Genomic DNA, 55,449 nt, shown 5'->3' with positions numbered 1-55,449 from the left:
GCCCCCGACCGCCGCCGCCGCCGAGGCCGACGCCCTGCTCCACCGCCTCACCGCCACCTGGCCCCACCCCCTGGCCTGGCCCGCCCTCGCCGAGGCGGCGGGCGCCGACGTCGCCCACCACGAGGACATCGTGGAACGCTACGGCCTCTGAGCCGGCCTCCCGGCCCTCGGACCGGGGGAACCGTCTGCGCCCGCACCCCCTGCCCGCACTCCCTGCCCGCCCCCGGGAGCCCCCGCAGGAGCCCCGCACCCCCGGGGAACCTTCTCCGTCCGGATCGAGTCTTGGTAATTGCTTTACCCTTTCATTGCCAAGACTCGATCCCCAGGAGAGCCCTGTGACCACCCTCGCCCTCGGCCCGTCCTGGCTCGATCCGACCCATCTGATCTCCGCCTTCGGCCTGCTCGGCATCCTCGCCATCGTCTTCGCCGAGTCCGGGCTGCTGATCGGCTTCTTCCTCCCGGGCGACTCCCTCCTGTTCACCACCGGCCTGCTGGTGGCCGGCGGCACCTACCTGCACCAGCCGCTCTGGCTGGTCTGCGCCCTGATCGTGGCCGCCGCCGTCGCGGGGGACCAGGCCGGCTACCTGTTCGGCCGCAAGGTGGGGCCGGGCCTGTTCCGCCGCCCCGACTCCCGGTTGTTCAAGCAGGAGAACGTCGAGAAGGCCGCCGCCTTCTTCGACCGGCACGGCCCCAAGGCGATCGTGCTGGCCCGCTTCGTGCCGATCGTCCGCACGTTCACCCCGATCGTGGCCGGGGTGAGCAGGATGAACTACCGCACGTTCGTCGTCTTCAACGTGATCGGTGGCGTGCTCTGGGGCGCCGGCGTCACCGTCCTCGGGTACTTCCTCGGCCGGATCCCCTTCGTCCGGGACAACATCGAGGCGATCCTGGTCGGGATCGTGCTGGTCTCGGTGATCCCGGTGGCCGTCGAACTGCTCCGGGCCCGCCGTTCCGGCGCGTCGGCCGGTTCCCGCCACCGCGCCGAGTAGGCGCCTGCCGCGCAGGTCACCCGACGCGGCGTACATGTGCGTCCGGCTGTTCGATCAGGCAAGGTGTAACCGGAGATCGATCGGTGGCCCGGTGCCACCAGGGGTGGCGAGGAGCGGAAGTGCCTAAGCGGGGCCGACCGGGCGCAGGCAAGCGGTCGAGGGGAGGTCGGGCGGCCCGCCAGGCGCGGCACACGCCCCCGGTCCAGCCGGTCCACCCCTCCGAGGCGCCGCCCACCGAGGGTCTGCTCGGCCACCCGGCCCCGGTCGTCGAGCCGACCACCGTCGTGCCGCTCGCCCCGCCCGTCCCCGAGACCAGGGGCCTGCTGACCCCGGAGCCGGTGACTCCGCAGCCGCAGCTCTCGCCGTCGCTGGCCCTGCCCTCGCGGTCGTCCGCCGCCCGGCAGGAGGACGCCGCCCCGGACGCCCCCGAGCCCGCGTCGACCGCCCCGGCCGACGCCCGCCCGCGCCGCCGCTCGGTCGCCGAGGACACCCTCACGCCCGAGGAGTGGCGAGCCGCCGGCTACACCCCGCCCACGGGCATCCCCGTTCCGGAGCTGACCCCGGGCGCGCCCGGCGAGGGGCCGTGGCCGGACCGGATGCGCACGCTCCTGCGCACCCCGATGTCCGAGCGCCCCGCCTTCGAGCGGACGCCCCGCGAGCTGCACCCCTCGGCGGCCCGGAACGTCCCCCGCATCCTCGACCTGACGCTGCGCATCGGCGAGTTGCTGCTGGCGAGCGGCGAGGCGGCCGAGGACGTCGAGGCGGCGATGCTCGGCATCGCGCACGCCTACCGGCTGGACCACTGCGAGCCGCAGGTGACCTTCACCCTGATCGGCATCTCGCACCAGCCCTCGCTGGTCGAGCCGCCGATCACCGCGGACCGCGTGGTGCGCCGCCGCACCTCCGACTACACCCGGTTGAACGCGGTGTACGAGCTGGTCGCGGACATCACGGCGGAGCAGGTCACGGTCAACGACGCCTACCGCCGGCTCGCCGGGATCCGGCGCAACCGGCACCCGTACCCGGTCTGGCTGCTCGCCCTGACCACCGGTCTGCTGGCCGGCGCGGCGACGTTCCTGGTCGGCGGGCGGATGGACGACAAGGGCTGGCTGGTCTTCGCGAGCGCCTTCATCGCCGCCGTGCTCGGCGACCGGCTGGCCTCCGCACTGGCCCGGCGCCGGCTGCCGGAGTTCTACCAGTTCGTGGCCGCGGCGATGCCGGCCGCCGCCTCCGGGATCATCCTGTCCTTCAACGACTGGGGCCTGCGCGGCTCGGTCGTGATCACCGGTGGCCTGTTCGCGCTGCTGCCCGGACGGGCGCTGGTCGCCGCGGTCCAGGACGGGCTGACCGGTTTCTACATCACCGCCGCCGCCCGCCTCCTCGAGGTGATCTACCTGGTCGCGGGCATCGTGATCGGCGTGATGCTGATCCTCTACCTGGGCGTCGGCTTCGAGGCGAGGCTGCGGCCGGACGAGAGCCTGGCGGGCGTCAGCTACCCGCCGGTCCAGATGGTGGCGGCGATGCTCCTGACGCTCGCGTTCGCCACGCTGCTGCAGACCGACCGCCGGACCCTGCCCCTGGTCACCCTGAACAGCGGCATCGGCTGGGCGAGCTACGGCGTGCTGGTCTACAACGGGGGAGTCTCCCCGATCGTGGCGACCGGCGTCGCGGCCGGCCTGGTGGGCCTCTTCGGCCAGCTGATGGCGCGTTACCGCAGCGGCTCCGCGCTGCCGTACGTGACGGCGGCGATCGGTCCGCTGATGCCGGGTTCGGCGCTCTACCTCGGGATGCTGGCCTTCGCCCAGGGGCACTCCAGCGCCGGGCTGGTGTCGATCACCCGGGCCGCCGCGATCGCGATGGCGCTGGCCATCGGGGTCAACCTCGGTGGCGAGATCGCCCGGTTGTTCATGAAGCTGCCGGTCGGCGCCGAGCGTCCTTCGCTGTACCCGGTCGTGCCCCGCCGGGCCGCCAAGCGCACCCGCGGCTTCTGACCGGCCGTTGGACGGGTGTCGGACGGGGTGTTCGACCGGTGTCGGGCTCCGGGCCACGTCACCGCAGGCAGGACGCAGGACCAGGAACGAAGGTAAGACCCATGACGACACTGCTGGACAGCTACCGCGAGCACATCGTCGCCGCGCACAAGCAACCGCTGTTCCTGCTGCTGGTCGGGTTCATCACCTCCTTCGTGTTCATCCGGTTCAGCGTGCGGATGATCCGCGCCCAGGTCAGGTGGTGGCCGGGCAACGTCACGCCCGGCGGCCTGCACATCCACCACATGGTCTTCGGCCTGGGCTTCCTGCTGGTCGGGGGGATCGGGGTGTTCGCCACCTACGGCGGCCACCCGTGGATCGACGTGTTCGGGCTGCTCTTCGGCATCGGCTGCGGCCTGGTGCTGGACGAGTTCGCGCTGATCCTGCACCTGGACGACGTGTACTGGGGCGAGCAGGGCCGCAAGTCGGTGGACGCGGTGATCTTCGGGATCCTGTTCACCGCCCTGCTGCTGGTCGGGTACGTGCCGCTCGGCGTGGTGCCCGGCCAGGAGACCAGGTGGGGACTGATCGCGGTGATCTCGGTCAACGCCCTGGCCTCGGTGATCACGCTGATCAAGGGCAAGCTGTGGACCGGCCTGCTCGGCATCATGGTCCCCGGCCTCTCCTGGATCGGCGCGATCCGGCTGGCCCGGCCGAGCAGCCCGTGGGCCCGCTGGCGGTACGCCACACGCCCCCGCCGCCGGGCGCGCGCTCTCCGGCGCGAGCGCCTCCTCCACCGGCGCGCGGACCGGGCCCGCACCTGGCTCTTCGACCTGATCGCCGGTGCGCCGGACAAGGTCCCCGCCAACCACCCCGCCGCCCACCGGGTGGCCGAACGGATGGCCGCCCGGGCCACCGCCCACCTGGACGCCCACGCCGCCCGGGCACTGGCCCGGCGCTCGGCGCGACTCGCCGACCGCCGCTCGGCCGCCGCCCACGCCGGGGGCCCCGGCGCCGCCGGGACCGCCGCGCACGAGGGGCAGCAGTACGGCGCGTCCGGCGGAGGGGAGGGGCGGGGCCGCCGCGCGAAGCAGCGCCGCCGGACGGTCCGGGCGGGGCGCAGCCGGACGTACGCGGTGCGGCCGACCGGACTGGAGCCCCGGCCCGAGCGTCACTCCTACCTGCTCACGCGGACCCGCCGGATCCACCGGTAGTTCGTCCACCCCTTCCTTTTGGCTGGAGCTGGCGTCGATCGGATCATCCGATGCTCACCCGGCCGGCGGTGCGTATTCCGTGCGTGAACGACGACGGACTTGAGAACATGAGCGGTGAGTGACCGCTTCGTCACGCACTGGACGCATCGCCGGGCCGTCTGCCCGGTCGCCCCCCGCCCCTGCGCCGCCCGCCCGCCCCTCCGCGGCGCGCCCGGCGGGCGGCCCGTCCGGCCGCGTGACCCGTTCGACCGCGACGCGTCCGATCCGCGCGTCCGGTCCGTGCCGAAGGGACATCCCGTGGTGCGCAGGCTCCTGCCGACCCTCCTGCTCTCCCTCACCGCCGTGCTCGGGCTGCTGCCGGCCGCGCACGCCGTCCCGGCCGACCCGGAGCCGTACCCCTCCGCCGAGGACGTCGACCGGGCCAGGGCCGAGGCCGAGCGCAGAGCCGCCTCGGTCGGAGCCATCGAGGCCGGGCTGGCCACCGCCAGGGTCGAGCTCGACCGGGCCGGCCGCGGCGCCGAGCAGGCCGTGGAGGCCTACAACGGGGCCCAGCTCGCGCTCACCCGGGCCCGCGCCGAGGAGACCGCCGCCGCGCAGCGGGCGGCCGCGGCCGAGGCGGAGCGGGCCGCCGCCGTCGAGGACGCCGCCCGGCTCGCCGCCGAAACGTACCGGCAGGGCGCCGGCGCCGAACTGGCCGCGCTCAACGCCCTGCTGGGCGCGCGCGGGCCCCGCGAGCTCGGCGACCGCGCCACCGCGATCGGCGTCGCCAGCGGACGCACCCGGCAGATCCTCGACGCGGCCAGCGCCACGGCCGCCGCCGCGAGCCGCGCCTCCGACGCCGCCCGGGCGGCCACCGAGGCCGCCGGGCGGGCCGCCGCCGAGGTCGGCGCCGCCCGGGGCCGGGCGCAGGAGCGGCTGGCGGCGCAGCAGGGCGAGGTCCTCGCCGTCGGGCGCCGCCGCGAGCAGTTTCTCGCGGACCTGGCCGCCGCCCGGCACACCACCGTCGAGCTGGAGCGGCAGCGGCACGAGGTCCTGGAGGCGATCGCCGCCCGCGAGGCCGAGGCCGCCGCCCGGGCCGCCGCCGAGAAGGCGGCGGCCGAACAGGCGGCTGCGGAGGCGGCCGCCGCTGCCGCGGCCCAGGTCACCCCGGCGGCACCGCCCGCCCGTCCGTGGTCCGCCGAGGGCGCGGCGGCCGCGGTCGCCTTCGCCCGCTCGAAGATCGGTCTGCCGTACATCTGGGGCGGCGAGGGCCCGGCCGGCTACGACTGCTCGGGGCTGACGATGATGGCCTGGCGCGAGGGTGGCCGGCAGCTCAACCACTTCGCCGCCGACCAGTACGCGCAGAGCACCCCCGTCGGCTACCGCGACCTGCGGCCCGGCGACCTCGTCTTCTGGACCGACACCGGCCGTGCCGCCGACATCCACCACGTCGGCCTCTACATCGGCGACGACCAGATGATCGAGGCCCCGCGCGTCGGCATGCCGGTCAAGCAGGCGAGCCTCTGGATCATGGGCACCCCGGACTTCTACGCCCGCCCGTAGGGGGCGCCGGGGACCATTGGCCGATCCACTCGGGGACGGCACCGCGTTCCGTTGGACGCGCGCCGGCACGCTGTTCCGGATTCACCGGTTCCGGAGATCTTGTCGGTGGCCGCCGCTAGCGTGGGGAGTTCCGATCGTCGGAGAGGAGGCGTTGGTGCGGCTGCGGGATGTCGAGGAGGGCGACGCCGGGACGTACGTGCGGATGCGGTGCGACCCCGTGATGATGGCCGAGCTCGGCGGGCCGCTGCCCGAGGACAAGGTGGTCGAGCGGCTGCGCAAGGACGTGCGGGAGGTGGCGGAGGACCGCTCGTGGATCAAGGCGATCGTCGTGCCGGACGGCGCCGGGGAGGTCATGGCCGGCGGGATCGCGCTGTGGTCGCACGAGGAGGACGGTGTCCCCCTCTCCGAGGTCGGCTGGGCGGTGCTGCCCGACTTCCAGGGCCGCGGGCTCGCCAAGGCGGCCGTCCGGGAGCTGCTGGACGCGGCCGCGCGGGACGGCCGCTGGGGCGAGGTGCACGCGTTCCCGGCCGTGACCAACGGGCCGTCCAACGGCATCTGCCGGGCGCTCGGGTTCCGGCTCCTCGGCGAGCGCGACGTCGACTTCGCGGATCGCGTGCTGCACTGCCACCACTGGGTGGTGCTGCCGGGGGAGCACACCGGCTGAACGAGCCGGGGGAGCGCGCCCCGTCCGGCCCGTCGAATCGCGCAAGGATCGTGCACGGCTCGGGCACGAATAAATGAGATGCCGTCATCCGGGCCCGGTCGTACCGTGGCCGCATGGGCAACACGACCGACGAAGCGGCCGTCGAGACGGTCGACGGGATCGAGATCCGCGCGGTTTCCGAGGACGAGGTCGCCGCGTGGGACCGCGCCCTCGCCCTCGGCTTCCTGCGCCCGCACTTCGAGAGCGCCGCGGACTTCCGCCGCCGGCAGTGGCAGCCGGGGCGGGTGCTCGGCGGCTTCGACGAGGGCCGCTGCGTCGCCACCTTCCGCAGCTTCGACGTCGAGTTGACGGTGCCCGGCGGCGCGACCGTCCCGGCCGACGCCGTCACCGCCGTCACGGTCAGTGCGACCCACCGCCGGCGCGGCCTGCTCAGCGCCATGATGCGGCGGGACCTGGCCGCCGCGCGCGGGCGCGGTTCTGCCGTCGCCGTGCTGATCGCCGCCGAGTACAACATCTACGGCCGCTACGGCTTCGGTCCGGCCACCCGGGGCCACGGCTGGAACGTCGACCTCAACCGCACCCGCGGCCTGCGCGAGGGCCTGCCCACCGTGCCGGGCGGCCGGATCGACTTCGTCACCATGGCCGAGCTCCGCAAGACCGGCGCCGAACTGCACGACCGCTGGCGGCTCACCCAGCCCGGCGCGCTCGCCCGCGACGAGTTGTGGTGGAAGCGCACCACCGGCGAGATCACGGTGCCGGGCTTCGACTTCAAGGAGCCGTTCGCGGCCGTCCACCGGGCGCCCGACGGCACCGCCACCGGCCTGGTCGTCTACCGGGTCGAAGACACCTGGGACGGCAGCTACCCCGACTGCACGCTCACCGTGGTCGACTTCCTCGCCCTCGACCGGGCGACGGCCGCCGAGCTGTGGCGGTTCGTGTTCTCCGTCGACTGGGTGCGCAAGGTCGTCATCGAGAACCTCGGCCCGGACGATCCGCTGCCGCTGCTCCTCCAGGACCCGCGCGCCGCCACCCCGTACGTGGACAACGCCGACTTCACCTGGCTGCGCGTCCTCGACGTCGAGGCGGCCTTCAACGCCCGTACGTACGGCGCGCCCGGGCGCGTGGTCCTGGAGGTCGAGGACCGGCTCGGATTCGCGGCCGGCCGGTGGGCGGTCGAGGTCGCCGCCGACGGCACCGGCCGCTGCACGCCGACCGACGAAGCGGCCGATCTCGCCCTCGGCGCCTCCGAGTTGGGCGCGCTCTACCTGGGAGGCGAGACGCTGCCGCGGCTGGCCGCGGCCGGTCTGGTCACCGAGTCGCACCCGGGCGCGGCCGCCGCGGCCGACCTGCTGCTGCGCACCCCGCTGCTGGCCTGGAACCCGGACTCCTTCTGAGCCCGCGATCCGGGCCCCGGCCCACCGTCGAGTGGGCCGAGGGCCCGGCATCCCCAAGCGCCTTGTGCGGAGCCCTACTTGACGGCGCTCTTCCCGATGGTGGGCAGGATGAAGTCCTGGATGAGGCCCTTGGCGTCGCGAACGATCGGCCGGAACACCCGATAACGGGAGAGGTTGATCACCCGGGCGGCCATGGGGGTGGAACGGCGGACGAACTCCCGGGTCCGCTCGGTGTCCCCGGTCCGGTCGAAGACCCAGTAGAGGACCACGACCATGAGGTGCAGCCAGAGCACGTCGGGCAGCAGCTCGACCAGTTCGGAGTCGAGCTTCGGTGCCAGGTCCGAGCCCTGCAGGACCTCGCGGAACAGCTCCACGGCGGTCGCCCGCGCCGGGTGCGACTCGTTGGAGAACGGGCTCAGCGAGCTGGTCGGGTCGGCGGCCGTCCGGAAGAACTGCGCGGCGAACTCGTGGTACGGCGCGGCGGTGTCGAGCCAGGACTCCAGCGCGAACTGCAGCCGCTCCGCGAAGTCCCGGGTGTGGGCCATGCGGTTCCTGGCGTCCGCCGCGTGGTCGTGGGTCATCCGGTCGTAGAACCCCTGGATCAGGAATTCCTTCGCCGAAAAGTAGTAATACGCGTTTCCGACCGAAACGCCGGCCTCGGTGGCGATGGCGCGCATGGTGGTCTTCTCGTAGCCCCGTTCCTGGAACAGCCGCATCGCGGTCTCCAGGATCAGCGCCCGAGTCGCCTCGCTCTTGTCCGTCTTCGGCTGGGCCCTTCCGCCGGGAAGCTCCGCCGGGGCGGGGGGTGCGGCCACCGTCGTGTCCTCCGTGCCGCCGGGGCCGCCTGATCCGGTCCCGCCCGGTCCGCCCGCTCCGGTCGTCCCGTCCGTTCCGTTGCTCGATTCCACGTCTGCCACGCCACGAGCCTAGCCGGAGACCAGGCTCCACCCGGTGTCGGTGCACGCGGCACCGGATGCCCCCTCCGCATCCGGTGCCGCCGCCTCGCCCCCGCTCATTTCGAACGCGTTCAAAAGCATGTCCGAACTGTAGCGGGCTCGATTGAACATGTTCAACTCCGGAGGTGTGGGAGGCTCGTCCCATGATCGGTGCCGAACAGACCACCATCCGGCGCGGCGGCGCGGACGATGCCGGAGTCGTCGCGGACCTCCACGCGCTCAGCTGGCGCACGGCGTACCGGGGGATCGTCCCCGCCGAGGCGCTCGGGGATGGGCTGGCCGCCCAGCGCCGCGAGCTGTGGGAGCTGCGGCTGACCGTCGACTACGGCGGCCCGGACAACACGCCCGAGCTGCTGATCGCCGAACGGGCCGGTGAGGTCCTCGGGTTCGCCTACCTCGTGCCGCAGCCGGACGGCCGGGTGCTGCTCGACAACCTGCACGTCCGGCCCGGCAGCACCGGCGGCGGCATCGGCCGCGCGCTGCTCGCCGAGGCGCGCGCCCACGTCGCCGCGCGGCACCCCGGGGCCGCGCTGTACCTGGAGGTGCTGCGGGACAACACCCGCGCGGTCGCGTTCTACGAGCGCGAGGGCGGCCGACGGACCGCCGAGCAGGAGGGCGTGTTCCCGGGCGGCCACGCGCTGCCCGAGTACGAGTACACCTGGCCGGTGGAAGGCGACCCGGTGGAGGACGGCCCCGTGGCCGCTCAGTAGTCGTACACCGTCACCGGCACCCCCCGCTCCACGAGCCGCGCCCGGACCAGGGGTTCGACCCGCTCCCAGCGCCCGCCGGCGAGCCCGCAGCCGATCCTCGGCATGTGGACGGACGCTCCCAGCTCGGCGGCCCGCCCGCCCAGGGCGGACAGCGCGGTGTCGATGGCCTCGTACCGCACCGGCGCGCCCGTGGAGCGCCCGGTCCGGATGCCGCGCTGGCCGACCATGTTGGCCACCCAGACGTACGGCTCGACCTGCACCAGTTGGAGCGCGCCCAGCCCGAAGTCGTTCTTCGCGCGCTCCCGGTGCCAGCGGCGGAACTCCGCCTCCGGCTCGCGCCAGCGCTTCGACAGGGCGAGGACGAAGCCCCTGCCCCAGCCGCCGAGGTCGTTGCAGACGTGCGCGATCACCTTGACGCCCTTGGCCTGGGGCGCGGTGGCGTCGCCGCGGACGTACGTGATGGTCGACATGTCCGAACGCTAGCGCGCGGTACTGACAGTCCGTTCGGAATTCTCCGCAGCCCTGGGCCCGGCCCCGGACCCGGCCGCCACCGCGGACCCCGCCCCCGGTCGCCCGCCGGGTGCCAGGTGGCGTCGTCCGGCGAGGGCGATCAGCAGGGCGAGCCCGGCCGCCCCGGCGGGCAGCGCGTAGCCGGTGCCGGGCGGGGCGTGCTCGGCGACCGTCCCGGCGATCGCCGCGCCCGCCGAGATGCCGATCACGATGCCGGACACCGCCACCGCCATGCCCTCGTTCAACTGCCGCTGCGGGAGCAGCTCCTGAACGAGAGTCATGCCCGTCACCATGGTCGGTGCGGTGCCGGTGCCGGCCGCGAACAGCGCGAGCCCGAGCAGGCCGAACCCGGCCCCGCCCAGCCCGGCCGCGAGCGGCAGGAGCAGCAGCGCCGCCATCGTGGCGATCCCGCGCAGGAAGCGGACGCCCGGAGCGGAGCGCGGCGCCAGCAGGCCGAAGAGCAGTCCGGCCACGCAGGACCCGGCCGCCACGAGGGCCAGCAGTCCGCCCGCGACCGGCTTGTGGCCGAGCGCGTCGGCGTACGCGACCGTGGTGATCTCCGTCGAGCCGAACACCGCGCCGGTGGCGAGGAAGGTCAGCACGAGGACGCGCAGTCCGGGCGTGCGCAGCGGGGAGCCGTGGCGGAGCACGGCCGGGTCGGCGCCGCCGCGCCGCGCCGTCGGGTGTCCGGCCAGGGGCGGTTCGGTGCGCTTCTGGGCGGCGAACAGCAGGGTGCCGGTGGTGCCGAGCGTGCCGGCCGTGAGCAGGCCCGCCTCGGGCGCGACGGTCGTGCAGAGCAGCATGCCGAGGACCGGTCCGGCCATGAAGCAGAGCTCGTCCAGCGCCTGTTCGAGGGAGTTGGCCACGTGCCGGGCGGCGGGGTCGTCGTGGTGGAGGTGCGCCCAGCGGGCGCGGGCCATGCCGCCGAGGTTCGGTGCCGCGGCGCAGGCCGCCCAGCAGGCGTAGAGGGTCCAGTCGGGCGCGCCGAGGCGGACGCAGAGCACCAGGCCGAACAGCGGAACGGCGTTGTACAGCGCCGCCGGGACGGCCACCCGGGCCTGCCCGTGGCGGTCGACCAGCCGGCCGATCAGCGGCATCCCGATCGCGCCGGTGGCGAGTCCGGCCGCGGCGACGGTGCCGGCGAGCCCGTAGGAGCCGCGCCGCTCGGCGATCAGCACGACGAGCGAGACGCCGGTCATCGAGAGCGCGAGCCGGCCGAGCAGTCCGGCCAGGGTGAACGCGGCGGCGCCGGGGGCGGCGAACAGGCGCCGGTACGAAACGAGGAGGGACGGGCCGGGGGTGGACGCGAAGAGGGCGCGCGGGGCCATGGGGCTCCTGGGGAGTCGTGGGGGATTGCCCTCAGCCTCGCCCGGCGTCCCGTCCGCGGTCCAACACCTGTTCCGTCGCACTCACAACACGGTGTTGTTAATCTGCCGCCATGCCCGTCGACCTGCACCCCCGTCTGCTGCGAGGCTTCGTCGCGACCGCCGAGACGCTCCACTTCGGCCGGGCCGCCGGTCTGCTGCACGTGGCGCAGCAGGCGCTCAGCAGGGACGTCCGCGCCCTGGAGCGGCTGCTCGGCGACGCGCTGTTCACCCGCACCACCCGAAGCGTCGAACTCACCCCGGCGGGGCGGCGGTTGCTGCCGCAGGCCCGCCAGCTCCTCGCCCTGCACGACGAGATCGTCGCGGGCGCGGCAGAACGGCCGCTCCTGCTCGACCTCAACAGCGATGTCACCGGCCCGGACCTGACCGCCAACCGGGTGCTGGCCCGGGCCCGTGCCGCCCGTCCGGAGGGCGAGCTGCTGGCCCGCTTCCACGGCGGCCTGGCGGCGGCGGCCGGCGAACTGCTCGCCCACCGCCTGGACGTGTCCTTCGGTCGCTTCGCCGGCCTCCCCGGTGCGTTGCGCGGTCAACTCGCGCAGATACCGGTCCGTTTGGAGCACGTGTCGGTGATGATGGCGGACACCCATCCGCTGGCCGGCCGCCCGGTGCTGCGCCTCGCCGACCTGGCCGGGCACCCCGTGGACATCTGTGCCGGCAACCCGGCCACCACGGAGTGGGCCGACCTCGGCGCGCGCCTGCTGCGCGAGCACGGCCTGACGGCCGCGGCCCCGTACGTGCCGCCGGTCGGCGTGGACGAGACCGCCCGCTACCTGGCGCGGCACGGTGACGCGATGCTGACCACGGTCGGCGGCCCGCGCATCCCGGGCGCGGTGAACGTGCCGCTGGTCGAGCCGGTGCCGCTCTGCCTGGTCAGCCTGGTGCACCGGCCGGGCCTGCGGCACGCGGGGCTGACCGCGCTGGCCGGAGCGGCGTCCGCGCTGGGTGCGGACGAGGGCTGGCTGCGCCGCCCGCCGGGCAGCTGGCTGCCGTCGCCGGACGCGGCGCTGCTCCCCGGCTGAGGGGCCGGCGCGGCCATGCGCCCCGAGCCCGTCGTGCGCCGGAACGACGCACCGCCCCTGCCGTTCGGGGGTCGGCAGGGGCGGTGCGGTCCCGGCGGTGCGGCCGCGGCCGCACGCGATGTCCGGCTCAGGCGGCCTTCACGGCGGAGATGTCGAAGCTGAGCTTGACCTTCTCGCCGATCAGCACGCCGCCGGTCTCCAGCGCCGCGTTGTAGGTCAGGCCGAACTCGGTGCGGTCGACGACGGCGGTGCCCTCGAAGCCGACCCGCTCGGCGCCGTAGGCGTCGGTGGCGCTGCCGGTGTAGTCGAGGTCGAGGACGATCGGGCGGGTGGTGCCCTTGATCGTGAGGTCGCCGGTCATCCGGTAGGAGTCGCCGCGCAGCCGCTCGGCGGAGGTGCTGCGGAAGCGGATCTCCGGGTGGGCGTCGACGGCGAAGAAGTCGCCGGTGCGCAGGTGCTCGTCGCGCTGGGCCTGGTTGGTGTCGATGCTGGCGACGTTGATCACCAGTTCGGCGCTGGAGTTGCCGGGCGCGGCGCCGTCGAGGTGCAGCTTGCCTTCGTAGTCGGTGAAGCGGCCCTTGACGTTGGTCACCATCGCGTGGCGCACCGAGAAGCCGACCTCGCTGTGGGTGGTGTCGATCGCCCAGTCGCCGGTCAGGTGGGCGAGGTCCGGCCCGGCCGGGGTCTCGGCGACGGCGGTCGTGGCGGCGGTCTTGGTGCGGTTGAACAGGCCCATGGCTCCTCCTCGGGTTCGAAGCCATTTTGTTTAGGCTTCAACTTCTTCCTGGAGCCACCATAACCCCGTCTAGTTCAAAGTTCAACCACTTCGCCGTGTCGGTGGTCGCGATTACGCTTCCAGGGCGACCCTGGTCGATCCACGAGCAGCTCCGCCACCCCGAGAGGCCCGCCCATGTACGTCCTGCACGCGCTCTGGCGCGCGGACGGCACGCTGGCGCTCTGGGCCGAGGACGCCCGCCGCCACCCCGGGGCGACGGCCGTGCAGGCGCCCGCGCGGCCGGCCCCGCGCGCCCACCCCTACGCCGGCCCGGCCGCCGAGGTGGCCGCCGTGCTCGGCGGGATCGGCCCCGGCCTCGGCTGGCTCGCCGGCCAGGCGCCCGAGCGCTGGGCCACCCTGCTCCTGCCGACCGCCGGCTCCCTGCCCGTGCCGTCCCCCGACCTGCCCGCCACCCCCGTGCGCGGCGCGGCGGTGCTCGCGCCGTGGCGGGTGCCCGCGTTGCTGTTCGACGCGGGGGCGGCGGCCCAGCTGCTGGGCGAGGTCTTCGACCCGCACTGGGCGGTGACCGGCACCGAGCTGCCCGGCACCGGGCGCGTCGACGTCGTCTACGGACCGTCGCTGCGCTGGCTCACCGCGGTGCACGACCTCGCCTGGCGGGCGGTCGGCGGCGGCCGGGTGCTGCCGCGGCTCCTGGCGGACGGCGCCCCGCGGGCCCGCTGGCGCCCGGACCTCACCCCCGGCGGCCGCCGCGAGGCCGCCGCCCTCGCCGCCGGCTGCCCACCGGTGCTCCTGGGGGAGTGGCCGCCCGCCGGCGTCACCGGCGAAGCGCTGGTCGACGCGGCGCTGAGCGCCCTCGTGGACGCCGAGGCGAGGTCCGCCCTCGCCACCGCGCCTCCGCTCCTGCGCGGCGGCGACGCCCCGACGAGCGCCGCCGAGCGGTGGCTGACGGCCCTCGCCGCGCCGGACGCCGCCCTCGCCGCGGACCAGGGCGCCCTGGCGGACCTCCATCGCCGTCTCGCCGCCTGGTACGCCGCCGCCGAGCCCACCGACCCCGCCCTGCGGCTCTGCTTCCGCCTGCTGGAGCCGCTGGGGCCGGACGAGGGCGACCCCGAGGGCCGCCCGTCCGACGACGCCTGGCAGGTGGAGTTCCTGCTCCAGGCCGTCGACGAGCCGTCCCTGCTGGTCCGCGCCGCCGACCTGCACGAGGGCGGCGCCGCCCTCGCCGCGCTCGCCCGCAAGGCCGACGACCCGGCCGACGTCCTGGCCGCCGAACTCGCCCGTGCCGGCCACCGCTGGCCCGAGCTGGACGGCCTGCGTCACCGCTCCCGCCCCTCCGCCCTCCCGCTGGACCGCGCCGGGGCCCTGGACTTCCTGCGCACGGCGGCGCCCGCCCTGGCCGAGAGCGGGTTCGGTGTGCTGCTCCCGGCCTGGTGGCGCCGCAAGCCCCGGCGCGGCCTCGCCCTGCGCGTCTCGACCCCGCCCGCCCCCGGCTCGCTCGCCGTCACCGGCCAGGTCGACCGGGACGCCGTCGTCGCGTTCCGCTGGCAGGCGGCGCTCGGCCCGGACGGCGATCCGCTCAGCGAGCAGGAGCTCGCCGAACTGGCCGCCGCCAAACAGGGGTTGGTCCGGGTGCGGGGCACCTGGCTGGAGGCCGACCCGGCCCAGATCGCGGCCGCGCTCGCGTTCCTCGACCACCGGAGGGACACCGCCGTCGCCACGGCACAGGTGCTGCGGATGGCGCTCGACCCCGAGGCCGCGGTCGCCGGCCTGCCGGTCACCGCCGTCCGGGCCGACGGACCCCTGGGCGACCTGCTCGCCGGGCGCACCCCCACGGCCCCGGCACCCACGCTCCCGCCGGACTTCCGTGCGACCCTCCGCCCCTACCAGGAGCGGGGGTTGGCCTGGCTGCGGACGATGGCCGGGCTCGGCCTGGGCGCCGTCCTGGCCGACGACATGGGCCTCGGCAAGACCGTGCAGACCCTCGCCCTGCTGGCCGCCGAACAGGCGGACGGCGCGACGGCCCCCACGTTGCTCGTCTGTCCGATGTCCCTCGTCGGGAACTGGCAGCGCGAGACCGAGCGCTTCGCCCCCGGCCTGCGCATCCACGTCCACCACGGCTCCGGCCGCCTCGGCGCGGACGAACTCGCGGCCGCCGTCGGCGAAGTGGACCTCGTCATCACCACCTACGGGCTGGTCCAGCGCGACCTCGCCGCCCTGCGGAAGGTCCGCTGGCGCCGGGTCGTGGCCGACGAGGCGCAGCACGTCAAGAACGCCGGCACCGCCCAGGCCCGCGCGATCCGCGCGCTGCCCGTCGCCGTGCACCGGATCGCCCTGACCGGCACCCCGGTGGAGAACCGGCTGTCCGAGCTGCACGCCGTCCTGGACTTCGCCAACCCCGGGCTGCTCGGCCCGGCCGAGCGCTTCAAGGAGCGCTACGCGATCCCCGTCGAACTGCACCGCAGCCCCGACCGCACGGCCGAACTCCGGCGCCGCACCGGCCCGTTCGTCCTGCGCCGCCTCAAGACCGACCCGGCGGTGGCGGCCGACCTGCCCGCCAAGCAGGAGATGACCGTCTGGTGCAACCTCACCGCCGAGCAGGCCGGCCTGTACCAGGCGGTGGTGGCCGACCTGCTGCGCCGGGTCGAGGGCATCCGGGGCGTGGAGCGGCGCGGCACGGTGCTCGCAGCGATCGGCAAACTCAAGCAGGTGTGCAACCACCCCGCCCAACTGCTGCACGACGGTTCGGCGTTGGGCGAGCGCTCGGGCAAGGTCGCCCGGCTGGCCGAACTCCTCGAAGAGGCCCTCGCCGAGGGCGACCGCACCCTGGTCTTCACCCAGTACGCCGAGTTCGGCGCGATGCTCCGCCCCTACCTGGCGCGGCGGCTCGACGAGGAGGTGCTCTACCTGCACGGCGGACTCTCCCGGCCCCGCCGCGAGGAACTCGTCGAACGCTTCCAAGCCCCGGACGGGCCGCGCGTGTTCATCCTCTCGCTGCGCGCCGGCGGCACCGGGCTCAACCTGACCGCCGCCAACCAGGTGATCCACCTCGACCGCTGGTGGAACCCGGCGGTCGAGCAGCAGGCCACCGACCGCGCGTTCCGGATCGGCCAGCGTCGGGACGTCCAGGTGCGCCGGCTCGTGTGCGTCGGTACGGTCGAGGAGCGGATCGACGAACTGCTCACCGCCAAACGCACGTTGGCCGACACCGTGGTGGGGGAGGGCGAGCAGTGGCTCACCGACCTGCCCGCCGACGCGCTGCGCGAACTGGTCGAGCTCACCCGCGACGACGCGGTGGCCGAGGAGGAAGCATGACCGAACCCGACCCCGTCGTGAACGTCGCGGCCTACTGGCGCGGCGACTTCACCCTGCGCGCGGAGGAACAGCCGGAGGAGGCCGAACCGTCCCTGCGCCGCCTCGGCCCGTCCGGCATCACCGTGCGCGGACGCGACCTCGCCGCCGTGCTCGCCCCGGCCTACGACGCGTTCCGCGCCTGACCGGCGGCTACCCTGCGAAGGTGACCGAAACCCTCGAACACCCCGGCCTCGCCGACTTCGAAGCCCACCGGCGGATGATCTTCGGCATCGCGTACCGGATGCTCGGCAGCGTCGCCGACGCCGAGGACCTGGTCCAGGACACCTGGCTGCGCTGGAGTCAGGTCACCGACCCGGTCGCCAACCCGGGCGGCTACCTCGCCCGGACGGTCACCAACCTCGCCCTCAACCGGCTCGACTCGGCCGCCGTCCGGCGCGAAACCTACGTCGGCCCCTGGCTGCCCGAACCGCTCGTCGGCGAGCCGGACGCGACCGAGGGCGTCGAACGCGCCGAGACCGTCTCGCTCGCCATGATGGTGCTGCTGGAGAGCCTCTCCCCGCTGGAGCGGGCCGTCTTCGTGCTCAAGGAGGTCTTCGGCTTCTCCTACAAGGAGATCGGCGAGGCCCTCGACCGCAGCGAGACGGCCTGCCGCCAGGTCGGCAGCCGGGCCAAGGCGCACGTCCAGGCCGGCCGGCCCCGCTACGACGCCCCGGCGGACCTGCGCCGCCGGGCCACCGACGAGTTCCTCGCCGCCTGCGTCGGCGGCGACCTCAACCGGATGCTGGAGCTGCTCGCCCCCGACGTCACCTCGTGGACGGACGGCGGCGGCGTCGTGCGCGCCGCGCTGCGCCCCGTCACCGGTGCGGGGAACGTGGCCCGCTTCGTCCTCGGCGTGCTCGAGCAACTCGGCGGGGCCGGCGCCCGCCCGGCCCTCGTCAACGGCCAGCCCGGCCTGCTGCTCACGGTGGGCGACCGGGTCGACTCCGTCACGGTCCTCGATTTCGTCGAGGGCCCCGACGGCACGCCCCTGATCGCCGCCCTGCGGACCGTCCGCAACCCCCACAAGCTCACCCGCCTCAATCCTTGACCCTCCACCTGGTCGAGGAACCACAGTGACCGGCATGGAGAGCGACCTGCGCAGCATCGGCGAACTGGCCCGCGCCACCGGCCTGGGCGTCGGCACCCTGCGCTACTACGACGGCGCCGACGTGCTCGCCCCCGCCCACGTCGACCCGCAGACCGGCTACCGCTGGTACGGGCCCCGGCAACTCGCCGACGCCCGCCTGCTCGCCCGGCTGCGCCGCGTCGGCCTGCCGCTGACGGGGATCCGCGCCGTGCTCGGCGCGGCCCCCGGTACCGGCGAGGCCCACCGCGTCGTCGACGCGCACCTGCGCCGCCTGGAGGACGGCCTCGCCGACGCCCGCCGCGAACTCTCCCTGATCCGCACGCTGATCGACCAGAGGGAGAACCCGATGACCGCCGCCCCCACCCGACTCCGGTTCACCGTCCCGGCCCCCGCACTGGCCGCGGCCCTGGACGCGGTCCGCTTCGCGGTCTGCACCGACCCCGAACTCCCGGTCCTCGCCGGGGTCCTGTTCGAGGTGGACGGCGCCGCACTCCGCCTGGTCGCCACGGACCGCTACCGGATGGCCCTCGCCGAGGTGCCCCTGCCGACCACGCCCGGGCCACGGCCCGGCACGATCGTCCCGACGGCCCTGGCCGACGCCCTGCTGGCCCTGCTCCCCGGCGCGACGGAGGCTGAAATCACCCTCGGCGGCGGCTTCGTACGCGTGGAGACCGGCGCCCACCGGATCGAGGGCGCCACCCCGGACCTCGACTACCCCGACTACCGCGCACTGACCCGGCTCGACCCGCTCCACCGCGTCGACATCCCCGCCGCCGACCTGCGCGGAGCCGTCGAATCCGGCGCCGCCCACACCCTCCCCTCCGGCCCCGGCGGCGCCGACTGCACGGTCACCGTCCTCGCCATCACCCCGGACGGCCGACTCGCAGTCCCTCCGGCCGACGTCGACCCCACCCCCGGCGAACTCCGAGTGGCCGTCAACCGGGACTTCCTGCTGGAGGCCCTGGCCGCCGGCCGCCCCGAACAACTTGTCCTCGAACTCGGCGGCCCCATCGCCCCGCTGGCGATCCGAACCCCCGGCCGCGACGGCACCTTCTCCATGCTGATGCCGATCCGGCTGCCCGACCTCGTCCGATCCACCGAGTGATCAGGGCGCCCACCCCACCCACCCCTTTGGCCGCTGGCCCTGGCTCTGACCAGAGGGAACGCCTTGGAAACCGCAGATTATCGGTGTCGCGAAGGCTTGGCCGTCCCGGCCTCAGTCGACGTCCCGACGATGTACCGCGCTTCGCCGAGGCGCGCTGACCAGGAGCAGAGAGACGGAGCCGACTTCCTGGTGCTGCGCGCCGAGGCGTGACGGTTTGTCCGCTGCCCGGGGCCCGGGGGGGGGGTGAGGGAGAGGGCAGTTGCGGTCAGCCTCCGTGCGCGGTGAGTGTGTAGCCTTCGGGGCCCTCGAAGGAGAACACCGGCCCGAACGGGCTGTCCGCCATGGGGGTCAGGATCCTGACTCCGGCGGCGGTGAGCTGGTCGCGGAGCTGGTGGGCGTCCGTGGTCCGGAACCAGAGCACTACGCCCAGACCGGGCCGTGCGGTGTCGGCGAGGTCGACGCCCGGGAGGAGCTCGCGGACGGCGAACGGGGTCGGCTTGGTGTCGAACACGACCGCGTGGGGCGGCGAGACGGCGGCCCGGCGAAGGCCCAGGTGCTGTTCACAGAAGGTCGCTGCTGCTTGCACGTCGCGCACTTGCAGGGCGACGAAGTCGGGGCCCTCGATGGTGGCAGGCATGGGTACTCCTCGATCCTTGATGTCAGGACTTTGACATAGCGGAGACTAGGATCCCGGGACACCCATGTCAAAATGCTGACATGATGGAGAGCCCGTTCGCCGAGCCGCCCCACCCCGCCGAGGACGTCACCCAACACGTGGGCTACCTGCTCAAACGCGCCCAGGCCGCCCTGCGCAGCGCCATGGACAAGGGCCTGCGCGAGCACGGATTGACCGTGCCGCAGTACGCCACTCTCGAACTCCTGGCCCTGCACCCCGGCATGTCCAACGCCGACCTCGCCCGCGCGACCTTCGTCACCCGGCAGTCCGGAAACGTTGTTCTGCGGGGCCTGCAGGAAGCGGGACTGATCACCCGCCCTGCCACCGCCGACCACGGCCGAGCCCGGCCCGCCCACCTCACCGAGGAAGGCCACGCGCGCCTGTCCGCGGTCCAAGCCGCCGTCTACGCCATCGAAGAGCGCATGGTGGAGGCGATCCCGCCACAGCGCATGGCCGCGCTGCTCACCGACCTCGACCGCATCGCGGCAGCCCTGGAGAAATGACCCGGGCTCCCGATTGTTTCGGGCCGGCCGGAAGAGGTGCCTGTGGTGGCAGGGTCGGGGCCGAAGGCCGCCGGTCGCTGCTCGGCCGGAGGCCCACCCGCTTCTGGCCCGTGGTCGACCAGGTCGCTCAGGCTGGCCAACAAGCTGGGAACGATTGGTCGGCCGTCCTGCACGGTGTCCACCTGCCAGACAAAGTCACAGCGCCCACCGTTAGCTCCAGCTAGCACCCTGCTTGCATTTGCAAGCACCATGCCGCACCCTGTGGACATGGCCTCACTGAACGTCGGCTCGCTCGGCGAATACATCCGCGAGCAGCGCCGCAACGCGCAGTACTCGCTGCGCCAACTGGCGGAGGCCGCCGGCGTGTCCAACCCGTACCTCAGCCAGATCGAGCGAGGGTTGCGCAAGCCGAGCGCGGAGATCCTCCAGCAGATCGCGAAGGCCCTGCGGATCTCGGCCGAGACGCTGTACGTCCAGGCCGGGATCCTGGAGGAGCGGCGGCAGGAGGGCCTCGAGCTGAGGGCGTCGATCCTCGCGGATCCGCTGATCAACGACCAGCAGAAGCAAGCGCTGCTCGCGGTCTACGAAGCCTTCCTGAAGGAAAACGCGGCCCGCCGGACCCCGACAGCCGAGGCCGAAGCGGACACCAGCACCACCACCAGCACCACCTTCGCCACCCGAACAACGACCGACGGCCCAGCCGCCTAGAAACCCACCGGGAGGACCGGTCATGCCGATCACCGACGAGCTCAAGAAGACCCTCACCGACCCGACCCCGCTGTACGCCCTCGCCGGCGCCGGGGACCTCGCCTACGAGAAGCTGCGCGAGGTGCCGGGCAAGGTCGAGGCGCTGGCCGCCGACCGCAAGGGCACGCAGGAGATGGCCGGTGCCCGGCTGCAGGAGGCGCAGGCGAAGCTCGCCGAGGCGCAGGCCAAGGTCACCGAGACGGTCACGACGCTCCCCACGGACTTCAAGGCGCTGCAGGAGCGGGCCCAGGACTTCGCCATCCAGCAGGTCGGCCGCGCGGTCGAGCTGGCGGTCAAGGCGAAGGAGACGTACGACGAACTGGCCGAGCGCGGCAAGACCGTGGTCGAGCGCACCCGCCCGGCCACCGCCGAGCCGTCCGGGCCCGCGGTGATCGACGCCGAGGTCGTCGAAGAGGAAGAGCCCGCCACCCCGAAGAAGAGCGCCCGCGCCCGCAAGGACACCCCCGGCGGGGAGTGAAGCCCACCGAACGGGGCACATCCGCCGAGCGCGGGACGTTGACGGCTTGGCGGACGGTAGCCGTGCCAGGATGGGCGGCGGCCCGCACACCGGAGCCGAGAGACAGAGGAGACCGCCATGGGCGGAGTGGACCAGATTCTGGGCCTGGCCTATCTGAACCCGATCTGGTGGATGTCCATCGCCATCCTGGGCTTCAAGCTGTTCGCCCTGATCGACGGCGCGACCCGCCGTGAGGACGCCTACCGGGCCGCGGACAAGAAGACCAAGGGCTTCTGGCTGGCGATCCTGGGGATCGCGTTCGGCTGGGACCTGCTGTTCGGCGTGAACTTCTTCACCGGTATCGGCACGCTCGCCGGACTGGTGGCGTCGATCGTCTACATGGTGGACGTGCGTCCGGCGATCCGGGAACTGACCAACCGCGGCGGCCACGGCGGCGGCCGGAGCAACATGGGCCCGTACGGCCCCTGGTAACGCCCCTGGTAACGCAGAGCGCGCCGCCCACGCGCAACGGTGCTGCCCGGGAGAGGCTACGAATCGCCTCCCCCGGGCAGCACCGTTTCCACCGCCACCCGGGCCCCGGGACTCACCCCAAGATGAGCTGCACCGGATTCCGCTCCAGCAGCAACACCGCGACGTCGTCCGTCAGCGCGCCTCCGTTCAGCTCCTCGACCTCGGCGATCGCGCTGTCGACGAGCCGGCCGCGGGTGAGTCCGGCGGACTGGTGGTCGCCGATCAGGTCGGCGAGGCCGTCCTGGCCCAGGCGGCGGGACCCGGCCCCGACGCGGCCCTCGATGAGGCCGTCGGTGTAGAGCAACAGCCGCCAGCCGGGCCGGAGTTCGATCTGGTGTGCGGGCCAGGCGGCCTCGCCGTCGTCGCACGGCAGCAGTCCGAGCGCGGGCCCGGCGAGGTCGGAGGGCAGCGACAGCGGCTCGTGGTCGGCACCGAGCAGCAGGGGAGCCGGGTGCCCGGCGAGGTAGAGGCGGGCCCGCTCGCAGGTGCCGAGCGCGTCGAGTTCGCCGCACTCGCCGCCGGGTTCGATGACGAGCATGCAGAGCGTCGCGAAGATCTCGTCGCTGCGCCGCTCGTGTTCGAGGACGTGCTGGAGGGTGGTGAGCAGGGCCTCGCCGGTGAGGCCCGCGAAGACGAGGGTGCGCCACGCTATGCGGAGCGCCACGCCGAGCGCGGCTTCGTCCGGGCCGTGGCCGCAGACGTCGCCGATCACGACGTGGATGGTGCCGTCGTCGGTGCGGACGGCGTCGTAGAAGTCGCCGCCGAGCAGGGCGCGGCGGCGGCCGGGGCGGTAGCGGCGGGTGAACGACAACCCCGCGCCGTCGAGCAGCGGGGTGGGCAGGAGGTGGCGCTGGAGGCGGGCGTTCTCCTGGCCGCGCAGTTCGGCCTCGACCAGGCGGCGCTGGGACTCGTCGGCGCGCTTGCGTTCGACGGCGTAGCGCAGGGCGCGGGCGAGGAGGGGGCCGTCCGTCTCGTGCTTGATCAGGAAGTCCTGGGCGCCGGCGGCGACCGCGGCGGCGCCCAGTTCGGCGCCGGCCGCGTCGGTGAGCACGACGACGGCGGTGTGCGGGGCCCGGCGGAGCAGTTCGTGGAGGCCTTCCAGCCCGTCGGAGGCGTCGGAGGGGTGGGGCAGGTCGGACGGCGCGGCGAGGTCGAGCAGGACGCAGCTGAACTCGGTGCCGCGCGGGCGGCCGCGCCGGGCGCCGGTGGGCGGCGGGGCGAGCAGGCCGGTGGCCTGTTCCAGGCCGCGGGCCCAGTGCACCTCGATGGCGGTGCCGCTGTCGGCCACCGCGGCCTTGATCAGCTGGGCGTCGGACGCGTCGTCCTCGATGACCAGCAGTTTGAGCGGGGCGCCGCCGGGGGTGGTTTCGCCCTCGCCGGCCGCGGGCGGGTTTGCGGCCCGCGACCGGGGGTGAGGTATCGGGGGAGCGTCCGTGAGCGGGCCGACCGGGACGGGGTGGATGCGGGCACGGCGGGGGAGGGCGCCGTCGAGGGCGTCCGTCAGGTCCGCGGCACCTCGTGCCCGCCCGTCTCCCGTTGCGGGCATCGGTGGTTCCTCCCTTTCCCCGAGTGCGTAACGGCCGGTGTCCGTCCGCAGTGCCCGCGTGGCACCCTGCGTCGGGGAACTTCTCGCGACCATAACGTGATCTCCGGGGATTTCTCTGGCCCGCCGGGGCCGTTGTGGCTATTGCCACGCCGGCGGCGGTGTGGTGATCGGACTCGGACGACGGCTCGGACGACGGCTCGGGCCCGTACCCGGCGGGTGCCGGGGCGGGCGGACGAGGGGACACATCATGGTGACGCGTATCACCCTGGTCGAGGGTGACATCACGGAGCAGCAGGTGGACGTGGTGGTCAACGCTGCGAACTCCTCGCTGCTGGGCGGCGGCGGGGTGGACGGAGCGATCCACCGCAAGGGCGGGCCGCAGGTCCTGGAGGAGTGCCGGCGGCTGCGGGCCTCGCACTGGGGCAAGGGGCTGCCCACCGGGCGGGCGGTGGCGACGACGGCGGGCCGGCTGCCGTCGCGGTGGGTGGTGCACACCGTCGGGCCGGTGTATCGGTCGGAGGATTACGAGGAGCGGGCGGGGCTGCTGGCCTCCTGCTATCGCGAGTCGCTGCGGACGGCGGCGGAGCTGGGCGCGCGCACGGTGGCCTTTCCGGCGGTGTCGGCCGGGATCTACGGGTGGCCGCCGGCCGACGCGGCCCGGATCGCGCTCTCCACCGTCGCCGAGTCGGTGGGAGGTGGCGACGAGCGGGCCGGGGCGGGGCTGGACGAGGTGCGGTTCGTGCTGTTCGGGGCGGAGATGTACGGCGTGTTCGAACGGGCGTGGGCGGACCTGCGGCCGGACGGCGGTGTGGACGCCGCCCGGTGACCTCCATCGTGGCGTGACGGGGCGTCAACGCGCCAGAGGAATTCGATAACTCGTTCGAGTGAAACCCTCGTTGCCCCCGCCATGCCCTCCCGCTCCGCCGTTTCGCCATGCCCTCCCGCTACGCGGTCCCGCCTTGCCCTCCCGCTACGGCGCGAGCGCCGTCCAGGGCACCGTGACCTCGCCCTGCCGCCACCGCCCGCGCGCGTCCACCAGCGGCCAGTCGCCCGACATGGCGGTGCACGTGGCCACCCAGCGCTGGCGCGCCCCGAACGCCCCGTAGGGCGCCGCGGCCGCCCAGGCCCGGTCGAAGTCGGCCAGGAAGCGGTGCACCGGCCGGCCCGGCACGTTGTGGTGGATGAGCGCCTTCGGTAGCCGTTCGGCCAGGTCGGAGGGCCGCTCCAGGCCGCCCAGCCGGGCCGCGAAGGTCACCGTCCGGGGCCCCTCGGGCCCGAGCGCGACCCAGACGTGCCGCCGCCCGATCTCGTCGCAGGTGCCCTCGACGAGCAGCCCGTCCGGCGCCAGCCGCGCGCAGAGCCGCTCCCACACCGCGGCCACCGCCGACTCGTCGTACTGCCGCAGGACGTTGGCCGCGCGGATCAGCTGGGCCGGCGCGCCGCCGTCCAGCGGCACCTCGAAGCCGCCGCGCCGGAAGGTGAGCAGCGGGGGGTCGGCGTACGGCAGGGCCGCGGCGACCCGCTCCGGCTCGATCTCGATCCCGACCACCCGGACGTCCGGCCGCACCGCGCGCAGCCGTCCGGCCAGTTCGACGGCGGTCCAGGGCGCGGCGCCGTACCCGAGGTCGACCGCGACCGGCGGCCGGTCGGCGGAGCGCAGGGCGCTGCCGAGGGCGTGGGCGATCCAGCGGTCCATCCGGCGGAGCCGGTTGGTGTTGGTGGTGCCCCGGGTGACCGTCCCGACCGGCCGCCCGGTGCGTCCGCGGGCGGACGGGGGCGAGGGGTCGAAGGAGGCGGCCATGTCGAGAAGGGTACCGAGGGCCCCGGCTCGCCCCCTCCCACCTGCACCGTCGCCCGTCCCATGCCCGCCGGACGGTCGTCCATTGCCCGCAGGACGGCCATCCGGGGATCCCGGTCGGCGATCCGGGAATGCCGGGCATCATCCGAGTGGTTGGCACACTGGTGGTGATGTGTGGGCCCGGACGGGGCAGCGCACACCGGACAGCAGGCGGGCCGGATGCGGGCCGCCGGAGACGGGCCGCACATAGGAGGCTTCAGCCAGGTGATCCAGCACCCCGTCCGTTCGGTACGCCGCGCCCAGTCGGCCGCGCCCGCGCGCGGCCGCCTCCAGTCGCTGGTCACGGGCCGCCGCCGCCCGCGCCGGATAGCCATGCTCAGCGTGCACACCTCGCCGCTGCACCAGCCCGGCACCGGCGACGCGGGCGGGATGAACGTCTACATCGTGGAGCTGGCCAAGCGCCTGGCCGCGCTCGACGTCGAGGTCGAGGTGTTCACCCGGGCGACCTGCTCGGACGACGCCCCCACGGTCGAGCTGGCGCCCGGCGTCCTGGTGCGGCACGTCACCGCCGGGCCGTACGAGGGCCTGATCAAGGAGGACCTGCCGGCCCAGCTGTGCGCCTTCACCCACGGCGTGCTGCGGACGGAGGCGGGCCACCGCCCCGGCCACTACGACCTCGTGCACTCGCACTACTGGCTGTCCGGGCAGGTCGGCTGGCTGGCCGCCCAGCGCTGGGGCGTGCCGCTGGTGCACACCATGCACACCATGGCGAAGGTGAAGAACGCCGCCCTGGCCGAGGGCGACACGCCCGAGCCCGCGGCGCGGGTGATCGGCGAGACCCAGGTGGTCGAGGCCGCCGATCGGCTGATCGCGAACACCACCGAGGAGGCCGCCGAGCTGGCCCGGCACTACGCGGCGCGCCCCGATCAGCTCGCCGTCGTCCACCCCGGCGTCAACCTCGACGTCTTCCGGCCCGACGGACCGCAGGCGCGGGCCGCCGCGCGGGCCCGGCTGGGCCTGCCGCAGGACGCCGCAGTGCTGCTCTTCGCCGGCCGGATCCAGCCGCTGAAGGCGCCGGACGTGCTGCTGCGCGCCGTCGCCGAACTGGTCGGGCGCCGTCCGGCCCTGCGCGAGCGACTGGTCGTCCCGGTGGTCGGGGGGCCGTCCGGCAGCGGTCTGGCCCGGCCGGAGAGCCTGCACAAGCTCGCCGCCCAGCTGGGCATCTGCGACGTGGTCCGGTTCCACCCGCCGGTCGGCCAGGCGCAGCTCGCGGACTGGTACCGGGCGGCGACGGCCCTCGTGATGCCCTCCCACAGCGAGTCCTTCGGGCTGGTCGCGCTGGAGGCCCAGGCCTGCGGCACGCCCGTGGTGGCGGCCGCGGTCGGCGGCCTGCCGGTCGCGGTGCGCGACGGTGAGACGGGGACGCTGGTCCACGGCCACGACCCGCGGGACTGGTCGCGCGCGCTGGAGCCGTACGTCACGGATCCCGTCCTGGTCGAGCGGCGGGGCGCGGCGGCGGCCCGGCACGCGTCCGCCTTCGGGTGGGACACCGCCGCGGCGACCACCGCCGACGTGTACGCCGGCACGCTGGCCCGCCCGGCCGGCCGCCTCACCACGGCCCGCCGCCGACTGGCCTGACGCGAGCCGTCCGGGCGCGGGCCCCGCTCGCGGTGCCGCAGGACCCCCGCCTGCTGCGCACCGCCCGTACCGCCGAGTAACGTCACCCCCATGGCAACCCGCACCAAGGACGAGGCCCTGACCCTCCTGCGCACCGCCCTGGACGACGCCGGCGTGGCCTGGGAGCCGGCCGCCGCCGACCCGTACACGCTGGTGGCGACCCTCCCGGGCACCCGCAAGCTGAGCACCACCTGCGCCCTGCGGGTCGGCGACCACACGCTGTCGGTCAACGCCTTCGTGATCCGGCGCCCGGACGAGAACCACGAGGCCGTCTACCGCTGGCTGCTGGAGCGCAACACCCGGCTCTACGGCGTCGCCTACGCGATGGACGCGCTCGGCGACGTCTACCTGGCCGGCCGCCTCCCGCTGGAGTCGCTCACCCCGGACGCCGTCGACCGGCTGCTGGGGACGGTGCTGGAGAACGCCGACGAGCCGTTCAACACCCTCCTGGAGCTGGGCTTCGCCTCGGCGATCCGGCGGGAGTGGGAGTGGCGGACCAAGCGCGGGGAGTCCACCCGCAACCTGGCCGCCTTCGCCCACCTGGCCGCCCCGAAGGCCGACTGACCCGGCCCCGCGCAGCGCGCCTCAGGCGCCCGCCGGAGCCTTCGCGACCCCGGCGGGCTCGGCCGCCCCGCCCGGAACCCTCGCGCCCGGAACCTCCGCGCCCGGAACCTCCGCGGCCGCGACCTTCGTGCCCGGGACCTGCGTGACGTCCACCGGCGGCGCCGCCCGCCCGGCCATGCCGCCCGTCCGGCGCCCCAGCACCACGTATCCGAGCGCCGCGGCGCTGCCGAGGGCCGCACACATGCCCCACAGCACCGCCGGCCCGGCCCGGTCGAGCAGCACGCCGCCGGCCCCCGGGCCGAGGAACGACGCGAGCGCCCAGGAGAGCGAGTAGACGCCCTGGTAGCGGCCGCGCGCGTGGGTCGGCGCGAGCTCGGAGACGAGGCTCATCATCGTCGGCGCGTTCAGGATCTCGCCGATCGTCCAGACCGCGACGGAGCCCGCGAAGATCCAGGCGGAGGACCCGGCCAGGGCCGCGAGCCCGAAGCCCCAGCCGGTGAGCAGGCAGCTGGCGATCAGCAGGCCGGTCCGCGGGCGGCCCTCCATCCACCGGGTGAGCGGGATCTGCAGGACCACGATCAGCAGCCCGTTGAGGCCGATGACCAGCCCGTACTCGGTGGACGTGATGCCCGCGTGGCCCATGTCGACGGCCAGGGTGGTGCTGCCCTGCTGGAAGATCAGCGCGAGCACGAGGGTCAGTCCGACGGCCGACATGAACCGGCCGTCCCGGAACACCGTGCCGAGCCCGACCGCGGGCCCCCTCGCCTCGGCGGCCGTCATGGCCGGCTTGGTCTCCGGGATCCGGACGAAGATCACCACGGCGCAGACCAGCGTGCTGAACGCGTCCAGCAGGAATAGCGTGAGGTAGCCGTGGGTGGCGATCAGGCCGGCCGCGGCGGCGGAGAGGCCGAAGCCGATGTTGATCGCCCAGAAGTTCAGCGAGTAGGCCCGGACCCGGTCCTCGGCCGGGACGAGGTCGGCGATGATCGCCGAGGTGGCCGGCCTGGTGGCGTTGTTGCACAGCCCCACCAGGAAGGCCACCACCGCGATCGCCACCGGCCCGTCCGCGAAACCGAGCACGGCGGTGAACAGTGCCGTACCGAGCTGGGCGGCGACCAGCGTCGGCCGGCGCCCGATCCGGTCGGTCAGCACGCCCGCGCCGATCGCCGCGATCGCCGAGCCGAGGCCGAACAGCGAGGCCACCAGGCCCGCGTAGGAGTCCGAGTAGCCCCGCTCGGTGGTCAGGTAGAGGGCGAGGAAGGTGACGACGAAGGCGCCGAGCTTGTTGATCAGCGTCGAGGTCCAGAGCCACCAGAACTGCCGGGGCAGTCCGCCCGTCGTCTCCCGGACGACTCTCCGGATCCGGGCAGGGGCGGGCGGTGCGACGGGCATGTGGGGACTCCCGGAGGCAGGCGTCCGGCGAGCGGTACGGCAGGTCCGCTCAGCCGATAGGCGTAAGTGTCAGAAGCGCGATGCACACATTACTCATGGACAAAGGTCCCGGCCAGGGGTTTTCGGGGCTCCACTAAGCTGGGCGCCATGGCTGACACGACGTACCGACTCATCCTGCTCCGCCACGGCGAGAGCCAGTGGAACCAGAAGAACCTGTTCACCGGTTGGGTCGACGTCGACCTCAACGAGAAGGGCGAGAAGGAGGCCGCCCGCGGCGGCGAGCTCCTGGCCGCCGAGGGTCTGCTGCCCGACGTTCTGCACACCTCGCTGCTGCGCCGCGCGATCCGCACCTCGCAGATCGCCCTGGACAAGGCCGACCGTCACTGGATCCCGGTCAGCCGCAGCTGGCGCCTGAACGAGCGCCACTACGGCGCGCTCCAGGGCAAGGACAAGGCCCAGACCCTGGCCGAGTTCGGCGAGGAGCAGTTCCAGCTGTGGCGTCGTTCCTACGACACTCCGCCGCCGGTCCTGGCCGACGACGCCGAGTACTCGCAGGCCGGCGACGCCCGCTACGCGGACATCCCGAGCGAGCTGCGCCCGCGCACCGAGTGCCTCAAGGACGTCGTCGAGCGGATGCTCCCGTACTGGTACGACGCGATCGTCCCGGACCTCGCCGCCGGCAAGACCGTCCTGGTGACCGCCCACGGCAACAGCCTGCGCGCGCTGGTCAAGCACCTCGACGGCATCTCCGACAACGCCATCGCCGGCCTGAACATCCCGACCGGCATCCCGCTCGTCTACGAGCTCGACGCCGACTTCAAGCCCGTCAACCCGGGCGGCCGCTACCTCGACCCGGAGGCTGCCGCGGCCGCCATCGAGGCGGTCAAGAACCAGGGCAAGAAGTAAGCCACTGGCCGAAGCGGCCCCGTCTCCCGGTTCGCCGGGGGCGGGGCCGCTTGTTGTTCGTCGGCTGTTCAACGATCTTGGCGTGCAAGGGAGTTCACGGTCGGCGGCGAGTCGCCCGAAAGTGGTTCAGACCATTGACGGGCGCGGGCGGGCGCTCCTACCGTGTGGGCATCGGGCTGGCGCAGGCATGCCAAGGATTCCCCGGTCCGGCCGCGCACCCCCACGCGCGCGTCTGCGCTCGGCGCACTCTCCATCCACCCCCACGGAGGAGCACCATGCGCAAACGTCATCTCGTCGGGGCGGCCGTCGCCGCCCTGGCGATCCCGCTCACCCTCGCGCTCCCGGCGCAGTCGCACGGCTACATCTCGACGCCCCCCAGCCGGGCCGCGCTCTGCGGCGCGGAGGTCGTCCAGGACTGCGGCGAGATCCAGTGGGAGCCGCAGAGCGTCGAGGGGCCGAAGGGCTTCCCGTCGGAGGGGCCGGCCGACGGCACCATCTGCTCCGGCGGCAACGGGCGCTTCGCCGAACTGGACGACCCGCGCGGCGGCGCCTGGCCGACCACGCAGGTCACGGCGGGGCGGAGTCTCACCTTCACCTGGACGTTCACCGCCCGGCACGCGACCTCGGGCTTCGAGTACTACCTGACCAAGCCGGGGTACGACCCGACCCGGCCGGTCACCCGCGACGACCTGGACCTGACGCCGTTCCTCACCGTCCCGTACGACGGCTCCCAGGTGCCGCGGAGCGTCAGCCACACCGCGACCCTGCCCGCTGACCGGACCGGCCACCAGGTGATCGTCGCGGTCTGGGACATCGCCGACACCGGCAACGCCTTCTACTCCTGCACCGACGTCCGGTTCTGACGGCCGGCGGCACGCCGGAACCGGACGGCCGAGAGCGCCCGGCCGCGTCCCACGAGCGGCCGGGCGCCCCGGAGCCTCGTCAGTGGCCGCCGCAGCAGCCGCCGGACGCGCCGCCGCACTGGCAGGGCGCGCCGGACTGGCAGCCGCAGCCGCACCCGGGGCCGCATCCGCAGCCGGCCGCGAGGACGGGCAGCAGCTTCGCGGGGGTCGGTTCGACGGTGTCGTGCGCCGGCGCCGGTCGGGTCGGGTTGGCCTTCATCGTGCTGAACCCTCCTTGTGACGGGCACACTTCCGGTGCCTACGCCTTCGAGTGAAGCCGCCGTTCGGAGGGAGCGTCAACGGGCGCGCGGTGGTGGGACGCCGGGGAAACCGTGCGCCCGCACCACCCTCGCCCGAGGTTTAGTCACTCCTCGGAGTGAGCCCGGGAGCTGTGGGGGCGAGTTGCGGGAACCAGCCGCGGGGAGACCCCGCCACCCGACACCCGACACCCGCCAACCGCTCACTGCGCGGCCGAGGCCTCCGAGGACGCGACGAAGTCCGCCACGTGCTCGCCCGTCACCAGGTAGACGACGCGCTTGGCGACGGACACGGCGTGGTCCGCGAAGCGCTCGTAGTAGCGGCCGACGAGGGTGATGTCGACGGCCGTCTCGATGCCGTGGGCCCAGCGGTCGTCGATCAGGTGGGACAGGAGCTCGCGGTGCAGCGTGTCGATGGCGTCGTCGTCCTGCTCCATCTCCAGGGCCTTGTCGACGTCCTTGGTGGCGATCACCAGGCCGGCCTTGGCCACCAGGCGCTGGGCGAGCTGGCCCATCTCCAGGACGGTGGACTGCAGGTCGCCGGGCACCGCCGACTCGGGGTAGCGCATCCGTGCGACCTTGGCGACGTGCCGGGCGAGGTCGCCGCAGCGCTCCAGGTCGGAGCTCATCCGCAGCGACGTGACGACGATGCGCAGGTCGGTCGCGACCGGCTGCTGCCGGGCGAGCAGGTCGATCGCGCGGTTCTCCAGCTCGTGGTGGAGCTCGTTGACCTTCTCGTCGGCCGCGATCACGCTCTCCGCCAGTGCGAGGTCCGCGTCGAGGAGTGCGGTGGTCGCCCGGCCCAGGGCGGAGCCGACCAGCCGGGCCATCTCGACCAGGCTGTCGCCGATCGCATCGAGTTCCTCGTGGTACGCGTCGCGCATGCTCTCTCCTCAGTAGCTGTGTCGGTGGCGGTGCCGACCGGTCATCCCGTACGACCGTCGAGTCGGCGTCCGGGCGACCGCTGCTGGTGCGCGAATGGTACGCGCACCCTCGGGGCGGCGCCCCCGGTTCGGCGCGCCACCCACTCCCACACGGGCTGCACGGCCAACTGTGTGCCGTTTGGGCGACCACGCACGGCCGGTGCGGTGAATCAGCAGCCACGTGAAGGTGAATTCTCGGCAACGGCAGGTCGAGGCCTTGATCCGACCCGTGGGGAACGCCGAGGTCGTGCGCTTACGCTGGCCACATGGACGTGAACGTGGCCGCCGCCGCTGCCTGCGCCATAGCCGGGCTCGGCGTCGGCCTCACGGCCTCCATCGCCTTCCGCTGGAGCGAGCGCGAGCAGGCCAAGGGGAAGTACGGCGGCACCAGTGGCAGGAACCACGGCCGGCACCAGGCGCTGGGTGCCGCCACCCAGGAGCCCCCGCTCCCGCCGGGCGTGGACACCGTGCTGTCGGTGCTGCGCTCCTGCGCGATCGTGCTCGGCGAGGCCGACGAGGTGGTCAAGGCCAGCTCGGCGGCGTACGCCATGGGCCTGGTGCGCGGCGGCGCCGTCGCCGTCGACCCGATGCTCTCGCTCGCCCGCGCCACCCGCCGGGACGGCGAGATCCGCCAGGTCGAGCTGGAGGTGCCGCGCCCCGGCGCGGCGCGCGCCGCCGAGCCGCTCGCGGTCTCGGTCCGGGTCGCCCCGTTGGGCTCCCGGCTGGTGCTGGTGCTGGTCGAGGACCAGACCGAGCGCCGCCGGGTGGAGGCGGTCCGCCGGGACTTCGTGGCCAACGTCAGCCACGAGCTCAAGACCCCGGTCGGCGCCCTGTCCCTGCTCTCCGAGGCGGTCGCGGACGCGGCGGACGATCCGGAGGCCGTCCAGCGCTTTGCCGGCCGCATGCAGATCGAGGCGACCCGGCTGGCCAGCCTGGTCCAGGAGATCATCGATCTGTCCCGGGTCCAGGACGACCGGCTGATGGTCGACCCGGAGCCGGTCGCGGTGGACGAGCTGATCGCCGAGGCGATCGACCGCTGCCGCCAGCAGGCCGCCGCCAAGCAGATCCTGATCGCCGCCGGCGGCATCGCGGGCCTCTACCTGCACGGCAACCGCGGCCAGCTCGCCGCCGCGCTCGGCAACCTGGTCGAGAACGCGGTCAACTACAGCCCGCCCCGCACCCGGGTGGCCATCGCCACCCGCCGGATCTCCAGCGCCGCCGCGCTCGGCGAGGCGGACGGCGAGCTGATCGAGATCTCGGTCACCGACCAGGGCATCGGCATCTCCGAGAAGGACCGCGAGCGGGTCTTCGAGCGCTTCTACCGCGTCGACCCCGCCCGCTCCCGGGCCACGGGCGGAACCGGTCTCGGTCTGTCGATCGTCAAGCACGTCGCCGCCTCGCACGGCGGCACCGTCTCCGTGTGGAGCGTCGAGGGCCAGGGTTCGACCTTCACCATCCGCCTGGCCGCCGGCCAGGCGCCCACCGCCGAGGACCTGGAGGGCCCCCGGGCCGTCGAGGACGCCGACGACGCCGACGACGTCGACGACATGGACGACATGGACGCCAGGGACGACCTCGACGGGTTCGAAGACTCCGACGACCTCGAAGCCGGCGAAGACCCCGAAGACCCTGAAGACCCCCAAGACCCCGAAGGCGCCGCCGAGCACCCCGGCGACGCCGGACGCGCCGGGGGCGGTGACCCCGGCGCCCGCGCCGACGAGCCCGCCGCGGCAGCTCGAACCCTCACTCCGGACCGCGCGGCCACCACGGGCCGCCCGGACCGTTCGCTCCCCGCCGGGGAGCGGGAAGAACCCCTGTCAAAGACAACGCAGCTTGCCCCGGAGGCCTGATCGTGACCCGAGTACTGGTGGTCGAGGACGAGGAGTCGTTCAGCGACGCCCTCTCGTACATGCTCCGCAAGGAGGGCTTCGAGGTGGCCGTCGCCGCCACCGGCCCCGACGCGCTGGAGCAGTTCGAACGCAACGGCGCCGACCTCGTCCTGCTCGACCTGATGCTGCCGGGCCTGCCGGGCACCGAGGTCTGCCGCCAGCTCCGCGTGCGCTCCAACGTCCCGGTGATCATGGTGACCGCCAAGGACAGCGAGATCGACAAGGTCGTCGGTCTGGAGATAGGTGCGGACGACTACGTCACCAAGCCCTACTCCACCCGTGAGCTGGTCGCCCGCATCCGCGCGGTGCTGCGCCGCCGCGGAGAGGACGGCGGCGCCGGCGACAACGGCGGCGGCCCGGGCGCCCTGGAGGCCGGTCCGGTACGGATGGACGTCGACCGGCACGTGGTGACGGTGGACGGCGCCAAGGTCGACCTGCCGCTGAAGGAGTTCGACCTGCTGGAGATGCTGCTGCGCAACGCGGGCCGCGTGCTCACCCGCATGCAGCTGATCGACCGGGTGTGGGGCGCGGACTACGTCGGCGACACCAAGACCCTGGACGTCCACGTGAAGCGCCTGCGCGCCAAGATCGAGCCGGACCCGGGCGCGCCGCGCTACCTGGTCACGGTCCGCGGCCTGGGCTACAAGTTCGAGCCGTAAACCGGCACGGCCACGCGGAAGGCTCCCACCGGCACTCGCCGGAGGGAGCCTTCGCGTCGTTCCCGGCAGGCCCGTGCGGGCCCGCCGGGGACGGTGTGGAGCGGGTGGGGCGTCAGTGCGTGCCGGCGGCCGGCGTGGCCGCACCGGACGCCGTGGCACCGGCGGTGGGGGTGCCGGCGACCGGGACGGTCGGGGTGGCGCCCGCCGCCGGCGTGGCGGCGCCGGTGGCACCGGCGGCCGGGACCGACGCGGTGGCGCCCGGGGTGGCGCCCTTGCCCGGGACGGCGACCGGCGAGGCGGTCGGGCCGAAGCCCTTGTAGATGCCCTTGTCCGGGCTCACGCCGGCCTGGACGTCGACCTTCTGGCCGTCCTTGAACGCGAAGGTCGTCGGCACCAGGCCGCCGACCGTGACGCCCACGGAGGCGAGCTTGGCGGACGGGTTGCCGTCGCCGCCCAGCAGCACGGCGCCGCCGGCCGGGACGACGATGCTGGTCAGCGGGGCGCCCGCGGCGTCCGCGAAGGTGGCGGCACTGCTGCCGACGGTGAGCGACTGCAGCTCGACCGGAGCGGGCCCGGTGTTGCTGATGTTCACCGTCACGTTGGCGGGGCCGGTGGTGTCGCCGGAGGTGTCCGTCCCGGTGACGACGACGATGTTGTTCAACCGGACGTTCGTGCCGAGCGTCGCCGCGGCGCTGTCCGGCTTGATCTGCAGGGTGTCCGGCTTGTCGCCGGCCGCGCAGGAGGACAGCGAGGCGATGGCGAGGACGGCGAGGGCGGCGATGCTGCCGCGTCGAAGGCTGCGGCTCACGGCGGCGGCTTCTCCCTAGGTCACGTGTCGGTAGGTCAGGTCTCAGATTATCGACCTCACTTATGCGGTCCTCACGGGGTGGTCCCCGTGTCGCACTCCCGGGGGCGCCACGGGGTCCGTCCGGCCGCACCATGGCGTGCTCGCGCCACGTGTTCGCGCCACGCGACCGCGCCGTCCCGGATCCGGCCGGGATCCGCCCCGGCCCTGTCCCGGGCCGTCCGGCGGGCCGTTCGGGGTGGCGACGTGCGGACAAGCTTCGACCAAGATCGAATAACGATCCGGAAACGGCCCGATAAACGGCGAAAACTCAAGATCCAATCATGGTTTCGGGAGTGTCGCGACAGGTTTCGCCGGACGCCGGAACCGCCTCCGACCTGCGGGAAGCCGCTCTCGAACATCGGTCGCAGCACGTCATGGGGGTGCTTGTCAAGCCCCGAGACCCGCCCTGACCTGCGAAAACGCCCTTCGGGTGCGCCGAAAAGCGTGTTATTCTGGAAAGCCACGGAAGGGGTCCTGTCACATGACGTTCAAGGTTGGCGACACGGTGGTCTACCCCCATCACGGGGCCGCGCTGATCGAGGCCATCGAAATTCGCCAGATCAAAGGTGTGGACAAGACCTACCTGGTGCTCAAGGTGCAGCAGGGAGACCTGACGCTCCGCGTGCCCGCCGAGAACGCGGAGTTCGTCGGCGTGCGCGATGTGGTCGGCCAGGAAGGTCTGGACCGGGTCTTCGAGGTGCTGCGCGCACCGTACACCGAAGAGCCGACCAACTGGTCCCGTCGCTACAAGGCGAACCTCGAGAAGCTCGCCTCGGGCGATGTCATCAAGGTCGCCGAGGTCGTCCGCGACCTGTGGCGTCGCGAGCGCGAGCGCGGCCTGTCGGCCGGCGAGAAGCGCATGCTCGCCAAGGCGCGCCAGATCCTCGTCAGCGAGCTCGCGCTTGCCGAGAACACCAACGAGGACAAGGCGGAGACGCTGCTCGACGAGGTCCTCGCCTCGTAGTGCGGTCGGGCTGCCGCCCGACGCTCCGCCCGAACGCTCACAGCGCCCGGTGCCGGCGCGCCGCTCCCGGAGGGATCCGGGAAGCGGTGCAGTGGCACTTCGGGCGCTGAGGCGTGTCCGGACTACGCCTCCCGCCCGAGCCGGTCCAGGCCTGCAAGACCGTTTCTGCGGATCGTGTGGGCCGCGGACCGGGTGATTCTTCGGAAGGGGTCCGTGCGCCCGTCGTGCACGCCATGGCCATACCCACTTCGCCGAAGGAGTGAAACCTGAACGCGTCAGCAGCAGTCGCAGCAGCAGTGGTGCCCGCCGCCGGACGTGGTGAGCGGCTCGGGCCCGGCGCCCCGAAGGCCCTGCGGGAACTGGGTGGTGTGCCGCTCCTGGTGCACGCCGTCCGGGCCCTGGCCCGCAGCCGGGCGGTCGGCCTGGTCGTGGTCGCCGCGCCGGCCGACGGCGTGGCGGAGGTCGTCGCCCTGCTGGACACCCACGGGCTGGACGGCAAGGACATCCGCGTGGTGGCTGGCGGCGCGACCCGCCAGGAGTCCGTCCGGCTCGGCCTGGCCGCGATCCCCGAGGACGTCGGGATCGTCCTGGTGCACGACGCCGCCCGTCCGCTCGTCCCGGTCGAGGTGGTGGACGCGGTCGCGGCCGCCGTCCGCGCCGGGGCCGAGGCGGTGGTGCCCGCCGTGCCGCTGGCCGACACCGTGAAGCGGGTCGAGCCGAACCCAGGCGGTGTCGAGCCCGTCCTCGACACGCCCGACCGCGCCACGCTGCGCGCCGTGCAGACCCCGCAGGGCTTCGACCGGGCCACCCTGGCCGAGGTGCACGCCAAGGCGCTGGCCGAGGAGGCCGCGGGCGGTACCGGTGTGCCGCCGGTGACCGACGACGCCGGCCTGGTGGAGCGCTTCGGCGGCCGGGTCGTCGTGGTGCCCGGTCACGAGGAGGCCTTCAAGGTCACCCGTCCGCTGGACCTCGTGCTCGCCGAGGCCGTACTCGCCCGCAGGAGGGCCGCCGATGCCTACTGACCCGACCGTCCCCGTCGTCCCCCGCGTGGGCGTCGGCACCGACGTGCACGCCTTCGAGGCCGGCCGCCCGCTGTGGGTGGCCGGACTGGAGTGGCCGGACGCCGAGTTCGGGCTCTGCGGGCACTCGGACGCCGACGTGGCCGCGCACGCCGCGTGCGACGCGCTGTTCTCGGCCGCCGGGATCGGTGACCTGGGCGCCCACTTCGGCACCGACCGCCCCGAGTGGGCCGGCGCGTCCGGGGTGAAGCTGCTCGGCGAGGCGGCCCGGCTGGTGCGCGAGGCGGGCTTCGAGATCGGCAACGTCTCGGTCCAGGTGATCGGCGTCCGCCCGAAGATCGGCAAGCGTCGGGCCGAGGCGCAGGCCGCGCTGTCGGAGGCGGTCGGCGCGCCGGTGTCCGTCTCCGGCACGACCACCGACGGCCTCGGTCTCACCGGCCGGGCCGAGGGACTGGCCGCGGTCGCCACCGCCTTGGTGTACGAACGGCGTTGAGCGCGGGCTGGTCCGTGGGCGGGGAATCACCCGGGGCTGACGAGTGTTCAACAGGCTTCGCGGGGGCCCGAGTCGATAGTGTGCGGTGCGGGCCCGCGCAGGCCGCGGCGCGCCGCGCGCCGGGCCCGTACCAGTCGCCGACGAGAAGAGGTTCCCGATGGCTTCGCAACTCTCCGACCGTGCCAAGGCCCTGATCGACGCCAAGAGCTTCGCCGTGGTCTCCACCATCCAGCCGGACGGCAGCCCGCAGTCCTCCGTGGTCTGGGTCAAGCGCGACGGCGAGGACGTCCTGTTCTCCACCGTCGAGGGGCGCCGCAAGCACCTGAACCTCCTCAAGGACCCGCGCATCACGCTCCTGGTCAACCCGCCGCAGAGCCCGTACGAGTACTTCGAGGTGCGCGGCTCGGTCACGATGACCACCGAGGGCGGCCGCGAGCTGATCGACGAGCTCGCGCACAAGTACCGCGGCGAGGAGGTCTACAACTTCGACGGGCCGGACGACGTCCGGGTGGTCGTGCGGCTCAGCCCGCGCAAGGTGGTCGGCAACATCTGACCCTCCTCCGGGGCCGCCGGCCCGTCCGCGGGGTCCGTCGGCCCGCCGTTCACCGGGAATGTGACCGGGAATGTGGCGGGGCACCCCCTCGTGCCCACTACGCTTGACGCTGTGAGCATTCGCCTGTACGACACCAGCACCCGCCAGGTACGCGACTTCGTCCCGCTTGTACCGGGCTGTGTCTCGATCTACCTGTGCGGCGCTACCGTCCAGTCGGCGCCACACATCGGGCACATCCGGTCCGGGCTCAACTTCGACATCATGCAGCGGTGGTTCGCCTACCGCGGCTACCAGGTGACGTTCGCCCGGAACGTCACCGACATCGACGACAAGGTGATCGCCAAGGAGCGCCAGCTCGGCACCCCGTGGTGGCAGATCGCCTACGAGAACGAGCGCGCCTTCAACGACGGCTACGCGGCCCTCGGCTGCCTGCCGCCGACCGTCGAGCCGCGGGCCACCGGGCACATCCCCGAGATGATCGAGATGATGCAGGGCCTCATCGCGAAGGGCCACGCCTACGCGGCCGACGGCAACGTCTACTTCGACGTGCGCTCGTACCCGGACTACCTCGCCCTGTCCAACCAGAAGCTGGCCGACCTGCGTCAGCCCGAGGGGGAGGGCGAGACCGGCAAGCGGGACCCGCGCGACTTCGCGATGTGGAAGGCCGCCAAGCCGGGCGAGCCGAGCTGGGAGACCCCGTGGGGCCGCGGCCGCCCGGGCTGGCACCTGGAGTGCTCGGCGATGGCCCACAAGTACCTGGGCTCCGCCTTCGACGTCCACGGCGGCGGGCTGGACCTGATCTTCCCGCACCACGAGAACGAGATCGCCCAGTCCAAGGCCTACGGCGACGACTTCGCCAACTTCTGGGTCCACAACGCCTGGGTCACCATGGCCGGCGAGAAGATGAGCAAGTCGCTCGGCAACTCGGTGCTGGTCTCCGAGATGGTCCGGCGCTGGCGGCCGATCGTGCTGCGCTACTACCTGGGCGCACCGCACTACCGCTCGATGATCGAGTACAGCGAGGAGTCGCTGCGCGAGGCCGAGGCCGGGTTCGCCCGGATCGAGGGCTTCGTCCAGCGCACCGTCGAGCGCTTCGGGAACGTCGACGCGGCGCCCGAGGTGCCGCCGGCCTTCGCCGAGGCGATGGACGACGACCTGGGCGTGCCGCAGGCCCTCGCCGTCGTGCACACCGCCGTCCGCCAGGGCAACAGCGCCCTGAACGCGGACGACAAGGAGAACGCGGTGGCGCGTCTGGCCGAGGTCCGTGCGATGCTCGGAGTGCTGGGCCTCGACCCGCTCGACCCGCAGTGGGCCGGGACGGAGCGCGGCGAGGACCTCCACGGCGTGGTGGACTCGCTGGTCCGCCTGGTCCTGGACCAGCGGCAGGCCGCGCGCGAGCGCAAGGACTACGCCACCGCGGACGCCATCCGCGACCAGCTCGGCCTGGCCGGACTGGCGATCGAGGACACCCCGTCCGGCCCGCGCTGGACGATCAACAACCAGTAACCCCATCTGACGATCGGGGTGAGGGTGGGCCGTGCCGGACCGGTGCGGCCCTCCCGCATGACGTAGCGCATGCCGTCGGCCGCCGCCGGACAGAACGGGGCGGCCGGGCATGCCGGACAGACAGGAAGTACAGCCATGGCCGGCAACAGCCAGCGCAGGAACCGCCGCAACCCCGGATCGAAGAAGGGCGCGTCTGTCGGTACCGGCGGGCACAGCCGGAGGGCGCTCGAGGGCAAGGGCCCGACCCCGCCCGCCGAGGCGCGCAAGGGCCACCCCAAGCAGCGCGCCGCCAACGCCGCGGTCAAGCGCGAGCGCGACGCCAAGGCCCGCGCCGGCATGCGCCGGGCCGGCGGCGCCGGTCGCGGCGGCCGCGGTGGCGCGGGCAGCGCCGAGCTGGTCTTCGGCCGCAACTCGGTGGTCGAGGCCCTGCAGGGCGACGTGCCGGCCAACGCGCTGTACGTCCAGCAGTTCATCGACACCGACGACCGCGTCCGCGACGCCTTCCAGGCCGCCAACGACCGCGGCATCCCGCTGATGGAGGCCCCGCGCCCGCAGCTGGACCAGATGACCGGCGGGATGAACCACCAGGGCCTCGTGCTCCAGGTGCCGCCGTACGAGTACGCGCACCCCGACGACCTCCTGGTCGACGCCGCCGACGCCGGCCAGGACGCGCTGATCATCGCGCTGGACGGCGTCACCGACTCGCGCAACCTCGGCGCCGTCGTCCGCTCCGCCGCCGCCTTCGGCGCCCACGGCGTGGTCATCCCCGAGCGCCGCGCGGCCGGCATGACCGCCGGTGCCTGGAAGACCTCCTCGGGCGCCGCGGCCCGGCTGCCCGTCGCCCGCGCCACCAACCTGACCCGCACCCTGGAGGCCTACCAGAAGGCCGGCCTGATGGTCGTCGGCCTGGCCGCCGACGGCGAGGCCGAGCTGGGCGACCTGGACGTGCTCACCGGCCCGGTCGTGGTCGTCGCGGGCAGCGAGGGCAAGGGCCTGTCCCGGCTGGTCTCGGAGACCTGTGACATCCGGGTGCGGATCCCGATGTCGGGCCTGACGGAGTCGCTGAACGCCGGCGTCGCGGCGGGCATCGTGCTGTACGAGGCCGCGCGGCTGCGCGCCAAGCGCTGAGGTTCCGCCGCGGTTCCGCGGTTCCGCGGCGGTGCGGTTCTGCGGTTCCGCGGTGGTGTGGTGCCGGGGTGAGTCCCCAGCACAGGACGTGACCGGCGCGCAGGGGATCTTCCGAATCCTCCGCAAACCGGGTGAGAAGCGATCGGGCCCGACCGGGTCCGATCGCTTTTCTCATGATCACTTCAAGTGTGCGCCGGACATCCACCCGGGAGAGTGTCCTAAGCGGCCGTCACCCGGTTAGACGGGGCGTGGACACCAGAACACAACGGCGGCCCCTGTTCGGCGGCGGCAGTACCGGGATAGACGCGGACCCGGGCCTCAACACCGTCAAGGTGGAGTCGGACCCGGCCCGCCTCAGCAGCACCCAGGCCAGCTTCCGGCTCCGGCTCGGCGCCCCCGTGGCCCCGCTGATCGACGCCCCCGCCGGACTGCTCTCCACCGGCGCCGCGTTCGGCGACCCCTACGCGACCCAGGGCCTGATCCGCCGTCCGCTGGTCACCCCGCAGGTGGTCGTGCCCGCCTCCGCCGTCCCGGCGATGGCGGGGGCCGCCGGGGGCGGGGCGCCGCGCCGAAAGGGCCGGGTCACCGCCGTCACCTGGACCGGCCAGGCGCCCCCCGGTGACCTCGCGGCCACCCGGCTCCTGGAGGCCGTGCGGCTCAGCGGCTCCCCGGGCGGCGTCGGCCTGGCCGAGGACGACACCCAGGTGATCCCGGGCCTCGCGGGCGCCCGGACCGTCCCGCGGCAGCCGCGCGAGGGCGCCGGCACCGCGACGGACGCGGGCGTCGGCCCGATCGGCGCGCCGCAGGGCTGGACCCCGAGCGGCGAGCTGCCCGAGGTCTGCGCCGCCGACGCCGAGGGCAAGCAGCCCTGGTACCCCGGCCGGCGGGTCGACCTCGGCCTGGTGCTCCTGCCGCTGCGCGCCGTCCTCGGCTCGCTGTCCGTCTACGCCGGGTTCAGCAAGCTCTGCGACCCGGTGTACTTCGACGGCGGCGAGCGCGGCTCGATGATGCGCTGGCTGGCCTCGCTGCACCCGTGGAAGGTGGCCGAGCCGCTGCTCGCCTTCGCCATGGCGCACCCCGTCGGCTCCGGCCTGGTGGTGTCGTTCACCGAGATCGTGGTCGGCGTGCTGACCGTCCTCGGCCTGTGGCAGCGGCTCGCGGCCGGCGCGGCGATGCTGCTCTCCGCGGCGCTGCTGTTCACGGTCAGCTGGCGGGCCGTCCCGGTGTACGACACCCCCGACCTGATCTTCCTGGCCGCGTGGAGCCCGCTGCTGATCGCCGGGGCGCCGTTCGCCTCGCTGGACGGGCGGCTCAACCTGGAGGCCTGGCGGCGGTACGGCTCGGGCGCGCCCGGGGCGTTGCGCCGCCGGGTGCTGCGGCGGGGCGCCGTGGTCACCACGGTCGTCGTCGGCCTGACCCTGCTGCTCGGCTCGATGCTCGGCGCGGCGGTGCGCACCAGCGCCCGGCCGGCGCACCAGGCTCCGGGCCGGCCGACCGGCGACTACGGCACGCCGGTCTGGCCGAGCGGCTCCCCGTCGGGCGCCGCGGGTGGCCAGGGCGCGTCCACGCAGCCCGCACCGGCCGGGTCCCGCCCGGCGACCCCGACGGCCAGCCCGACCGCCCCGGCGTCCTCGCCCGCGGCCTCGCACCCGGCCACCCCGACGCCGAGCGCCAAGCACTCCACCAAGGCCGAGGGCGGCCAGAGTTCGGCCGCGGCGTCGGCCCCCACGTCGGCCGCGCAGCCGGGCGGCGGGACGCCCGCCCAGCGCTCCACCCCGGCCCCGGCCGGTTCGGGCACGGGATCCAAGCCGAGCCCCAACGGCTCGGGTTCGGGCTCCGGGCTGCTGGGCGGCGTGCTCGGCAGCGGTCCGCTGGCCGACCTGTCGGGCGGCGGCCACTCCAGCCGGCCGGGGACGCCGACGGCGACCTGACCGGGTCGGGCCCGGTCCGGGGTGGACCCGGTCGGGCCCGGCCGGGGTCGATCCGGGTGGGGACGGCGGTCGGCCGGGTGCTCCGTGGGGGAGCACCCGGCCGACCGTCCTTTTCGCGTGGGCGGCAGGGTTACCGGGGAGCGCGGCCCGCGCCGGCGGCGAGCTCCTTGGCGGCCTCCGTGAGGTCCTTCGCGGTGTCGATCGCGCGCCAGTAGACGCCCTGCGGCAGCTGGTAGCCCGCGAGCCGCTTGCTGCGGGCGAGTTGGGGGAACGTGGTGCGCTCGTGGTCGCCCACGTCCGGCAGCAGCTCGGTGAACTCCGGGCTGAAGACGTACAAGCCGGCGTTGATGAGGAACGGCGACGGCGGCGCCTCGATGAAGTCCAGCACGTTGCCGAACTGGTCGGTCTCCACCGCGCCCCACGGGATCCGTGGCCGGGCCAGGGCGAGGGTCGCGACGGCGTCCCGCTCGTGGTGGAAGGCGGCCATGTCGCGCAGGCTGAAGCGGGTCCAGATGTCGCCGTTGGTGGCGTACCAGGGCTCGTCCGGGCGGGGCAGCGCCCTGGCCGCGTACTTGAGTCCGCCGCCGCGCCCGAGCGGCTCCGCCTCGACGACCGTGCGCACGCGCAGCGGCAGGTCCGCCTTGTCCAGCCACTCCTGCAGGACGTCGGCCAGGTGCCCGCAGGACACGACGACGTCCGTGACGCCCTCGGAGGCGAGCCAGGCCAGCTGGTGGCCGAGGATCGGCGTGCCCGTGCCCGGGATCTCGACCAGCGGCTTCGGGCGGTCGTCCGTGTAGGGCCGCAGCCGGGAGCCCTGGCCGCCGGCCAGGATGACGGCCTGCGTGACGGGCGTCGTGGTCGGCCGCGGCGGCTGGACCTGCTGGGCCTGCTGGGGCATGGGGGCGGCGGCGGGGCCGGAATCAGCGCTCATGCCTGAACAATAGGCGCGCGGACGGAGGTTGGAGCCCCGCTGCGGTTGCGGTTGCGGTTGCGGTTGCCGGCGGTGGCGGTGGCGGGTGCTCGGGCGTCAGCCGGTGATGCCCGCCGCGAACGAGCCGTCGCAGACCGGGCGGGCGAACGAGCGGGCCCGCTGGACGTCACCCTGGTACTTCTTCACCGTCGCCCGGCCCAGCTCGGTGGCGAGCGAGGTGCAGTACGGCGTCAGGGCGGGCTGCTCGCGCATCGAGCGCTCGAGCAGGTCCAGCGCGGCGGCCGGGCTGTGCTCGCGCAGCTCGTCCAGCATCGCGACGCGCAGCGCGTCCTGCGGCGCCAGCCCGTCCGGCGTCTTGCCGGTCGCGCTCGCGGTCCGTCCGATGCCCGCGCCGTCGCCGCTGGACGCCGCGACGACCTGCTGGTCTAGCCCGGTCGGCGGGGCCCACGGGACGCGGGTCACGGCGAGGGTGCCGGTGGTCACCAGGACGACGGGCAGGGTGAGGGCGACGGTCTGGCCGATACGGCGCAAAAGCTGCTTCACGTTCAGGAGATTAGCGGTGGGTGCGCTCCGGATCGCCCTCCGTTACACCATCGAGTGACGACGTGTCCGGGTTCGTCCCGTCACCGTGTTGACGCGGGGGTGTACGGACGGAGCCCGCCGGACCGGGGAACGGTCCGACGGGCTCGTGTCGTGCTGGTCGTGCGGGTCGCTCAGCTGCTGAGGCGGGCACCCGTGCTGGTGGAGAACACGTGGGTCTCGTCGGCGATCGGGACGACGTGGATCGTCTCGCCGCGGGCCGGGATCTGCCGGCCGTGCACGCGGACCACGATGTCCTTGTCCTCGCCGCCGATCTTGGTGGTGCCGTAGACGAAGCCGTCCGAGCCGAGCTCCTCGACCACGTTGACCGTCACCGCGACGCCCTCGATGCCGCCGGCCGGGACGATCTCGAAGTGCTCCGGGCGGATGCCGACGGTCACGGTCTTGTCGAGGCCGGCGCCGGACAGGTCGTCGCGGGAGATGTTGACCACCGAGCCGCCGAACTTCACGCCGCCGTCCACCAGCGGCACCTCGACCAGGTTCATGGCCGGCGAGCCGATGAAGCCGGCCACGAAGAGGTTGGCGGGCTTGTCGTACATGGTGCGCGGGGTGTCGACCTGCTGGAGCACGCCGCCCTTCAGCACCGCGACGCGGTCGCCCATGGTGAGCGCCTCGGTCTGGTCGTGGGTCACGTACACCGTGGTGATGCCCAGGCGGCGCTGCAGGCCGGCGATCTGGGTGCGGGTCGAGACGCGGAGCTTGGCGTCCAGGTTCGACAGCGGCTCGTCCATCAGGAAGACCTGCGGCTGGCGCACGATCGCCCGGCCCATCGCGACGCGCTGGCGCTGACCGCCGGACAGCGCCTTCGGCTTGCGGTCCAGGTACTCGGTGAGGTCGAGGATCTTCGCGGCCTCCTCGACCTTGGTGCGGATCTCGGCCTTGTTGACGCCGGCGATCTTGAGCGCGAAGCCCATGTTCTCCGCGACGGTCATGTGCGGGTAGAGCGCGTAGTTCTGGAACACCATCGCGATGTCCCGGTCCTTGGGCGGCAGGTGGGTGACGTCCCGGTCGCCGATCCGGATGGCGCCGCTGTTGACGTCCTCCAGACCGGCCAGCATGCGCAGGCTGGTCGACTTGCCGCAGCCCGAGGGGCCGACCAGCACGAGGAACTCGCCGTCCGCGATCTCCAGGTCCAGCGCGTCCACGGAGGGCTTGTCCGCCCCCGGGTAGACGCGGGTCGCCTGGTCGTACGTGACAGAAGCCATGGTTGAGCTCTCCTTCACCGGCAGGAACGTGCCGGACGATCCGAGTAAAGGGGGGTGTCGTTCGTCTCGCCGCCCCGCCCAGTGGTCTGGACCACCACACGAACCGGCTCCCGGCGACGCTACCTGCGCCTCCGCCGCTTGTCAGCCCCCTCCGGTCCGATTTCCGCATCGTTTCCATCACGCCCGCCCCGGCCGCCAACCCCCGGATATCCCCCCACCCCGCCACCCGCGCCCGGTAGACTGCCCCCGGTGCCGCCGTGATCCATCGCGGACGGCCACCGTGCCTCCTTAGCTCAGCTGGCCAGAGCACCGCTCTTGTAAAGCGGGGGTCGTCGGTTCGAACCCGACAGGGGGCTCAGCGTCAGACATGGCAGAAGGGCCAGTTCCGCCGGGGGTTCCGGGGGAACTGGCCCTTCGTCGGTTGTCGGTGCGGGTCGGTCAGGCGGGGAGGGTGAGGGTGGCTTGGGCGCCGCCGGTGGGGTGGTTGGCGAAGGTCAGGGTGGCGCCGATGACGCGGGTGTGGCCGGTGGCGATGGTGAGGCCGAGGCCGTGGCCGCGGCCGCGTTCGGGGGCGTTGGTGCGGAAGCGCTGCGGGCCGTCGTCGAGGAGGTCGTCGGGGTAGCCGGGGCCGTGGTCGCGGACGGTGATGCGGTGGCCGTCGACGTGGAGTTCGACCGGGGCGGCGCCGTGGCGGTGGGCGTTGACGACGAGGTTTCCGAGGATGCGGTCCAGCCGGCGCAGGTCGGTGCGCACCTCGGCGTCGGCGGTGACCGTGACGTCCACGTCCAGGCCGGTGAGCGTGACGGTGCGGCGCACCGCCCGTTCCAGGGGGACGGCGCAGAGGTCCGGGGTCTCGACGTCGGCGTCGAGGCGGGAGACCTCCAGGAGGTCCTCGACGAGGGCGCGCAGCGCCTGGACCCGGTTCTGGACGAGCTGGGTGGGCCGGCCCGGTGGCAGCAGTTCGGCGGCTGTGACCAGGCCGGTCAGCGGGGTGCGCAGTTCGTGGGCGACGTCCGCGGTGAAGCGTTGCTCGTCCGCGAGCCGCCGGTGCAGCGAGCGGGACATCTGGTCGACGGCCGCCGCGAGGTCGGCCACCTCGTCCCGCCCGTCGACGAGTTCGCCGATCGGGGTGTCCGTCCGGCCGGCGGCGATGCCCCGGGCGGCGGTGGCCGCGGTGCGCAGGCGGCGGCTGATCCGGTCCGCGACGAGCACGCCGGCCAGGACGGTGGTGAAGACGGCCGCGACGACGGTGAGCAGGATGATCCGGTCGAGGTCGGCGATCGCCCGCCGGTCCTGGGTGAAGTCGATCCGGACGGAGAGCACGGCGTTCTGCACCGGTCCGGCCGCCCACATGGTCTCGCCGTCCGGTCCCGGCGCCAGCAGCGTGCCCTGCCGGCCGTCGGCGGCGAGCGCATGCAGGCGGGTCGGCAGCGCCGGGTCGTTCAGGGCGGCGCCGCGGCCGGCGACGTCGCCGTTGCGCGCGTACGCGGCGAGCGAGGAGTCGAGGGCGGTGAGGGCGGTGGCGCGGGCCTGGTCGACGTGCTGGCGGATCATCGCCTGGTGGACCAGCAGGCCGACGGCCACCGCGACCAGGACCGAGATCGTGGCGACGGCGGTGGCGATCTGACGGCGCAGCGTCATGCCGGCCGCCGCAGTTTGTAGCCGAACCCGCGGACGGTCTCGATCCGGCCGGCGCCGATCTTGGCGCGCAGCCGCTGCACGTGGACGTCGACCACGCGGGTGTCGGCGCCCCACTCGTAGTCCCAGACGCGTTCGAGCAGGGTGGAGCGCTCCAGCACGACGCCGGGCGCGGCGGTGAACTCCAGCAGCAGCCGCAGTTCGGTGGGGGTGAGCGGGACGAGGCGGCCGTCCACCCGGACCTCCATGCTGTCGGTGTCCACCTGCATGCCGTCGAAGCTGCGCAGGGTGGAGGAGACGGCCGCTGCGGGGGAGCCCACCGCAGGCGGGGAGACCACCACGGCCGGGGAGGGGGAAGGGGGCGGCACGGGGGCGGCGGGGAGGCCGTCCTCGGCCGGGGCCGGGACGACGCGCATCCGCCGCAGCACCGTACGGATCCGGGCGACCAGCACGGCGCTCTCGAACGGCTTGACCACGTAGTCGTCCGCCCCGGCCTCGAGCCCGGAGACGACGTCCACCGGGTCGGTGCGCGCCGACATCATCAGGATCGGCAGCTGGCTCTCCTCGCGGATCCGCCGGCACAGCCCGACGCCGTCGAGGAGCGGCAGCATGACGTCCAGCAGCACGAGGTCGGGCCGCACGGCGTGGAACGTCTCCAGCCCCTCCAGGCCGTCGGCGGCCGTGAAGACGGGGAAGCCGTAGCGTTCCAGGGCCATCCGGGTGGCCTCGCGGATCACCTCGTCGTCCTCGACGATCAGGATGCGGGGCTGCGCGGGCGTCTCGGCGGTGCTCATGGGTGGTGAGGCTAGGGGGTCGGGGTTCACGGCTGCACTCCCGGGAGGGCGGGCGTCGGCCGGGCGGCGGTCCTGGGGGCGAGCGGGGAGGGCAGGGCCGTCGGGGTCGCGGTCGGCGCGGCCGGCTGGGGGACCGGGCGGGACGGACCGGGGGCGCGGCCGCCCGGGGGCACGACGGACGTCACCGGATCCGGCGCGTCGGCCGGGCCGGGCAGCCGGCCGGTGCCCTCGAACTTCTGCTCCAGCCTGGCGAGGCGGACGCCGTCCCACCGGTAGTGGGTGGTGGTCTGGACGGTGGCAGAGGTCTGCTCGTGCAGCCAGAGGTCGGTGCCGATGGTCTCGGCGCTGAACAGCGGCAGCAGCTTGACCCGCAGGATCGGCACGAGCCGGTCGTCGACCAGGGCGTAGACGTGCAGCACGACCTGCTGGGGGACGGCCACGGCGGTGATCAGTTCGGGCTTCCCGTCGCCGGTGAGGTCGCGGAACTCGGGGCTGCGGACCGCACAGCCGGTGCACGAGCCGAGGGCCGGCCGCTCCTCCGCGTTCACGTCGGGGTCCTTGGTGAGGACGGCGCGGACGTCGACCGCGGTGATGTCCCGCCCGGGGACGATCAGGTCGGGGACGGGCTGCGGCGGCGCCTGGGACGCGGAGGCGGTCTCGGTGGCGGCGGTGGACGGCGGGGACGGGGTGTTCAGGCCGGGCCAGAGCGGCTGCGCCCGCGGCGACGGCGTCACCGGCTGCGACGGGCCCTGGTCCTTCAGGCCGCCGGGGTCGGCCCGGCCCACGACCAGGGCCGCGGCCAGCGCGCCGAGGACGGCCACGGCCGCGAGGGCGGCCGCCGGCGCGGCGGCGCGCCGGCGGCGGGTCGGGGATGCTGCTGCCACGTCGGTGCTCGCCTCCTGGGATGCCTGGGCGTGGGGGACACCGCGCGGGGACGGAGCCGGTGTGTTCGAGTAGGTCGTGCCCGGGGCGGCCGGTGGTTCCCGCACGGCCGACCGGGGCCGCTTCAGGCCAGGTCGGCCAGGACGACGATGTTGTCGGTCCAGTGGCCGTCCGGACCGATACTGCCCCCGCACGTGATGAGCCTGAGAACCGGGGCCTGGGTGTTGCCGTAGACGGCCTCGGTCGGGAAGCGGTCCTTGGCGGCCTGGAGCAGCGAGCGGACCTTGAAGTCCGCGGTGGTGCCGTCCGCGCGCCGCACCTGGATGAGGTCGCCCGGCCGCAGCTGCGGCACGCGCCGGAAGACGGCCGGGCCGTGGACGGTGTCGTAGTGCCCGATGAGGACGGCGGGGCCGGTCTCGCCCGGGGTCGGCCCGTTGCGGTACCAGCCGACCTCCTGGGCCCGGTCGGCCGTCGGCACCTGGACCGTCCCGTCGGCGTTCAGGCCGAGGCCGGCCACCGGGGCGTCGACGCCGGCGGACGGGATGAGCAGGCGGGTCGGCTCCGAGGCGGGGAGGGCCTTCGGCGTGGCGGGCGCGGTGGTGGCGCCGGTGGCGCCAGGGGTGGACGCGGCGGGCCCGGAAGACGGACCGTCCGTCGCGCTGCCGTGTGCCGAGGACTCGATCCGTACGACCGGCGTCTCCTGGGACCTGAGCGCCACCGACGCGCCGAGCACCAGGCACAGCAGCCCGACCGCCCCCACGACGGCTCGGCGCACCATGCCGGGCCGGCGCCGTGGCCCGCGCCGCCTCCGCCGTCCGTGCCCGTGTCCCTGCCCGTGCTTCGGTACGGATCCCCGTCCCCGGCCGGCCGCGCGCCGCCGGCCGGCCGGTGCCCCGTGAGCGGCCGGGGCCACCCCGGCGCCGCAGCCCCGCACCTGGCCAGGCGGGGCGGCGGTGCCGGGGTGCCCGGCGGGCTCGGGGCCGGTGTCAGCCGCGCGCACCGGAGCGGCGACGCAGGAGGGCGAAGCCCAGCGCCCCGGCACCGACGGCCGCGACGGCACCGCCGGCGGCCAGGGTCAGGCCGTTGCCGTCGGTGGCGGTGGACCCGTCCCCGGCCTGGGCGGCGCCCTTCGGGACCTCGCGGACCTGCGGCTTGGCGTCCTGGGGACCGGCCGGCGTGGGCGCGGCGGTGGGGGTCTTGGCCGCGTCGGCGGCGGTCGGCCGGGCCGGGGCGGGCACGGTGCCCTTCGGCACCACGACTGAGCCGGAGGCGGCGGTCGGCGTGGCGGTCGGGACGGCCGGGGCGGCCGGGGTGGCGGTCGGGACGGCGCTCGGGGTGGCCGTGGGCGCGGCCGCGGCGGGGGCCCCGTCGGCCCACGCCTGCCCGCCGGTCAGGGCGGTCAGCAGCGCGGCCCCGGTCATGGCGCAGACGGCCAGGACGCGGTGGCCCGGGGCACGATCGGTACGGTTCCTGCTCATGGGGTGCTCTCCTTCGTCGGCATCGTCGACGCTCGTCGTCGATGGTCGGCACTGACGTCTGCCCCCGGCGGCTGCACCAGCGGCTGTCATCGACGTCGGTCGTCGGCGTCCGTCCTCGACGTGTTCCGGCCCTTGCGGCCGGTGCGTCGACGGAGACGTTAGGGAGCCCGTGTCGCGGTCCCCGGCCGGTCGCGTCACGGCGGTCCATCGGCTTCGTAACGTCCCGGACGGCGTTCGTAACGCCTCCGACGGCCTTCGTAACGAGCTCCCCGGGGCCCTGTGACGAAGGCCGGGTAACAGTCCATAGCCCTCGGATCCCACCCGACTCCCCCGGATCCCACCCAACTGCCGTCACGCAGAAGGAAACCTCCCCCCGCCTTGAACCAACCAGCCCGCCCCTGCGTACCCCCTGACGACGGGGGGACCAGAGAGAAAGGTGGCAGCGATGAGCATGCTTGCCAACCTGGTCCCGGCGATGCGGCACGGCGGCAAGCACGACCGCAAGACCGGCAAGGAAACCAGGGAGACCAAGACGGGCCGCCGTCGTCGTCGCCGCGGATCGAAGTCGCGGCACTGACGGCCCCGCCGTCCTGTCAGGGCCGGGCCCCCGGCGGCCCGGCCACGTCTCACGGACTGGACTCGTACCGTGTGGTCACCGCTGCGGCCGACGGCCGCCGACGCGGGTGACGGCGACGACGTCCGGGTGGATCCGGTCGTCGAGCCGGCCCCGGCCCTGCCGCTGCGGCGGACCTTCGGGCGGCTGTGGCCCTACACCAGGGGCGGGCGGCGCTGGCTGGCCCTGCTGCTGGTCCTCGTCCTGGCCGGGCCGGTGGTGGACGCGGCCGCGATCTGGCTGTTCAAGGTCGTCGTCGATGACGTCCTCGTCCCGCACCGGCTAGACCTCTTCCTGCCGGTCGCGCTGGCCTACGCGGGGCTGACGGTCGTGGCGGGGGCGCTGGGCTTCGCCGACGAGATGACCTCGACGTGGGTCGGCGAGCGCTTCCTGCTGGGTCTGCGGGCGGACGTGTTCCGCCACCTTCAGGGCCTGTCGCTCGGCTTCTTCGAGCGGCGGCGGCTGGGCGACGTGCTGGCGCGGCTGACCGGCGACGTCGAGGCGGTCGAGACGTTCCTGCTCTCGGGTGTCGTCGACGCGGTCGCGTACGTCGCCGAACTCGCGGTCTTCCTGGGGGTGTTGTTCTACCTGCGGTGGGACCTCGCGCTGGTCTCGCTCGTCGTGGTGCCGCTGTTCTGGTACACCGCGCGGCACTTCTCCGTCCGGGTGAAGGCCGCCTCGCGCGAGCGGCGGCGGCGCAGCGGCTCGGTGAGCGCGCTCAGCGAGGAGTCGCTCGGCAACATCGCGCTCGTCCAGGCCTGCAACCGCCAGGGCTGGGAGCAGGAGCGGTTCCGGCGGGAGAACCTGGCGCGGCTGCGGGCGACGATGGAGGCCACCCGTCTGCGGGCGCTGTTCGCGCCGATCGTGGACGTCCTGGAGCTGGCGGGCGCGCTGATCGTCCTCGGGCTGGGGGCCTGGGAGCTTGCGCGCGGACGCCTGACTCTGGGCGAACTCCTTGTTTTCGTAGCCCTGTTGAGCCGTCTCTACGGTCCTGTCCGGGGGATCTCCCGGCTCAGTAACGGCTTCTACTCGGCCTCCGCCGCCGCCGAGCGGATCCTCGAACTCCTCGACGAACGACCGCAGGTGAGCGATCCGCCGGTGCCGCTGCGCCCCGCCCGGGTGCGCGGGGCGGTGGCTTTCGACAGGGTGTGGTTCCGCTACCCGGGCTCGACGCGGGTGGCGCTGTTCGACGTGTCGTTCCGGGCCGAGCCGGGGGAGACGGTCGCGCTGGTCGGCCCGAGCGGCGCGGGCAAGTCGACCGCCGCCAAGCTGCTGCTGCGCTTCTACGACCCCGAGCGCGGAGCCGTCCGCCTGGACGGGATCGACCTGCGCGAACTGGCGGTCGCCGACCTGCGCGAGCACATCGCCGTCCTGCTGCAGGAGACCCTGGTCGTCCACGGCACCGTGCGCGAGAACATCGCGTACGGGCGGCCGGGCGCCACGGACGCCGAGATCGTGGCCGCCGCGCGGGCCGCCGACGCCCACGAGTTCGTCAGCCGGCTCCCGGACGGCTACGACACGGTGGTCGGCCGCAACGGGCGGCTGCTGTCCGGCGGGCAGTGCCGGCGGCTGGCGATCGCCCGCGCGATGGTCCGCGACGCGCCCGTGCTGATCCTCGACGAGCCGACGACGGGGCTGGACGCGGAGTCCGCGCGGCGGATCCTGGCCCCGCTCGGGCGGCTCATGCGGGGCCGGACGACGATCGTCGTCTCGCACGACCTGCCCGCCGTCCGGCACGCCGACCGGATCGTGCTGCTCCGCGAGGGCTGCGTCGCGGACACCGGCACGCACCGGGAACTGCTGGCCCGCGACGACGGGTACGCCCGCCTCGACGGGCTGCACCGCTCCGACCTGGCCGAGGAGGTGCCGCGTTGAGCCGGTACGCCGTCCAACCGCCGCTCCCCGCGGGCACCTTCATCGCCTCCGGGTACCAGGCCCTGGCCCACCTCTGCCGCACCGGCTGGCTCGACCTCTACGACGCCTGGAGCGAGGAGCGCGACTGCCGCTGTGTCGTGAAGGTGGTCCGCCCGGACCGCCGCCACGAGCGCCGGCTGCGCGCCCGCCTGCTCCAAGAGGGCCGTTGGCTGGCCGAGTTCACGCACCCGCACCTCGTCCGCGGCTACGGCACGGGCGAGCGCCCGCAGCCGTACGCCGTCCTGGAGACGCTCACCGGGGAGACGCTCGCCCACGTCCTGGACGCCCGCCCCCGCCGCCCGGCCGCCACCGACGTGGCGCTGCTCGGGCTCCACCTGTGCTCGGCCGTCCACTACCTGCACGGCCGCGGCCTGCTGCACCTCGACCTCAAGCCCTCCAACATCGTGATCGACTGCCGCCGCGCCAAGGTGCTCGACCTCAGCGTCGCCCGCCCGCCCGGGCCGGCCGCACCCGGCCTCGGCACCGACGGCTACCTCGCCCCCGAACAGGCCCGCGGCGGCCGGCTCACCGCGGCCGCCGACGTCTGGGGCATCGGCATCACCCTCTACGAGGCCGCCACCGGCGACGTCCCCTACGACGGCCCGGACCCGGACGGTCCGGCACCGCCGGTCTCCCGCCACCGCCGACTCCCGCGTCCCCTGGCCGCCGCCATCGACGCCTGCCTCCGCACCGTCCCGGAATCCCGCCCGAGCGTGCTCGAACTGGCCGCCCGTCTGGATGAGTTGCTCCCCCAGGGCCGCCGCGCGGTGCTGCCGGACGAGGGTGACGTCAGCGCGCCGAACGCAGGCGACGCAGTGTCCAGTCCGTGCCCAGCCGCTGCGCGTGCGCCGTGAACAGCTCCGCGGCCCGCCGGTACGACAGCCGTCCCCGGCCCGTGTGGGGGCAGCGGTCCGTGGGGGCGGTGCCGGCGGGGGCCCGGCGGTCGGTGAGGAAGAGCGGTCCGGCGGCGCGGCCGGCGACGAGGAGGGGGAGCAGGCGGGCGGTGCCGGCCTGCCACCGCACCGCCGGGTGTCCCGGGCGGGTGCGGCGGGCGGGGAGGTCGAGGTCGTCGGTGTTCAGGGCGAGGACGGTTTCGATCGCGGCGCCGGACTCGTGCAGCAGGTGCCACAGCGTCTGTTCGCGCAGCGGTGCCCGGAGCGCGAACAGAGTGCGCAGCTCGTCCGGGGTCAGCGGGCCGGCGGCGGGTGCGGGGGCCGGGTGGGCGCACAGGTCGGCGGTCGGGTCCTGGGCGATCCAGCCCCGGGCGCGCCACCAGGCCACGGCCGCGCGCAGGGTGGACAGCTCGCGGTTGAGCGTGCGCGCGTCGGTGGCCGCGGCTCGGCGGGTGACGGCGGCGCCGAGGCGGGCGGCGGCGTCCGGGTGGTCGAGAAGCGCGAGCGGGAGGACGGGCGGCCGGGCGCGGCGCCGCCCCGGGCCGGTGGGGGCGGGGCGGCCGGCCAGGGCCCAGGCCCAGGTGTCGAGCCCGATCCGGTACACCCGCCGGGATCCCTCGGTGAGCCCGGAGGCGGCGAGGTAGCGCTCGACGGCGACGGCGTACTCGACCGGGGGGAGCTCTGCCATCAGTGGTCCTTTATCGCAGTAAATGAGTGACGTCAGGATGCTTCGATCGTATCCATGAATCGCAGTAAACAGCAGGTGGATCGACATGTTCGGGGCCATTTACTGCGGTACTTGGCCGTCTCGCGGAAATTGATGCGAAAAGACTCAACTTTTCCCGCCGGAACCCTTGAACGGCTGCTCGGCGCGGGGGCAGACTTGCCGCCCATGGCAGTGGAAACAGAACGGATCCCGGCCCGTCGACGGCGCCCGGGAGACCGTCTCGCCGTGCTGGGCGAGCACGACTTCCGGTGGTTCTTCACGGGCTACGCGACGTCCCTCCTCGGCTCCGCGATGGCACCGGTGGCGGTGGCCTTCGCGGTGCTCGACGGCGGCGGCAGGAGCACGGGTGGCGCCGACCTGGGCTGGGTGATGGCCGCCCGGATCCTGCCGGTGGTGCTGGTCCTGCTCGCCGGCGGGGTGGTCGCGGACCGGCTCGGCAGCCGCCGCGTCATGCTCGCCTCGGACGGGCTCCGCGGGGTCGTCCAGGCGCTGTTCGCCGTGCTGCTGGCGACGGGACGGGCGCCACTTTGGGTGATGGTGGCCCTCGTCGCCGTGTGGGGGATCGGCGAGGGCCTGTTCATGCCGGCGCTGGGCGCGCTGGTGCCCGGCCTGGTGCGCCGCGAGGAACTCATCGGCGACGCCAACACGCTGCTGGGGATGGCCCGTTCGGTCGCGACGGTGTTGGGCCCCGCACTGGCCGGCGTGATCACCGCGGCGTGGGGGCCGGCCGTGGTGCTGGCGGCCGACGCCGCGACGTACGGGATCGGCGCGCTCGCGCTGTACCGGCTGCGCCTGCCGGGTGCGGTGTCGGACGGCGGCCGCGAGTCGCTCCTCGCGGACCTCCGTGCGGGCTGGGCGGAGTTCGCCTCCCGCCCGTGGCTGTGGATCACCACCGCGCACATGGGGCTGTTCAACCTGCTGGCGTGGGCGCCGTTCCTGGTGCTCGGGCCGCTCACGGCGCAGCGGGAGCTCGGCGGTGCGCGTGCCTGGGGCACGGTGATGGCCGTGTACGGCGCCGGGGCGGTGCTGGGCGGCCTGCTGGTGCTGGGCCGCCGCCCGGCCCGGCCGCTGGCGGTGGCCACCGTGGCGACGCTGGGCTGGGCGCTGCCCCCGGCGGCGCTGGCGGCCGGCGCGGCGCTGGCGTGGGTGGTGGCCGGGGCGCTGGCCGCGGGCGTCGGCTCGGCGGTCTGCGGCACGCTGTACGGCACGACGGTGCAGCGCTGGGTGCCGCCGGAGGCGCTGGGCCGGGTGACGTCCTTCGGTGCGCTGGGCGC

Annotated in this window: 55 protein-coding genes and 1 tRNA gene (2 of these 56 running past the window's edge); 36 read left to right on the top strand and 20 right to left on the bottom strand. The window is 74.2% G+C overall.

Annotated features, from left to right (window positions below; genetic code table 11):
* From PUR71_RS28560 to PUR71_RS28530, 7 genes are all read left to right on the top strand, one after another.
* Positions 1-151, top strand: partial view of a hypothetical protein gene (locus tag PUR71_RS28560; RefSeq protein WP_329930023.1) — the 3' portion only. It extends 2,207 nt beyond the left edge of the window; 151 of the gene's 2,358 nt are visible here — the last part of the coding sequence; its start codon lies off the left edge, out of view; the stop codon is at positions 149-151.
* A 184-nt stretch (positions 152-335) separates the two neighbouring features.
* Complete coding sequence (locus PUR71_RS28555) at positions 336-989, top strand: DedA family protein (protein WP_329930022.1); 654 nt, start codon at positions 336-338, stop codon at positions 987-989.
* Positions 990-1,108: 119 nt separating this feature from the next.
* Positions 1,109-2,980 (top strand): threonine/serine ThrE exporter family protein, encoded by a 1,872-nt coding sequence (locus tag PUR71_RS28550; protein WP_329930021.1) that lies wholly within the window; start codon positions 1,109-1,111, stop codon positions 2,978-2,980.
* A gap of 101 nt (positions 2,981-3,081) precedes the next feature.
* On the top strand, positions 3,082-4,173 hold the full coding sequence (locus PUR71_RS28545; RefSeq protein ID WP_329930020.1) for a hypothetical protein: 1,092 nt from the start codon (positions 3,082-3,084) through the stop codon (positions 4,171-4,173).
* Positions 4,174-4,470: 297 nt separating this feature from the next.
* Positions 4,471-5,715 (top strand): C40 family peptidase, encoded by a 1,245-nt coding sequence (locus PUR71_RS28540; RefSeq protein WP_329930019.1) that lies wholly within the window; start codon positions 4,471-4,473, stop codon positions 5,713-5,715.
* A 154-nt stretch (positions 5,716-5,869) separates the two neighbouring features.
* Positions 5,870-6,379, top strand: coding sequence for a GNAT family N-acetyltransferase (locus tag PUR71_RS28535; RefSeq protein ID WP_329930018.1), 510 nt, complete (start codon positions 5,870-5,872; stop codon positions 6,377-6,379).
* 113 nt (positions 6,380-6,492) lie between these two features.
* Positions 6,493-7,773, top strand: a complete 1,281-nt coding sequence (locus PUR71_RS28530; RefSeq protein WP_329930017.1) for a GNAT family N-acetyltransferase — start codon at positions 6,493-6,495, stop codon at positions 7,771-7,773.
* Between the two features lie 74 nt (positions 7,774-7,847).
* Here the strand turns inward: PUR71_RS28530 and PUR71_RS28525 are convergent, their stop codons facing one another.
* Complete coding sequence (locus PUR71_RS28525; RefSeq protein ID WP_329930016.1) at positions 7,848-8,588, bottom strand: TetR/AcrR family transcriptional regulator; 741 nt, start codon at positions 8,586-8,588, stop codon at positions 7,848-7,850.
* 284 nt (positions 8,589-8,872) lie between these two features.
* On the opposite strand from PUR71_RS28525, the gene PUR71_RS28520 reads away from it, so the two are divergent.
* Entirely contained in the window at positions 8,873-9,439 is a 567-nt protein-coding gene (locus tag PUR71_RS28520; protein ID WP_329930015.1) for a GNAT family N-acetyltransferase, read from the top strand.
* On the opposite strand, the gene PUR71_RS28515 is transcribed toward PUR71_RS28520, so the two are convergent.
* On the bottom strand, positions 9,433-9,909 hold the full coding sequence (locus PUR71_RS28515; protein WP_329930014.1) for a macro domain-containing protein: 477 nt from the start codon (positions 9,907-9,909) through the stop codon (positions 9,433-9,435). The two genes, PUR71_RS28520 and PUR71_RS28515, sit on opposite strands and share 7 nt — an antisense overlap.
* Before the next feature lie 9 nt (positions 9,910-9,918).
* Positions 9,919-11,277, bottom strand: a complete 1,359-nt coding sequence (locus tag PUR71_RS28510) for an MFS transporter (RefSeq protein WP_329930013.1) — start codon at positions 11,275-11,277, stop codon at positions 9,919-9,921.
* A gap of 110 nt (positions 11,278-11,387) precedes the next feature.
* Between PUR71_RS28510 and PUR71_RS28505 the strand changes: the two genes are divergently transcribed.
* Positions 11,388-12,353, top strand: a complete 966-nt coding sequence (locus PUR71_RS28505; protein ID WP_329930012.1) for a LysR family transcriptional regulator — start codon at positions 11,388-11,390, stop codon at positions 12,351-12,353.
* Positions 12,354-12,480: 127 nt separating this feature from the next.
* Here PUR71_RS28505 and PUR71_RS28500 read toward each other — a convergent pair whose 3' ends face one another.
* Positions 12,481-13,089 (bottom strand): YceI family protein, encoded by a 609-nt coding sequence (locus tag PUR71_RS28500; protein WP_329930011.1) that lies wholly within the window; start codon positions 13,087-13,089, stop codon positions 12,481-12,483.
* Positions 13,090-13,263: 174 nt separating this feature from the next.
* On the opposite strand from PUR71_RS28500, the gene PUR71_RS28495 reads away from it, so the two are divergent.
* From PUR71_RS28495 to PUR71_RS28480, 4 genes are read left to right on the top strand one after another with little or no spacing between them, the layout of a single operon-like run.
* On the top strand, positions 13,264-16,401 hold the full coding sequence (locus PUR71_RS28495) for an SNF2-related protein (RefSeq protein WP_329930010.1): 3,138 nt from the start codon (positions 13,264-13,266) through the stop codon (positions 16,399-16,401).
* Complete coding sequence (locus tag PUR71_RS28490; protein WP_329930009.1) at positions 16,398-16,583, top strand: hypothetical protein; 186 nt, start codon at positions 16,398-16,400, stop codon at positions 16,581-16,583. Before PUR71_RS28495 ends, PUR71_RS28490 begins: the two co-directional genes overlap by 4 nt.
* A 20-nt stretch (positions 16,584-16,603) precedes the next feature.
* Positions 16,604-17,488: an RNA polymerase sigma-70 factor gene (locus PUR71_RS28485; RefSeq protein WP_329930008.1), complete on the top strand. Its 885-nt coding sequence runs from the start codon at positions 16,604-16,606 to the stop codon at positions 17,486-17,488.
* A 34-nt stretch (positions 17,489-17,522) separates the two neighbouring features.
* A complete protein-coding gene (locus tag PUR71_RS28480; RefSeq protein ID WP_329930007.1) occupies positions 17,523-18,632 on the top strand; it encodes a DNA polymerase III subunit beta family protein in 1,110 nt (369 codons plus the stop codon).
* 265 nt (positions 18,633-18,897) lie between these two features.
* Here the strand turns inward: PUR71_RS28480 and PUR71_RS28475 are convergent, their stop codons facing one another.
* Positions 18,898-19,269: a VOC family protein gene (locus PUR71_RS28475; RefSeq protein WP_329930006.1), complete on the bottom strand. Its 372-nt coding sequence runs from the start codon at positions 19,267-19,269 to the stop codon at positions 18,898-18,900.
* A gap of 80 nt (positions 19,270-19,349) precedes the next feature.
* Between PUR71_RS28475 and PUR71_RS28470 the strand changes: the two genes are divergently transcribed.
* The 4 genes from PUR71_RS28470 (at position 19,350) to PUR71_RS28455 (ending at position 21,507) form a co-directional block, all read left to right on the top strand.
* On the top strand, positions 19,350-19,811 hold the full coding sequence (locus PUR71_RS28470) for a MarR family winged helix-turn-helix transcriptional regulator (RefSeq protein WP_443077602.1): 462 nt from the start codon (positions 19,350-19,352) through the stop codon (positions 19,809-19,811).
* 267 nt (positions 19,812-20,078) lie between these two features.
* Positions 20,079-20,519: a helix-turn-helix domain-containing protein gene (locus PUR71_RS28465; RefSeq protein ID WP_329930005.1), complete on the top strand. Its 441-nt coding sequence runs from the start codon at positions 20,079-20,081 to the stop codon at positions 20,517-20,519.
* Between the two features lie 22 nt (positions 20,520-20,541).
* Complete coding sequence (locus PUR71_RS28460) at positions 20,542-21,036, top strand: hypothetical protein (protein ID WP_329930004.1); 495 nt, start codon at positions 20,542-20,544, stop codon at positions 21,034-21,036.
* Positions 21,037-21,153: 117 nt separating this feature from the next.
* Entirely contained in the window at positions 21,154-21,507 is a 354-nt protein-coding gene (locus PUR71_RS28455; protein ID WP_329930003.1) for a DUF2516 family protein, read from the top strand.
* Between the two features lie 112 nt (positions 21,508-21,619).
* On the opposite strand, the gene PUR71_RS28450 is transcribed toward PUR71_RS28455, so the two are convergent.
* Positions 21,620-23,092: a PP2C family protein-serine/threonine phosphatase gene (locus PUR71_RS28450; protein WP_329930002.1), complete on the bottom strand. Its 1,473-nt coding sequence runs from the start codon at positions 23,090-23,092 to the stop codon at positions 21,620-21,622.
* 247 nt (positions 23,093-23,339) lie between these two features.
* On the opposite strand from PUR71_RS28450, the gene PUR71_RS28445 reads away from it, so the two are divergent.
* Entirely contained in the window at positions 23,340-23,918 is a 579-nt protein-coding gene (locus PUR71_RS28445; RefSeq protein WP_329930001.1) for an O-acetyl-ADP-ribose deacetylase, read from the top strand.
* A 144-nt stretch (positions 23,919-24,062) separates the two neighbouring features.
* Here the strand turns inward: PUR71_RS28445 and PUR71_RS28440 are convergent, their stop codons facing one another.
* Positions 24,063-24,893, bottom strand: a complete 831-nt coding sequence (locus PUR71_RS28440) for a class I SAM-dependent methyltransferase (protein ID WP_329930000.1) — start codon at positions 24,891-24,893, stop codon at positions 24,063-24,065.
* A gap of 261 nt (positions 24,894-25,154) precedes the next feature.
* Between PUR71_RS28440 and mshA the strand changes: the two genes are divergently transcribed.
* Entirely contained in the window at positions 25,155-26,528 is a 1,374-nt protein-coding gene (mshA, locus tag PUR71_RS28435; protein WP_443077601.1) for a D-inositol-3-phosphate glycosyltransferase, read from the top strand.
* 90 nt (positions 26,529-26,618) lie between these two features.
* Positions 26,619-27,131: a YbjN domain-containing protein gene (locus tag PUR71_RS28430; RefSeq protein ID WP_329929999.1), complete on the top strand. Its 513-nt coding sequence runs from the start codon at positions 26,619-26,621 to the stop codon at positions 27,129-27,131.
* 21 nt (positions 27,132-27,152) lie between these two features.
* On the opposite strand, the gene PUR71_RS28425 is transcribed toward PUR71_RS28430, so the two are convergent.
* Positions 27,153-28,523 (bottom strand): MDR family MFS transporter, encoded by a 1,371-nt coding sequence (locus tag PUR71_RS28425; RefSeq protein WP_329929998.1) that lies wholly within the window; start codon positions 28,521-28,523, stop codon positions 27,153-27,155.
* Positions 28,524-28,670: 147 nt separating this feature from the next.
* Here PUR71_RS28425 and PUR71_RS28420 point away from each other — a divergent pair, with 147 nt between their 5' ends.
* Positions 28,671-29,429, top strand: a complete 759-nt coding sequence (locus PUR71_RS28420) for a phosphoglyceromutase (RefSeq protein ID WP_329929997.1) — start codon at positions 28,671-28,673, stop codon at positions 29,427-29,429.
* A 275-nt stretch (positions 29,430-29,704) separates the two neighbouring features.
* Positions 29,705-30,292, top strand: a complete 588-nt coding sequence (locus PUR71_RS28415; protein WP_329929996.1) for a lytic polysaccharide monooxygenase auxiliary activity family 9 protein — start codon at positions 29,705-29,707, stop codon at positions 30,290-30,292.
* Between the two features lie 79 nt (positions 30,293-30,371).
* Here PUR71_RS28415 and PUR71_RS28410 read toward each other — a convergent pair whose 3' ends face one another.
* Together PUR71_RS28410 and phoU are read right to left on the bottom strand one after the other, a co-directional pair.
* Entirely contained in the window at positions 30,372-30,551 is a 180-nt protein-coding gene (locus tag PUR71_RS28410; RefSeq protein WP_329929995.1) for a hypothetical protein, read from the bottom strand.
* Between the two features lie 240 nt (positions 30,552-30,791).
* Positions 30,792-31,472 carry a phosphate signaling complex protein PhoU gene (phoU, locus tag PUR71_RS28405; RefSeq protein WP_329929994.1) on the bottom strand — a complete coding sequence of 227 codons (681 nt, stop codon included), beginning with the start codon at positions 31,470-31,472 and terminating at the stop codon, positions 30,792-30,794.
* Between the two features lie 305 nt (positions 31,473-31,777).
* On the opposite strand from phoU, the gene PUR71_RS28400 reads away from it, so the two are divergent.
* Both PUR71_RS28400 and PUR71_RS28395 read left to right on the top strand, forming a co-directional pair.
* Positions 31,778-33,361 carry a sensor histidine kinase gene (locus PUR71_RS28400; protein WP_329929993.1) on the top strand — a complete coding sequence of 528 codons (1,584 nt, stop codon included), beginning with the start codon at positions 31,778-31,780 and terminating at the stop codon, positions 33,359-33,361.
* Positions 33,362-33,363: 2 nt separating this feature from the next.
* Complete coding sequence (locus PUR71_RS28395) at positions 33,364-34,059, top strand: response regulator transcription factor (RefSeq protein ID WP_031069385.1); 696 nt, start codon at positions 33,364-33,366, stop codon at positions 34,057-34,059.
* A 112-nt stretch (positions 34,060-34,171) separates the two neighbouring features.
* On the opposite strand, the gene PUR71_RS28390 is transcribed toward PUR71_RS28395, so the two are convergent.
* A complete protein-coding gene (locus tag PUR71_RS28390; protein WP_329929992.1) occupies positions 34,172-34,867 on the bottom strand; it encodes a DUF461 domain-containing protein in 696 nt (231 codons plus the stop codon).
* A 520-nt stretch (positions 34,868-35,387) separates the two neighbouring features.
* Here PUR71_RS28390 and PUR71_RS28385 point away from each other — a divergent pair.
* The 7 genes from PUR71_RS28385 (at position 35,388) to PUR71_RS28355 (ending at position 42,500) form a co-directional block, all read left to right on the top strand.
* Positions 35,388-35,870 (top strand): CarD family transcriptional regulator, encoded by a 483-nt coding sequence (locus tag PUR71_RS28385; protein WP_030244332.1) that lies wholly within the window; start codon positions 35,388-35,390, stop codon positions 35,868-35,870.
* A 266-nt stretch (positions 35,871-36,136) separates the two neighbouring features.
* A complete protein-coding gene (gene ispD / locus PUR71_RS28380) occupies positions 36,137-36,892 on the top strand; it encodes a 2-C-methyl-D-erythritol 4-phosphate cytidylyltransferase (protein WP_329930208.1) in 756 nt (251 codons plus the stop codon).
* Positions 36,882-37,382: a 2-C-methyl-D-erythritol 2,4-cyclodiphosphate synthase gene (gene ispF / locus PUR71_RS28375; protein ID WP_329929991.1), complete on the top strand. Its 501-nt coding sequence runs from the start codon at positions 36,882-36,884 to the stop codon at positions 37,380-37,382. Before ispD ends, ispF begins: the two co-directional genes overlap by 11 nt.
* Positions 37,383-37,539: 157 nt before the next feature.
* Positions 37,540-37,935 carry a PPOX class F420-dependent oxidoreductase gene (locus PUR71_RS28370; protein ID WP_329929990.1) on the top strand — a complete coding sequence of 132 codons (396 nt, stop codon included), beginning with the start codon at positions 37,540-37,542 and terminating at the stop codon, positions 37,933-37,935.
* 111 nt (positions 37,936-38,046) lie between these two features.
* Positions 38,047-39,441, top strand: a complete 1,395-nt coding sequence (gene cysS / locus PUR71_RS28365) for a cysteine--tRNA ligase (RefSeq protein ID WP_329929989.1) — start codon at positions 38,047-38,049, stop codon at positions 39,439-39,441.
* A 135-nt stretch (positions 39,442-39,576) separates the two neighbouring features.
* Positions 39,577-40,569 (top strand): 23S rRNA (guanosine(2251)-2'-O)-methyltransferase RlmB, encoded by a 993-nt coding sequence (gene rlmB / locus PUR71_RS28360; protein ID WP_329929988.1) that lies wholly within the window; start codon positions 39,577-39,579, stop codon positions 40,567-40,569.
* A gap of 248 nt (positions 40,570-40,817) precedes the next feature.
* Positions 40,818-42,500: a DoxX family membrane protein gene (locus PUR71_RS28355; protein WP_329929987.1), complete on the top strand. Its 1,683-nt coding sequence runs from the start codon at positions 40,818-40,820 to the stop codon at positions 42,498-42,500.
* 130 nt (positions 42,501-42,630) lie between these two features.
* Here PUR71_RS28355 and PUR71_RS28350 read toward each other — a convergent pair whose 3' ends face one another.
* The 3 genes from PUR71_RS28350 to PUR71_RS28340 form a co-directional block, all read right to left on the bottom strand.
* On the bottom strand, positions 42,631-43,398 hold the full coding sequence (locus tag PUR71_RS28350) for a nucleotidyltransferase family protein (protein WP_329930207.1): 768 nt from the start codon (positions 43,396-43,398) through the stop codon (positions 42,631-42,633).
* 129 nt (positions 43,399-43,527) lie between these two features.
* Positions 43,528-43,974: a hypothetical protein gene (locus PUR71_RS28345; protein ID WP_329929986.1), complete on the bottom strand. Its 447-nt coding sequence runs from the start codon at positions 43,972-43,974 to the stop codon at positions 43,528-43,530.
* 170 nt (positions 43,975-44,144) lie between these two features.
* A complete protein-coding gene (locus PUR71_RS28340) occupies positions 44,145-45,236 on the bottom strand; it encodes an ABC transporter ATP-binding protein (RefSeq protein ID WP_329929985.1) in 1,092 nt (363 codons plus the stop codon).
* 282 nt (positions 45,237-45,518) lie between these two features.
* Here PUR71_RS28340 and PUR71_RS28335 point away from each other — a divergent pair.
* Positions 45,519-45,592: transfer RNA gene (locus tag PUR71_RS28335), tRNA-Thr, on the top strand.
* Positions 45,593-45,674: 82 nt separating this feature from the next.
* On the opposite strand, the gene PUR71_RS28330 is transcribed toward PUR71_RS28335, so the two are convergent.
* The 5 genes from PUR71_RS28330 to PUR71_RS28310 form a co-directional block, all read right to left on the bottom strand.
* Positions 45,675-46,877 carry a sensor histidine kinase gene (locus PUR71_RS28330; RefSeq protein ID WP_329929984.1) on the bottom strand — a complete coding sequence of 401 codons (1,203 nt, stop codon included), beginning with the start codon at positions 46,875-46,877 and terminating at the stop codon, positions 45,675-45,677.
* The gene (locus PUR71_RS28325; protein ID WP_329929983.1) at positions 46,874-47,668 is read right to left on the bottom strand and encodes a response regulator transcription factor; all 795 of its coding nucleotides are present in this window, start codon (positions 47,666-47,668) and stop codon (positions 46,874-46,876) included. Before PUR71_RS28325 ends, PUR71_RS28330 begins: the two co-directional genes overlap by 4 nt.
* A gap of 26 nt (positions 47,669-47,694) precedes the next feature.
* Positions 47,695-48,552: a hypothetical protein gene (locus tag PUR71_RS28320; protein WP_329929982.1), complete on the bottom strand. Its 858-nt coding sequence runs from the start codon at positions 48,550-48,552 to the stop codon at positions 47,695-47,697.
* A 122-nt stretch (positions 48,553-48,674) separates the two neighbouring features.
* A complete protein-coding gene (locus PUR71_RS28315) occupies positions 48,675-49,328 on the bottom strand; it encodes a class F sortase (protein ID WP_329929981.1) in 654 nt (217 codons plus the stop codon).
* Between the two features lie 208 nt (positions 49,329-49,536).
* Complete coding sequence (locus PUR71_RS28310) at positions 49,537-50,028, bottom strand: hypothetical protein (protein WP_329929980.1); 492 nt, start codon at positions 50,026-50,028, stop codon at positions 49,537-49,539.
* Positions 50,029-50,473: 445 nt separating this feature from the next.
* Here PUR71_RS28310 and PUR71_RS28305 point away from each other — a divergent pair, with 445 nt between their 5' ends.
* The 3 genes from PUR71_RS28305 to PUR71_RS28295 all read left to right on the top strand — a co-directional run bounded on the left by PUR71_RS28305 (position 50,474) and on the right by PUR71_RS28295 (position 53,409).
* Positions 50,474-50,605 carry a hypothetical protein gene (locus tag PUR71_RS28305; protein WP_329929979.1) on the top strand — a complete coding sequence of 44 codons (132 nt, stop codon included), beginning with the start codon at positions 50,474-50,476 and terminating at the stop codon, positions 50,603-50,605.
* 69 nt (positions 50,606-50,674) lie between these two features.
* Complete coding sequence (locus PUR71_RS28300) at positions 50,675-52,516, top strand: ABC transporter ATP-binding protein (RefSeq protein ID WP_329929978.1); 1,842 nt, start codon at positions 50,675-50,677, stop codon at positions 52,514-52,516.
* Complete coding sequence (locus tag PUR71_RS28295; RefSeq protein ID WP_329929977.1) at positions 52,513-53,409, top strand: serine/threonine-protein kinase; 897 nt, start codon at positions 52,513-52,515, stop codon at positions 53,407-53,409. Before PUR71_RS28300 ends, PUR71_RS28295 begins: the two co-directional genes overlap by 4 nt.
* Here the strand turns inward: PUR71_RS28295 and PUR71_RS28290 are convergent.
* Entirely contained in the window at positions 53,345-54,136 is a 792-nt protein-coding gene (locus PUR71_RS28290; RefSeq protein ID WP_329929976.1) for a hypothetical protein, read from the bottom strand. The two genes, PUR71_RS28295 and PUR71_RS28290, sit on opposite strands and share 65 nt — an antisense overlap.
* 264 nt (positions 54,137-54,400) lie before the next feature.
* Here PUR71_RS28290 and PUR71_RS28285 point away from each other — a divergent pair, with 264 nt between their 5' ends.
* On the top strand, positions 54,401-55,449 hold the 5' portion of the coding sequence (locus tag PUR71_RS28285; RefSeq protein WP_329929975.1) for an MFS transporter. It continues 172 nt past the right edge of the window; only the first 1,049 of its 1,221 coding nucleotides appear in the window; its start codon is at positions 54,401-54,403; its stop codon lies beyond the right edge, outside the window.

Origin of the sequence: Streptomyces sp. SP17BM10 (genome assembly GCF_036322405.1) — a bacterium.
Taxonomy (GTDB): Bacteria; Actinomycetota; Actinomycetes; order Streptomycetales; family Streptomycetaceae; genus Kitasatospora.
This window is presented reverse-complemented; position numbering and strand designations above follow the sequence as displayed.

Bases quoted from the DNA above. Each gene is read 5' to 3' on its own strand.
- PUR71_RS28455 (WP_329930003.1), top strand. From the start codon at position 21,154: ATGGGCGGAGTGGACCAGATTCTGGGCCTGGCCTATCTGAACCCGATC.
- PUR71_RS28305 (WP_329929979.1), top strand. From the start codon at position 50,474: ATGAGCATGCTTGCCAACCTGGTCCCGGCGATGCGGCACGGCGGCAAG.
- PUR71_RS28475 (WP_329930006.1), bottom strand. From the start codon at position 19,269: ATGCCTGCCACCATCGAGGGCCCCGACTTCGTCGCCCTGCAAGTGCGC.
- PUR71_RS28400 (WP_329929993.1), top strand. From the start codon at position 31,778: ATGGACGTGAACGTGGCCGCCGCCGCTGCCTGCGCCATAGCCGGGCTC.
- PUR71_RS28290 (WP_329929976.1), bottom strand. From the start codon at position 54,136: ATGGCAGAGCTCCCCCCGGTCGAGTACGCCGTCGCCGTCGAGCGCTAC.
- PUR71_RS28470 (WP_443077602.1), top strand. From the start codon at position 19,350: ATGATGGAGAGCCCGTTCGCCGAGCCGCCCCACCCCGCCGAGGACGTC.
- PUR71_RS28410 (WP_329929995.1), bottom strand. From the start codon at position 30,551: ATGAAGGCCAACCCGACCCGACCGGCGCCGGCGCACGACACCGTCGAA.
- PUR71_RS28460 (WP_329930004.1), top strand. From the start codon at position 20,542: ATGCCGATCACCGACGAGCTCAAGAAGACCCTCACCGACCCGACCCCG.
- PUR71_RS28430 (WP_329929999.1), top strand. From the start codon at position 26,619: ATGGCAACCCGCACCAAGGACGAGGCCCTGACCCTCCTGCGCACCGCC.
- ispF (WP_329929991.1), top strand. From the start codon at position 36,882: ATGCCTACTGACCCGACCGTCCCCGTCGTCCCCCGCGTGGGCGTCGGC.
- phoU (WP_329929994.1), bottom strand. From the start codon at position 31,472: ATGCGCGACGCGTACCACGAGGAACTCGATGCGATCGGCGACAGCCTG.
- PUR71_RS28465 (WP_329930005.1), top strand. From the start codon at position 20,079: ATGGCCTCACTGAACGTCGGCTCGCTCGGCGAATACATCCGCGAGCAG.
- PUR71_RS28445 (WP_329930001.1), top strand. From the start codon at position 23,340: ATGGTGACGCGTATCACCCTGGTCGAGGGTGACATCACGGAGCAGCAG.
- PUR71_RS28315 (WP_329929981.1), bottom strand. From the start codon at position 49,328: ATGGTGCGCCGAGCCGTCGTGGGGGCGGTCGGGCTGCTGTGCCTGGTG.
- PUR71_RS28350 (WP_329930207.1), bottom strand. From the start codon at position 43,398: ATGCCCCAGCAGGCCCAGCAGGTCCAGCCGCCGCGGCCGACCACGACG.
- PUR71_RS28340 (WP_329929985.1), bottom strand. From the start codon at position 45,236: ATGGCTTCTGTCACGTACGACCAGGCGACCCGCGTCTACCCGGGGGCG.
- PUR71_RS28450 (WP_329930002.1), bottom strand. From the start codon at position 23,092: ATGCCCGCAACGGGAGACGGGCGGGCACGAGGTGCCGCGGACCTGACG.
- PUR71_RS28330 (WP_329929984.1), bottom strand. From the start codon at position 46,877: ATGACGCTGCGCCGTCAGATCGCCACCGCCGTCGCCACGATCTCGGTC.
- PUR71_RS28425 (WP_329929998.1), bottom strand. From the start codon at position 28,523: ATGCCCGTCGCACCGCCCGCCCCTGCCCGGATCCGGAGAGTCGTCCGG.
- PUR71_RS28385 (WP_030244332.1), top strand. From the start codon at position 35,388: ATGACGTTCAAGGTTGGCGACACGGTGGTCTACCCCCATCACGGGGCC.
- PUR71_RS28500 (WP_329930011.1), bottom strand. From the start codon at position 13,089: ATGGGCCTGTTCAACCGCACCAAGACCGCCGCCACGACCGCCGTCGCC.
- PUR71_RS28310 (WP_329929980.1), bottom strand. From the start codon at position 50,028: ATGAGCAGGAACCGTACCGATCGTGCCCCGGGCCACCGCGTCCTGGCC.
- PUR71_RS28545 (WP_329930020.1), top strand. From the start codon at position 3,082: ATGACGACACTGCTGGACAGCTACCGCGAGCACATCGTCGCCGCGCAC.
- PUR71_RS28370 (WP_329929990.1), top strand. From the start codon at position 37,540: ATGGCTTCGCAACTCTCCGACCGTGCCAAGGCCCTGATCGACGCCAAG.
- PUR71_RS28325 (WP_329929983.1), bottom strand. From the start codon at position 47,668: ATGAGCACCGCCGAGACGCCCGCGCAGCCCCGCATCCTGATCGTCGAG.
- PUR71_RS28490 (WP_329930009.1), top strand. From the start codon at position 16,398: ATGACCGAACCCGACCCCGTCGTGAACGTCGCGGCCTACTGGCGCGGC.
- PUR71_RS28510 (WP_329930013.1), bottom strand. From the start codon at position 11,277: ATGGCCCCGCGCGCCCTCTTCGCGTCCACCCCCGGCCCGTCCCTCCTC.
- PUR71_RS28415 (WP_329929996.1), top strand. From the start codon at position 29,705: ATGCGCAAACGTCATCTCGTCGGGGCGGCCGTCGCCGCCCTGGCGATC.
- PUR71_RS28505 (WP_329930012.1), top strand. From the start codon at position 11,388: ATGCCCGTCGACCTGCACCCCCGTCTGCTGCGAGGCTTCGTCGCGACC.
- PUR71_RS28440 (WP_329930000.1), bottom strand. From the start codon at position 24,893: ATGGCCGCCTCCTTCGACCCCTCGCCCCCGTCCGCCCGCGGACGCACC.
- PUR71_RS28520 (WP_329930015.1), top strand. From the start codon at position 8,873: ATGATCGGTGCCGAACAGACCACCATCCGGCGCGGCGGCGCGGACGAT.
- PUR71_RS28515 (WP_329930014.1), bottom strand. From the start codon at position 9,909: ATGTCGACCATCACGTACGTCCGCGGCGACGCCACCGCGCCCCAGGCC.
- PUR71_RS28495 (WP_329930010.1), top strand. From the start codon at position 13,264: ATGTACGTCCTGCACGCGCTCTGGCGCGCGGACGGCACGCTGGCGCTC.
- PUR71_RS28530 (WP_329930017.1), top strand. From the start codon at position 6,493: ATGGGCAACACGACCGACGAAGCGGCCGTCGAGACGGTCGACGGGATC.
- PUR71_RS28480 (WP_329930007.1), top strand. From the start codon at position 17,523: ATGGAGAGCGACCTGCGCAGCATCGGCGAACTGGCCCGCGCCACCGGC.
- PUR71_RS28420 (WP_329929997.1), top strand. From the start codon at position 28,671: ATGGCTGACACGACGTACCGACTCATCCTGCTCCGCCACGGCGAGAGC.
- rlmB (WP_329929988.1), top strand. From the start codon at position 39,577: ATGGCCGGCAACAGCCAGCGCAGGAACCGCCGCAACCCCGGATCGAAG.